General features: G+C 61.8%; 53 protein-coding genes and 1 pseudogene (2 of these 54 cut by a window edge). 30 read left to right on the top strand and 24 right to left on the bottom strand.

The window, feature by feature from the left end:
- The 3 genes in view from H9642_RS04070 to H9642_RS04060 are tightly spaced (at most 12 nt apart) and all read left to right on the top strand, a layout consistent with a single transcriptional unit that may run on beyond the window.
- A protein-coding gene (locus H9642_RS04070; protein WP_251835114.1) for a LemA family protein crosses the window boundary here: on the top strand, positions 1-57 show its end. 549 nt of this gene lie to the left of the window's left edge; the window shows 57 of its 606 coding nt (coding positions 550-606); its start codon lies beyond the left edge, outside the window; it ends in the stop codon at positions 55-57.
- On the top strand, positions 57-821 hold the full coding sequence (locus H9642_RS04065; RefSeq protein WP_251835113.1) for a TPM domain-containing protein: 765 nt from the start codon (positions 57-59) through the stop codon (positions 819-821). The genes H9642_RS04070 and H9642_RS04065 overlap by 1 nt, the downstream gene beginning before the upstream one ends.
- Positions 822-833: 12 nt before the next feature.
- Positions 834-1,451, top strand: coding sequence for a TPM domain-containing protein (locus H9642_RS04060; RefSeq protein ID WP_251835112.1), 618 nt, complete (start codon positions 834-836; stop codon positions 1,449-1,451).
- A gap of 139 nt (positions 1,452-1,590) precedes the next feature.
- On the opposite strand, the gene cheR is transcribed toward H9642_RS04060, so the two are convergent.
- Together cheR and H9642_RS04050 are read right to left on the bottom strand one after the other, a co-directional pair.
- The gene (gene cheR / locus H9642_RS04055; RefSeq protein ID WP_251835111.1) at positions 1,591-2,418 is read right to left on the bottom strand and encodes a protein-glutamate O-methyltransferase CheR; all 828 of its coding nucleotides are present in this window, start codon (positions 2,416-2,418) and stop codon (positions 1,591-1,593) included.
- A gap of 43 nt (positions 2,419-2,461) precedes the next feature.
- On the bottom strand, positions 2,462-3,391 hold the full coding sequence (locus tag H9642_RS04050; protein WP_251835110.1) for a chemotaxis protein CheV: 930 nt from the start codon (positions 3,389-3,391) through the stop codon (positions 2,462-2,464).
- A gap of 135 nt (positions 3,392-3,526) precedes the next feature.
- Between H9642_RS04050 and flgA the strand changes: the two genes are divergently transcribed.
- From flgA to H9642_RS04030, 4 genes are all read left to right on the top strand, one after another.
- Complete coding sequence (flgA, locus tag H9642_RS04045; protein WP_433962662.1) at positions 3,527-4,279, top strand: flagellar basal body P-ring formation chaperone FlgA; 753 nt, start codon at positions 3,527-3,529, stop codon at positions 4,277-4,279.
- A 132-nt stretch (positions 4,280-4,411) separates the two neighbouring features.
- Positions 4,412-4,717: a flagellar biosynthesis anti-sigma factor FlgM gene (gene flgM, locus H9642_RS04040; RefSeq protein WP_251835108.1), complete on the top strand. Its 306-nt coding sequence runs from the start codon at positions 4,412-4,414 to the stop codon at positions 4,715-4,717.
- A 43-nt stretch (positions 4,718-4,760) separates the two neighbouring features.
- Positions 4,761-5,234: a flagella synthesis protein FlgN gene (locus H9642_RS04035; RefSeq protein ID WP_251835107.1), complete on the top strand. Its 474-nt coding sequence runs from the start codon at positions 4,761-4,763 to the stop codon at positions 5,232-5,234.
- Between the two features lie 71 nt (positions 5,235-5,305).
- Complete coding sequence (locus H9642_RS04030; protein WP_251835106.1) at positions 5,306-6,061, top strand: flagellar brake protein; 756 nt, start codon at positions 5,306-5,308, stop codon at positions 6,059-6,061.
- A 78-nt stretch (positions 6,062-6,139) separates the two neighbouring features.
- On the opposite strand, the gene H9642_RS04025 is transcribed toward H9642_RS04030, so the two are convergent.
- The 4 genes from H9642_RS04025 to H9642_RS04010 all read right to left on the bottom strand — a co-directional run bounded on the left by H9642_RS04025 (position 6,140) and on the right by H9642_RS04010 (position 11,693).
- A complete protein-coding gene (locus tag H9642_RS04025; RefSeq protein WP_251835105.1) occupies positions 6,140-7,399 on the bottom strand; it encodes an MFS transporter in 1,260 nt (419 codons plus the stop codon).
- 60 nt (positions 7,400-7,459) lie between these two features.
- A complete protein-coding gene (locus H9642_RS04020; RefSeq protein ID WP_251835104.1) occupies positions 7,460-8,803 on the bottom strand; it encodes a glutamine synthetase family protein in 1,344 nt (447 codons plus the stop codon).
- A 165-nt stretch (positions 8,804-8,968) separates the two neighbouring features.
- Positions 8,969-10,594 carry a methyl-accepting chemotaxis protein gene (locus H9642_RS04015; RefSeq protein WP_251835103.1) on the bottom strand — a complete coding sequence of 542 codons (1,626 nt, stop codon included), beginning with the start codon at positions 10,592-10,594 and terminating at the stop codon, positions 8,969-8,971.
- Between the two features lie 307 nt (positions 10,595-10,901).
- Positions 10,902-11,693, bottom strand: coding sequence for a methyltransferase domain-containing protein (locus tag H9642_RS04010; RefSeq protein WP_251835102.1), 792 nt, complete (start codon positions 11,691-11,693; stop codon positions 10,902-10,904).
- Between the two features lie 250 nt (positions 11,694-11,943).
- On the opposite strand from H9642_RS04010, the gene H9642_RS04005 reads away from it, so the two are divergent.
- The 3 genes from H9642_RS04005 to H9642_RS03995 all read left to right on the top strand — a co-directional run bounded on the left by H9642_RS04005 (position 11,944) and on the right by H9642_RS03995 (position 18,003).
- Positions 11,944-13,569 (top strand): methyl-accepting chemotaxis protein, encoded by a 1,626-nt coding sequence (locus H9642_RS04005; RefSeq protein ID WP_251835101.1) that lies wholly within the window; start codon positions 11,944-11,946, stop codon positions 13,567-13,569.
- 191 nt (positions 13,570-13,760) lie between these two features.
- Positions 13,761-14,882, top strand: coding sequence for an efflux RND transporter periplasmic adaptor subunit (locus H9642_RS04000; RefSeq protein ID WP_251835100.1), 1,122 nt, complete (start codon positions 13,761-13,763; stop codon positions 14,880-14,882).
- A gap of 70 nt (positions 14,883-14,952) precedes the next feature.
- Complete coding sequence (locus H9642_RS03995; RefSeq protein WP_251835099.1) at positions 14,953-18,003, top strand: multidrug efflux RND transporter permease subunit; 3,051 nt, start codon at positions 14,953-14,955, stop codon at positions 18,001-18,003.
- 563 nt (positions 18,004-18,566) lie between these two features.
- On the opposite strand, the gene H9642_RS03990 is transcribed toward H9642_RS03995, so the two are convergent.
- Together H9642_RS03990 and purU are read right to left on the bottom strand one after the other, a co-directional pair.
- On the bottom strand, positions 18,567-18,788 hold the full coding sequence (locus tag H9642_RS03990; RefSeq protein ID WP_251835098.1) for a hypothetical protein: 222 nt from the start codon (positions 18,786-18,788) through the stop codon (positions 18,567-18,569).
- A gap of 11 nt (positions 18,789-18,799) precedes the next feature.
- The gene (gene purU, locus H9642_RS03985; protein ID WP_251835097.1) at positions 18,800-19,651 is read right to left on the bottom strand and encodes a formyltetrahydrofolate deformylase; all 852 of its coding nucleotides are present in this window, start codon (positions 19,649-19,651) and stop codon (positions 18,800-18,802) included.
- A gap of 427 nt (positions 19,652-20,078) precedes the next feature.
- Here purU and mvaT point away from each other — a divergent pair, with 427 nt between their 5' ends.
- Positions 20,079-20,453, top strand: coding sequence for a histone-like nucleoid-structuring protein MvaT (gene mvaT / locus H9642_RS03980; RefSeq protein WP_251835096.1), 375 nt, complete (start codon positions 20,079-20,081; stop codon positions 20,451-20,453).
- 210 nt (positions 20,454-20,663) lie between these two features.
- On the opposite strand, the gene sbcB is transcribed toward mvaT, so the two are convergent.
- From sbcB to H9642_RS03960, 4 genes are all read right to left on the bottom strand, one after another.
- A complete protein-coding gene (gene sbcB, locus H9642_RS03975) occupies positions 20,664-22,115 on the bottom strand; it encodes an exodeoxyribonuclease I (protein WP_251835095.1) in 1,452 nt (483 codons plus the stop codon).
- Between the two features lie 104 nt (positions 22,116-22,219).
- Complete coding sequence (locus H9642_RS03970) at positions 22,220-22,579, bottom strand: PilZ domain-containing protein (RefSeq protein WP_251835094.1); 360 nt, start codon at positions 22,577-22,579, stop codon at positions 22,220-22,222.
- 40 nt (positions 22,580-22,619) lie between these two features.
- Positions 22,620-23,048: a DUF4124 domain-containing protein gene (locus tag H9642_RS03965; RefSeq protein WP_251835093.1), complete on the bottom strand. Its 429-nt coding sequence runs from the start codon at positions 23,046-23,048 to the stop codon at positions 22,620-22,622.
- Positions 23,049-23,138: 90 nt separating this feature from the next.
- Positions 23,139-23,507, bottom strand: coding sequence for a tetratricopeptide repeat protein (locus tag H9642_RS03960; protein ID WP_251835092.1), 369 nt, complete (start codon positions 23,505-23,507; stop codon positions 23,139-23,141).
- Positions 23,508-23,652: 145 nt separating this feature from the next.
- On the opposite strand from H9642_RS03960, the gene H9642_RS03955 reads away from it, so the two are divergent.
- The 4 genes from H9642_RS03955 (at position 23,653) to H9642_RS03940 (ending at position 28,870) form a co-directional block, all read left to right on the top strand.
- Entirely contained in the window at positions 23,653-24,471 is an 819-nt protein-coding gene (locus H9642_RS03955) for a tetratricopeptide repeat protein (protein ID WP_433962661.1), read from the top strand.
- Positions 24,472-24,539: 68 nt separating this feature from the next.
- Positions 24,540-25,463 carry a universal stress protein gene (locus H9642_RS03950; RefSeq protein ID WP_251835090.1) on the top strand — a complete coding sequence of 308 codons (924 nt, stop codon included), beginning with the start codon at positions 24,540-24,542 and terminating at the stop codon, positions 25,461-25,463.
- 56 nt (positions 25,464-25,519) lie between these two features.
- On the top strand, positions 25,520-26,971 hold the full coding sequence (pyk, locus tag H9642_RS03945; RefSeq protein ID WP_251835089.1) for a pyruvate kinase: 1,452 nt from the start codon (positions 25,520-25,522) through the stop codon (positions 26,969-26,971).
- 375 nt (positions 26,972-27,346) lie between these two features.
- Positions 27,347-28,870, top strand: coding sequence for a fumarate hydratase (locus tag H9642_RS03940; protein WP_251835088.1), 1,524 nt, complete (start codon positions 27,347-27,349; stop codon positions 28,868-28,870).
- A gap of 107 nt (positions 28,871-28,977) precedes the next feature.
- Here H9642_RS03940 and H9642_RS03935 read toward each other — a convergent pair whose 3' ends face one another.
- From H9642_RS03935 to H9642_RS03905, 7 genes are all read right to left on the bottom strand, one after another.
- On the bottom strand, positions 28,978-29,559 hold the full coding sequence (locus tag H9642_RS03935) for a DJ-1/PfpI family protein (RefSeq protein ID WP_251835087.1): 582 nt from the start codon (positions 29,557-29,559) through the stop codon (positions 28,978-28,980).
- Between the two features lie 71 nt (positions 29,560-29,630).
- Positions 29,631-30,233, bottom strand: coding sequence for a DUF2846 domain-containing protein (locus tag H9642_RS03930; protein WP_251835086.1), 603 nt, complete (start codon positions 30,231-30,233; stop codon positions 29,631-29,633).
- An 81-nt stretch (positions 30,234-30,314) separates the two neighbouring features.
- Positions 30,315-31,478 (bottom strand): phospholipase D-like domain-containing protein, encoded by a 1,164-nt coding sequence (locus tag H9642_RS03925; protein ID WP_251835085.1) that lies wholly within the window; start codon positions 31,476-31,478, stop codon positions 30,315-30,317.
- A complete protein-coding gene (locus H9642_RS03920; RefSeq protein WP_251835084.1) occupies positions 31,478-32,050 on the bottom strand; it encodes a YceI family protein in 573 nt (190 codons plus the stop codon). Before H9642_RS03920 ends, H9642_RS03925 begins: the two co-directional genes overlap by 1 nt.
- A 126-nt stretch (positions 32,051-32,176) precedes the next feature.
- Positions 32,177-33,064, bottom strand: coding sequence for an acyl-CoA dehydrogenase family protein (locus H9642_RS03915; protein ID WP_251835083.1), 888 nt, complete (start codon positions 33,062-33,064; stop codon positions 32,177-32,179).
- A 132-nt stretch (positions 33,065-33,196) separates the two neighbouring features.
- On the bottom strand, positions 33,197-34,033 hold the full coding sequence (locus H9642_RS03910; protein WP_251835082.1) for a CvfB family protein: 837 nt from the start codon (positions 34,031-34,033) through the stop codon (positions 33,197-33,199).
- 221 nt (positions 34,034-34,254) lie between these two features.
- On the bottom strand, positions 34,255-35,367 hold the full coding sequence (locus tag H9642_RS03905) for a PQQ-dependent sugar dehydrogenase (RefSeq protein WP_433962669.1): 1,113 nt from the start codon (positions 35,365-35,367) through the stop codon (positions 34,255-34,257).
- 193 nt (positions 35,368-35,560) lie between these two features.
- On the opposite strand from H9642_RS03905, the gene H9642_RS03900 reads away from it, so the two are divergent.
- Complete coding sequence (locus H9642_RS03900) at positions 35,561-36,283, top strand: rRNA pseudouridine synthase (RefSeq protein ID WP_251835081.1); 723 nt, start codon at positions 35,561-35,563, stop codon at positions 36,281-36,283.
- A 3-nt stretch (positions 36,284-36,286) separates the two neighbouring features.
- Here H9642_RS03900 and H9642_RS03895 read toward each other — a convergent pair whose 3' ends face one another.
- Complete coding sequence (locus tag H9642_RS03895) at positions 36,287-36,610, bottom strand: protealysin inhibitor emfourin (RefSeq protein ID WP_251835080.1); 324 nt, start codon at positions 36,608-36,610, stop codon at positions 36,287-36,289.
- Entirely contained in the window at positions 36,610-37,665 is a 1,056-nt protein-coding gene (locus tag H9642_RS03890) for a M4 family metallopeptidase (protein WP_251835079.1), read from the bottom strand. Before H9642_RS03890 ends, H9642_RS03895 begins: the two co-directional genes overlap by 1 nt.
- A gap of 158 nt (positions 37,666-37,823) precedes the next feature.
- On the opposite strand from H9642_RS03890, the gene H9642_RS03885 reads away from it, so the two are divergent.
- Positions 37,824-38,336: a hypothetical protein gene (locus tag H9642_RS03885; RefSeq protein WP_251835078.1), complete on the top strand. Its 513-nt coding sequence runs from the start codon at positions 37,824-37,826 to the stop codon at positions 38,334-38,336.
- Positions 38,337-38,694: 358 nt separating this feature from the next.
- Here the strand turns inward: H9642_RS03885 and H9642_RS03880 are convergent, their stop codons facing one another.
- The gene (locus H9642_RS03880; RefSeq protein ID WP_251835077.1) at positions 38,695-43,161 is read right to left on the bottom strand and encodes a DEAD/DEAH box helicase; all 4,467 of its coding nucleotides are present in this window, start codon (positions 43,159-43,161) and stop codon (positions 38,695-38,697) included.
- 194 nt (positions 43,162-43,355) lie between these two features.
- Here H9642_RS03880 and H9642_RS03875 point away from each other — a divergent pair, with 194 nt between their 5' ends.
- The 10 genes and pseudogenes from H9642_RS03875 to H9642_RS03830 all read left to right on the top strand — a co-directional run bounded on the left by H9642_RS03875 (position 43,356) and on the right by H9642_RS03830 (position 50,732).
- Positions 43,356-43,781: a DUF2231 domain-containing protein gene (locus tag H9642_RS03875; RefSeq protein ID WP_251835076.1), complete on the top strand. Its 426-nt coding sequence runs from the start codon at positions 43,356-43,358 to the stop codon at positions 43,779-43,781.
- On the top strand, positions 43,778-45,073 hold the full coding sequence (locus H9642_RS03870; protein WP_251835075.1) for a PQQ-dependent sugar dehydrogenase: 1,296 nt from the start codon (positions 43,778-43,780) through the stop codon (positions 45,071-45,073). Before H9642_RS03875 ends, H9642_RS03870 begins: the two co-directional genes overlap by 4 nt.
- 278 nt (positions 45,074-45,351) lie before the next feature.
- Entirely contained in the window at positions 45,352-45,858 is a 507-nt protein-coding gene (locus tag H9642_RS03865; protein WP_251835074.1) for a DUF2243 domain-containing protein, read from the top strand.
- A gap of 138 nt (positions 45,859-45,996) precedes the next feature.
- Positions 45,997-46,530, top strand: coding sequence for a hypothetical protein (locus H9642_RS03860; protein ID WP_251835073.1), 534 nt, complete (start codon positions 45,997-45,999; stop codon positions 46,528-46,530).
- A 54-nt stretch (positions 46,531-46,584) separates the two neighbouring features.
- Positions 46,585-47,046, top strand: coding sequence for a methyltransferase family protein (locus tag H9642_RS03855; protein ID WP_251835072.1), 462 nt, complete (start codon positions 46,585-46,587; stop codon positions 47,044-47,046).
- A gap of 236 nt (positions 47,047-47,282) precedes the next feature.
- Complete coding sequence (locus H9642_RS03850; protein WP_251835071.1) at positions 47,283-47,552, top strand: MoaD/ThiS family protein; 270 nt, start codon at positions 47,283-47,285, stop codon at positions 47,550-47,552.
- 16 nt (positions 47,553-47,568) lie between these two features.
- Positions 47,569-48,678, top strand: coding sequence for a WD40/YVTN/BNR-like repeat-containing protein (locus tag H9642_RS03845; protein WP_251835070.1), 1,110 nt, complete (start codon positions 47,569-47,571; stop codon positions 48,676-48,678).
- Positions 48,679-48,754: 76 nt separating this feature from the next.
- Positions 48,755-49,608, top strand: a pseudogene (locus H9642_RS03840) (homocysteine S-methyltransferase family protein).
- Positions 49,609-49,726: 118 nt separating this feature from the next.
- Positions 49,727-50,038 carry a DUF1652 domain-containing protein gene (locus H9642_RS03835; protein WP_251835069.1) on the top strand — a complete coding sequence of 104 codons (312 nt, stop codon included), beginning with the start codon at positions 49,727-49,729 and terminating at the stop codon, positions 50,036-50,038.
- Positions 50,039-50,165: 127 nt separating this feature from the next.
- Positions 50,166-50,732, top strand: coding sequence for a hypothetical protein (locus H9642_RS03830; protein WP_251835068.1), 567 nt, complete (start codon positions 50,166-50,168; stop codon positions 50,730-50,732).
- A 137-nt stretch (positions 50,733-50,869) separates the two neighbouring features.
- Here H9642_RS03830 and H9642_RS03825 read toward each other — a convergent pair whose 3' ends face one another.
- Complete coding sequence (locus H9642_RS03825; protein WP_251835067.1) at positions 50,870-52,708, bottom strand: ABCB family ABC transporter ATP-binding protein/permease; 1,839 nt, start codon at positions 52,706-52,708, stop codon at positions 50,870-50,872.
- Positions 52,709-52,981: 273 nt separating this feature from the next.
- Here H9642_RS03825 and egtB point away from each other — a divergent pair, with 273 nt between their 5' ends.
- The 3 genes from egtB to H9642_RS03810 are packed head-to-tail and all read left to right on the top strand — an operon-like array spanning position 52,982 to position 55,583.
- Positions 52,982-54,286, top strand: a complete 1,305-nt coding sequence (gene egtB, locus H9642_RS03820; protein ID WP_251835066.1) for an ergothioneine biosynthesis protein EgtB — start codon at positions 52,982-52,984, stop codon at positions 54,284-54,286.
- A complete protein-coding gene (egtD, locus tag H9642_RS03815; RefSeq protein ID WP_251835065.1) occupies positions 54,283-55,248 on the top strand; it encodes an L-histidine N(alpha)-methyltransferase in 966 nt (321 codons plus the stop codon). The genes egtB and egtD overlap by 4 nt, the downstream gene beginning before the upstream one ends.
- Before the next feature lie 38 nt (positions 55,249-55,286).
- Positions 55,287-55,583: a hypothetical protein gene (locus tag H9642_RS03810; RefSeq protein WP_251835064.1), complete on the top strand. Its 297-nt coding sequence runs from the start codon at positions 55,287-55,289 to the stop codon at positions 55,581-55,583.
- A gap of 146 nt (positions 55,584-55,729) precedes the next feature.
- Here H9642_RS03810 and H9642_RS03805 read toward each other — a convergent pair whose 3' ends face one another.
- Positions 55,730-56,458, bottom strand: the 3' portion of a protein-coding gene (locus tag H9642_RS03805; protein WP_251835063.1) for a DEAD/DEAH box helicase. The gene runs 600 nt beyond the window's last position; the window shows 729 of its 1,329 coding nt (coding positions 601-1,329); the start codon falls outside the window, past its right edge; the stop codon is at positions 55,730-55,732.

The following is a 56,458-nucleotide window of genomic DNA, read 5'->3' as shown; positions in this document are numbered from 1 at the left end:
GAGACCTTCGAGGCCACCTCGGAGAATGCGGAGCAGGCCCCACAAGTGCAGTTCTGATGCAACGGGGCCATGCCGTTGTCGACTGGCGGTATTTGCTGCTGATCGCCCTGCTGTTCTGCCTGGGCGCCACTGGCGTGCAAGCACAAGTCCAGTTTCCGCCACTCACCGGCCGAGTGGTCGACCAGGCCGAGCTGCTGGACGCTCCCAGCGAAAGCCAACTGGCCCAGCAGCTTGCCGCCCATGAACAGGCCACCGTCGAGCAATTGGTGGTGGTCACCGTGCCCGATCTGCAAGGTCGCAGCATCGAGGAGTTCGGCGTCGAGCTGGGCCGCCACTGGGGCATCGGTCAGAAGGACCGGGACAACGGCGCGCTGCTGATTATCGCCCGCGACGAACGCAAGATCCGCATCGAGGTCGGCTATGGCCTGGAAGGCCGACTCACCGATGCGCAATCGGCGCTGATTATCCACAACCTGATCGCCCCGGCCTTTCGCCAGGGCGATTACGCCGGGGGCATTCGCGCCGGTGTCGACGCCATGCTGCAGGTGCTCGGCGGCGAGCCGCTGGAAGGCTACAGCGCCGCCCAGGGCGGTGGCGAACAGCAGCCCGCCGGGCTGCTGTTCTTGATCATGTTCATTGCGATTATCCTGTTTCTCGGCGGGGGCGGCGGCGGACGGCGCAAGCGTGGACGAGGACGGGATGTGATTGCCGGCGCGATGCTCGGCACCTTGCTTGGACGTGGCGGCGGCGGGTTTGGCGGGGGAGGATTCGGCGGGGGCGGCGGCGGTTTCGGGGGCGGTGGCGCCTCCGGTGGCTGGTAAACGGAGAGACACATGAGCCTACTCAGCGAACAGGAACAGCAGCAGGTCGCCGATGCGATTACCCGCGTCGAGCGCAGCACCGATGCCGAGCTGGTCACCGTACTGGCGGCCCAGGCGGACGATTACCATTATATTCCGCTGGTGTGGGCCGGCCTGATTGCCCTGTTGCTGCCCGGCATTCTCAACGTATTCGGCGATTGGTTGAACGCCCGTCAGCTCTTGCTGAGCCAATGGAGCAGCTTTCTGCTACTGGGCTTGCTGTTCAGGCTTCCCGCGCTGCGCCTGCGCCTGATTCCCCTGCGGGTGCGTCACTGGCGGGCGGCCAACCTGGCACGTAGACAGTTTCTCGAACAGCAGTTGCACCACACCGACGGCGATGTAGGCCTGCTGATCTTCGTCAGCGAAGCCGAGCATTATGTGGAAATTCTCGCCGACCGCGGTATTTCCAGCCGCATCGGCAACGACGTGTGGGAAAGCCTGATCGCACGCTTTACCCAGCAGGTACGCCGAGGGCAAACCCTGCAGGGTTTTCTTGACTGCATCGAGGGCTGTGGCCGGCACCTCCAGGCACACCTGCCGGCAACCCAGGAGCGCAACCAGCTGGCCAACCGGCTGGTGGTTCTGGAGTGAAGCTTGGGATTCAAGTCAGCGCGTTGGGCGCAATCAGGAGATTCAGAGCAACCGGTGGGATCGCGCCAAGACGCATCAAAAATGTCAAAACACCGCGGTATCGCTGCGCTCAACGTCACCCTACGTGAAATATCGATGCTTACTTGGCCTGGTAGATGATCCCCGGACTGCACTGCACCATCTGGTAATGATCCGATAAGCCATTGAGCGCTTCGGAGGCCCCCAGGAACAGGTAACCTCCCGGTTTGAGCGTTCCATGGATGCGCAGCAGGATGTCGCGCTTCACCTCGGCGGAGAAATAAATCAGCACGTTGCGGCAGAACACGATGTCGAACTTGCCCAGCACGGCGTAGCTGTCGAGCAGGTTCAAGGCACGAAACTCGATGCGGCTGCGCAAGGCTGGCTTGATCGCCCACCGTCCCGGTGCGACCTGGTCGAAATACCGTTGCTTGCGCTCCGGAGACAAGCCGCGCGCCATGGCCAGGCTGTCGTACTCGCCGGCCTTGCAGGCCGCCAGCATGGTGCCGGACAGTTCGGTGGCAACAATCTGCGCGCCCATGCGCAACTGGCTGGGATAGGTGCGCTCGTACTCGTCCAGGGTCATCGACAGCGAATAGGGTTCCTGCCCCGAAGAACAGGCTGCCGACCAGATACGCAGACGCTGATGCGGGTTGGCCTTGAGCAGCTCCGGCAGTACCCGGCTTTTGAGAACCTCGAACGGATAGCCGTCGCGAAACCACAGGGTTTCGTTGGTGGTCATGGCGTCGACCACCAGCTCACGCAGACCGCTGCGCGGCTGGCTCTGGATTCTCTGCACCAGCTCGCCGAGGCTTTTGATGCCTTGCTCTTCCAGGAGCCGGTTCAGCCGGCTGGACACCAGATACTGCTTATTGCTGCCAAGCAGAATCCCACTGGTTTTTTCCAGAAAGTCCCGGAACAGTTCAAAATCCAAATTACCCGAAGACACCTAGCCCGCCTTTAACGTTATGGAATGCCGAAAACCGCAGCTCTTAGTTGCTTTGCGCAGTGATTCGCTCGATGACTCGGGTCGCGAGTTCATCCGGGCGAAACTTGGCGAGGAAGTCGTCCGCACCCACCTTCTTGACCATCGCCTGGTTGAATACCCCTGACAGCGAGGTATGCAAAAGCACATGCAGCTTGCTCATGCGCGGGTCCTGGCGAATTTCTGCGGTCAGAGTGTACCCATCCATCTCCGGCATTTCGATATCGGAAATGACCATCAGCAGCTCCTTCTCAGGGCTGCGCCCCTCGTTGAGCATGTTTTGCAGATACTCGAGTCCCTGGCGACCATCGCACAGAGCAGTGACCTCGACGCCAAGGCTTTCCAGGCAACGAATCAGCTGCTTGCGGGCAACCGATGAATCATCCACCACCAGCACGTGCTGAGTCTCGGCAAACTGCTGAGCCTGCGCGGAAATGACGTGATCAGAGACCGTTTCTTGGGTCGGTATGACTTCGGCAAGAATCTTTTCTACATCGATGATTTCCACCAGCCGATCATCCACATGGGTCACCGCAGTCAGGTAATGATCCCGTCCGGTGCCCTTGGGCGGCAGATGCACCTCATGCCAGTAGAGGTTGACGATGCGTTCCACCGAGCGCACCAGAAAGCCCAGCACGCGTGAGTTGTATTCGGTGATGATGACGAAACTGTTCTGCCGCTCGGTCAGAGCGCGACGGCCGGTAGCCATCGACAGGTCGAGAATCGGAACGGTTCCGCCACGGATATTCGCCACGCCACACACTACCGCGCTCGATTTGGGCATGACATTCAGACGGGGACAAGGCAGTACTTCCTTGACCTTGAAGACATTGATGCCATACAGCTGACTGCCGTCGAGACGAAACAGCAAGAGCTCCAGACGATTCTGTCCGACCAGCTGAGTGCGCTGGTTTACCGAGTCCATTACACCAGCCATGCCGGCTCCCTTGATATGAATAGAACGTTGTATGTTCAGGTAGGGACGGAAAGTGCCGCCGTGCTTACCCACACGCGCACCAAAGTTCGATGCTCGCTCTTTACCTGGCGGCACGTACTTTGCTTCTTTTAGGACATGAAGATTGCCCTGTCATTTTTACGACGCTTATCCAGGCTTGCCCAGCCCCTCGCCTGCGTTGCCGTGCTGCATAGCATCTCGTCACAGGCGGCGCCAACACCACAAACGCTACCTGATCAGCTTATCGGCACAGCCCAGGCATTTCTTGAGGCCACTGTCGCCGACTACTTGCAGCGCAGCGCCATCGCCGGGCGCCATGAAATCGACATGAACCGGCTGGACCCACGGTTGCGCATGCCGTTTTGCGACCAGCCCCTGTATGCCAGCCTGGAAAACCCGCCACAGCCCATCGGCCGGGTCACCGTGCGCGTCGGCTGCAGCGGTCGTTCGCCCTGGAGCGTCTTTGTCCCCGCCCAAGTGCGCCTGTATCGCGACGTAGTCGCCGTCGCCCGCCCCTTGGCGCGCTCAAGCACCATCGGTTTTGCAGATATCCGCCTGGCGGAGCGCGACGTCGGCCAGCTCAGCCAAGGCTATCTGACCGAGCTGGATCAGGCCCTGGGTTACAAATTGACGCGCCCCGTCACCGCCGACCAGATCCTCACCCCCAACCACCTGGAACGAGCCGATGTGGTGAGCAAAGGTGATCAGGTCGTCATCAGCGCCCGCAACAGCGGCCTGAATGTACGCATGCCCGGCGAAGCGCTGAGCAACGGAGCGCCAGGTGAACAGATCCGGGTACGCAACCTGGGCTCCCAACGCATCATCAAGGCCAGGATCAGTGGCCCCGGACAGGTGGAAGTGGACCTCTAAACCGTCAAGAACTGTTTAAATCCTTTAAACTGTGACCCGAAACGCAAAACCGTATCGGATCGCACTAAAGTTCCTGCCGCCTTGGCCGAGAATAATGGCATGCGTCCATACACCCGTCCGAGGTAGCGAATCATGGTTATCGACATTCAGCGGTCGAACGGCACCCCCGTCCCGCCCAGCACAAACCGCAGCAATGCGGCGCAGCCGCCGATCGACACCGCGCTGGCCCAGCCTGCAACACCGGCCAAAAGTGGCGAGCCTGTACTTCTCAGTGCTGAGGCTCAACAGTTGCAGCAGATCAGCGATCAATTGCGTAGCCAGCCCAGTGTCGACCACGAACGCGTGGCACAAATCAAGCAAGCCATCGCCGATGGCAGCTATCAGGTCGACAGCCAGCGCGTGGCCAGCAAGCTGCTCGGTTTCGAAACCCTGCGCTGATTGACCCGCGAGGGAGCAGGACGCCCGCTCAACAGAGGTTGTTATGCCAGCAGTAAGCCTTTTGCAGCAGTTCAATGACGATATCGCCAGCGCTGAGCGTCTGCTCGCGCTGCTCGACAGCGAGTATCAGGCCTTGAGTCGCAGTGAGCTGACGCTGCTGGAAGAACTGCTGGAAGAGAAACAACAGCTGCTTGCCCTGCTTGAGCAGCATCGCCAGCAGCGCAGCGAGCTGTTGCGTGGTCTGCAACTGACGCCCGACCGTGATGGCCTGCAAGCGTTTGCGCAACGCTCGCCGCAGGGCCCCGCGCTGATGGAAAGTGCCGATACCCTGAGTGAACTGCTGCAGCGCTGCCAGGAAGCCAACCTGAGCAATGGCCGCCTCATCCAGCATGGCCAGAGCAGTGTCGAAGGGTTGCTGATGATCGTGCGCGGCAAGAATGACACCGCCGGGCTCTATAACCGTCGCGGTCAGAGCACCGGTAACATAGCCCGCCAGCGCCCCATCAATCTGGCCTGAATTAATAAACTGATCTGCCTCGATGCTCGCAGGGGCAGGTCGGTGTCGTACCGTTCGGAGACTTCGAGACAGTGTCAAAATTCCTGGATGATGACAACGCGCCCCAAGGCCCGGTGATACTCCGGGAACCCTTGGAAATCCTCGCCAGTTTAAAGCTGCTCCAGCAAGGCCTGGATAGTTTGACAATCACCTTCGACGGCCAAACTCAGCACTACCAGAGCCTTCTGGTGGATCTTGATCGGGAGCGTGGCTTGCTCGCGCTGGACGAACTGGTACCTGCCGACGGCGAGGCCCGCCTGCTGGGGGGTGAGAGCTTCCATGTCCAAGGGTATCACGAAGGCATACGCATGGCCTGGCGTACCGAGCGTGCCCAGATTCGCCGCGGCGAACATCAAGGGCATCGCTGTTACTGGATTGAGCTGCCTGAGGAGATGGATTATCACCAGCGCCGTGACGCCTACCGCGCACCCCTCAAGCCCAGCCAGATCCCCACGATCAATCTGGCCGGCAGCCTGCTCTCCCCCTCATTGGTCGGCAAACTGCTGGACATCTCGGCCACTGGTTGCAAGCTGCGCTTTCCCGGCAACGTGCTGAGCGTTCTGGAGCGCGGCGAAGTCTACGAACGACTTAGCATTGCCCTGCCCGAAGCCACTCTGGTGCTGGCCGCTGAGCTGCGCCACTTGCACTACGAAGAACGCCACGAGGCCAGCTTCGCCGGCATGCGCTTTCACGAAATCAGCGGCCTCGAGCAGCGGCAGATCGAGCGCTTCGTCTTTCAGGTACAGCGAGAAAGTCGCCGCCTCGAGCGCGAAGGTCCCTTCGAATAATCGTCGAGCCCGCCACGGAGACGCTCCGCGCGTCTCCGATGCAGCGTAATGCACTAATACCTTTTCCTAGCCGCACGGCTAATCCTGCATCTGCTCCTGCACCACGTGCTCGTCGACACGTGGGTCCAAGGCGGCCTGCAAGGGCGAGCCCGCCATGCTATCCAGCACTGGCACGTGATGCAGCGGCGCATCTTCGACCTGGTGCAGGTTGGTTACCCGATGCGGACGAACACTCAGTGCCAGCAGCAGCCCGCAGCCACTGAAGAAGGCATACAGCAGATTTGCCCCCAACACGCGCATCAATACCCCCGCCAACAACGGCCCAATCGCCGCGCCGACACCGAAGGTCATCAGCAGCATCGCCGTCAGTGATACCCGACGCTCCGCTTCCACGTGGTCATTGGAAAACGCCACCGCCAACGGGTACAGGCTGAACATCAACAGGCTGGCCAGGCAGCCAATGGGCAGCAGCAACCAGAGCGATCCCTCTTGCAGCAGGGCCAGCGGCAGGCTGGCCAGGCTGAGCAGCAAGGCACACACCCGAATCAACTGTGGCCGGTCGTAGCGATCGGACAGCCAACCCAGCGGCCACTGCCCGACAAGTCCGGCCAGAATGCAGCTGCCCATGAACAGGCCGACCTCGGCCGTCCCCAGCCCCATGCGACTGGCGTACAGTGGCGCCAGACCATAAAAGGCCCCGACGACCAGTCCCGCCATGACTACCGTGACCAGCGATTGCGGCACACGGCGCATGAAGAAACGCGGCTCCATCGGTGCAGGGTGCAAAGGCGCCGGGTGGATGCGGTCGGTCAGCGTGACCGGCGTCAGGCACAACGCAAAGCACAGCGCCACCAGCATGAGCAGTTCGAGCCCCAGCGAGGGGTACGCCACCAGCACCAGTTGCCCCAACACCAGCCCCCCGTAGGAGGCCGTCATGTAACCGGCGAATACCCGGCCGCGCTGATGGTCTTCAGCCTGCTCGTTAAGCCAGCTTTCCACCACCATATACAGACACATCATGCCCAAGCCGACCAACATGCGCAGCACCAGCCAGATGGGCAGCCACTCGATAAGGCCATGGCCCAGCACTGCCGCGGTGACCGCGCCGGCGCTCGCCGCATAGGTGCGAATGTGCCCGACTCGGGCAATCAAGTGGTGGCCAATCTTGCCGCCCAGCACCAGTCCCAGATAATAGGCCGCCATCAGCGCACCCACCCACACACCATCCATCACCTCGGCCACTCGCAGGGCCAGGTAGGTGCTCAACAAACCGGAACCCAGCAGCATCAGCAGGGTGGCCATATACAACGCAGGAAATGATTTCAGGGCGCGAAACATAGCTGGATCAGACAAGCCTCCATATAAAAACGGCCCCCGGTACGGGAGCCGCAGCGTCCATCATACCCATGAGGCCAGGTGACGACGCTCCCACGGGGTGATTTCGTCGTAATAACTGCCCAGCTCCATCAGCTTGCTGGCAGCAAAGCCTTCGATGAACTCTGCCCCCAACAGTTCGCGCGCCAATTCACTGTTCTGTAAGCGTTCCAGCGCGGCCGACATGGTGAACGGCAGGCGCAACGCCTGCGGCGCGACGAATTCGCCCTGCGCCGGCGAACTCGGCTCAAGCCCCAGGCGCATGCCGCGCAACCCGGCCGCCAGGCTCGCGGCGATGACCAGGTAGGGATTCGCGTCGGCGCCGGGCAGCCGATTTTCCACCCGCCGCGCCTCAGGACCACTGACGGGCACGCGCAACCCGGCGGCGCGGTTGTCGTACGCCCAGCACGCATTGTTCGGCGATGCAAAGGGATGAAACAGGCGCTGGTAAGAATTCACATGGGGAGCGAACAGTAAAGTCAGATCGCCCAGCGCCGCCTGCAGCCCACCGATGAAATGCCGAAACGCGGGGGTTTCCTCGCCCTGCCCGTCACTGAAAATATTCTCGCCACCGTCGGCGCGCACCACGCTCTGATGCAGGTGCATGGAGCTGCCCGGCGTGCTCGCCAGCGGCTTGGCCATGCACACGGCGATCAAGCCGTGCTTGAGCGCCACCTCCTTGAGTAGATGCTTGAAGAGAAAAGTCTGGTCGGCAATCAATAATGGCTCGCCGTGCACCAGGTTGATCTCATACTGACTGATCCCCATTTCGTGCATGAAGGTGTCGCGCGCAAGCCCGAGCGCGCCCATACCCTCATATACCTCGGCAAAGAACTCGCGCAAATTGTGGTTGGCCGTGACACTGAACGCCGACGAACCGGTTTCCGGTCGACCGTCGAGGCCGCGCGGCGGCTCAAACGGCTGCAACGGATCCGGGTTGCGGGCGAATACGAAAAATTCCAACTCAGTAGCCACCACCGGCGCCAGGCCCTGCTGCGCATACTCGCCCAGCACCTGGCGCAGCAGGCTGCGTGTCGACAGCGGGCAAAGTCCACCGTCCATGTCCACGCCATCGCAGATCGCCAGGGCGCGCGGCTGTTCACTCCAGGGCACTCGATGCACCTGGTTAGGATCGGGACGCAGCACCAGGTCACCATCATCGCCGCCGTAATAACCGGGCGGCGGATAACCACCCATGATGCATTGCAGCATCACGCCCCGAGCCATCTGCAGGCGCCGTGGTGCGAAAAAGCCTTCGGCGGTCATCACTTTGCCGCGTGGTACACCGTTGAGGTCAGGCGTTATACATTCGATCTCGCCAACCCCGGCAAGGCGCTCGGCGAGCGCCTGGAAGTCCATCTCGGTCATTGCGTCCAAACCTCTGCGTGCATGCCAGCATGGCAACCTCATTACAGTAGGTAGCCCAGCCCGCAGAGATCAAGCGAGCATGTGGATATAAACGCCAACCACATTTCGCACCAAGAGGTCGACGAACCCGCAGGGCCAGCGAGTTCGCCCTGTACGCGGAGAGGTTTACACCTTGAAGCGCATCACCAGACCTTTCAGCTGTACTGCCAGGCGCGCCAGCTCCTGACTCGCGGAGTTGGTTTGGTGAGCCCCAGCGGACGTTTGCACGGCCAGATCACGAATATTCACCAGGTTGCGGTCAACTTCACGGGCCACTTGCGCCTGTTCTTCCGAGGCGCTGGCAATGATCAGGTTGCGCTCGGTGATATTGCCGATCGCCGCGGTGATCTGCTCCAACGCCTCGCCGGCGGCACGCGCGATGTCCAGCGTGGAGTGAGCGCGATCATTGCTCGTCTGCATGGCGGCCACAGCCTGATCAGTACCCTGCTGGATACCGGCCACCATCTGCTCGATCTCCTGGGTCGACTGCTGCGTGCGATGGGCCAGGGCCCGCACTTCATCGGCCACTACGGCGAAGCCGCGGCCGGCATCACCGGCCCGCGCTGCTTCGATGGCCGCGTTAAGGGCCAGCAGGTTGGTCTGTTCGGCAATCGAACGAATCACATCGAGAACCGTGCTGATGTGGCGAATGCGTTCGGCCAACTGCTCGACTTGCCCACCGGTGGAGGTCACGTCGTTGGCTACGTGATGAATCGAATCGACCGTACGGTTGACTTGCTCCTGACCCTTGCGCGCGACCGTGTCGGAGCCACGCGACGCTTCCGAGGTAGCTACCGCGTTGCGCGCCACTTCATCCACCGCAGCCGTCATCTCGTTGACGGCCGTAGCCGCCTGCTCGATTTCATGGTTCTGCTGATGGAGGATCTTGCTCGAGTTCTCGGTGACCGCATTCAGCTCCTCGGCAGCCGAGGCCAGCTGATTGGACGAGTCGCCAATGCCCTGGATGGTCGCCTTGAGGCTTTGCTGCATGGTTCTGAGCGCGGCGAGCAAGCGTGCCGGCTCATCTTCGCCGCTGACGCGGATGTCCTGCGTGAGGTCGCCTGCGGCCACGGTTTCCGCAACACGCACGGCCTCGCCCAGCGGCGCCACGATACTGCGGGTAAAGATCAGTGCCAGCCCGACAGTCAACAGCGCGGCGATGATCAGGAAAATCATCACACCGATTTCCGCGCGCTGGTATTCGGCGCGGGACAATTCGGTAAAATCCGCAGCCGCTTCGCTGTTCATCTTGACCAGCTTGTTCAGCTGCGCACCCAGAGCAATGGACAGCCGGTTGTAATCGCCGCCCAGCAAGGCATGCATTTGTTGCAGATCGTTCTGGTGGGAAAACTGCACCAAGCGCTGGTGAATGCCCACGTAGTCATTCATCGCCCGCTTCAGTTCGGAAAACTGCACCCGCTCCGCATCGTTGCTGATCAGTCGCTCGTAGCCACCAATCTCGGCCGAGAGCTCGCCGACCAGCTCGTCAGCACGTGCCAGCGAAGCCTTGAGCTTGTCCTCTTCGCGGTCGACCAGAAGGCGGAAGGACATGATGCGCAGGCGCAGCATCTTCTCGCTGACGGAGCCTAACGAGACATAGCTTGGCAAGGTGTTATCGAGCAGCACGAGCGTCGCGCCGCGAATGACCTTCATCTGACTCTGTGCGAACAAGCCGAGCAACACGACTAGCAACGCAACCAGGGAAAAGCTGATGAATGCCCTGGGACCGACCTTGAAACGCCGAAGAAACATGGGATGACCTCATCCGAAGTGATTTGTTTTTCTTCTTACCGGTGCGCGCACGTGAAGCAGAGCACACCACAAGCAGTGGTGGGTATATCGGCGGCCCGGTCAGCGTCATGACATTCTGACGTCAAAAAAAAGGCCTTTTGACGTCACTCTTTCCTTAAGGGGGCGTTAAGGCGAACAAAACACACTCCTGACGACTGCTGGTGGATATAGCGTTTTACATCCACCCTGGCCCTGCGCGGTGGCTCGATAAAGCGCCATCCACCCTACATTTCGCCACTGCCACAGGCACCCAACTCACGCCAAGGAGTCACTCGCCCGTCGCGGTCACGATCAGTGCCGGCATGCTGAACTCGACCCGACCATCCGCCAATACGAAGGGCTGCAGCGACTCTTCGGCCTCCTGGCGCAGGCGGGCGAACTGCCCATCGTCAAGCAGACCGCCTAGCGTCCAAACACAGGCACGCTCGGTGGCGACCAGCGCCTCGACAGAGGCAAAGCGCACCACTCCGTCATGCCGAGTAACCTGGGCTTCATTCAGACCGGACGCAACGGCCTGGCTGCGCAAGGATTCTCGCTCGCCACAGGAAAACGGCATGCGAAAGGCCTCAGCCACGGCCTCACCGAACAACCGCTGCAGCAACTCGGCGAGCACCGCGTAGCCGGGAGAATGATCGAGCGCATCGCACACCGCCACGGCCAGGCGTCCTCCGGGGCGAAGCACGCGGCGCATCTCCCGCAGCGCCGCCACCGGATCGTCAAAGAACATCAGGCCAAACTGACTGACCACCACGTCGAAACTCTGGTCGTTGAAGGGCAATGCCTCGGCACGACCGCTGAGCCATTCGATCGTGGTGCTTTTGCGGCGCGCCACGGCCAGCATGTCCTCGTTGGGATCAAGTCCGGTGACCGCTCCACCGCCACCGACCCGCTGGGCTGCGGCACAGGCCAGCACGCCAGTGCCGCAGGCGACGTCGAGCACGCGTTGGCGAGTCTCGATACCCGCCACGTCCACCATGACTTCCCCCCATTGTCGGAACAACGCAGGGACGAAGAACTGCTCGTATACATCGGCCGGCGAGCCGGCCTCTTTCAGGTTCATGGCACACCTCCATCCATTGCACCCATTTCATCGGTAGACAATGGGCGCAGGGGATAATCAACACCCAGAGTTTCAACGCCGAGTCTGTGTCCTTTCCCTCAAGTTCAGCGAGCCGTCAGCCGATAAACGGTAAAGGCACAATTGTGATGCGCAGCCAGCCTCTGCGCTTTTCCAGCCCGCTTTCCATTGCCAACCGTCCGGTACAGCGAAGTCCGTACGGTCGCACTTCTCCCTCTCCAAGGAATGTGTCATGTCTTTTGCCAACTCGCTGCGCAGCCAAGTCCTGATCCTGCTGGGCGGCAGCCTGATGTTGATGCTGATGATTGCTCTGGCCTGCTTTCAGTCCTTGAGTGACAACGCCCATGCGTATCAACGCCTGCTGGCCGGCCCGACGCATTCCACACTGGTGCTTAACCAGGCCAATCTCGACTTCAAGACCCAGGTTCAGGAGTGGAAAAACATGCTGCTGCGGACCCGGAGCAGCAACGACCTGGCGTCATTCTGGAACCGCTTCGAGGCCCAGGAACGCGACGTGCAACAAAGTCTGGAGAGTCTCATCAACGCCCCCGATATCGATCCCGCGCTCAGGGCGCGGCTGGTTGAGCTGCGCAATGAACACCAACAGGTCGGCCAGGCCTATCGTCAGGGCCGCGAGGTCTTTCTGAGCAGCGGTTTCAATGCCCGGGTGGCGGACCGGAACGTTCAGGGAATCGACCGTAACTTCAGCGATGAGCTCGAATTGATGGGGCGAAACTGGCGTGAGCAGACCGAGGCTGAAATTCCGGTCCTCCAGCGCTCCACCACTAATACCGTCACCTATGGCCTGTTGTTCATGCTGTCGTCGAGTCTGGTGGTCGGACTGCTGGGCCAATGGCTTATCAACCGTCGTCTCATTGCCCCCATCAACGAACTGATTGAGCACATCGCCCAACTCAGCCAGGGGCGCCTGGGTCTGCCGGTGGATGCCAGCCGGCGCGACGAGCTAGGTCGATTGGCCCAGGCAGCCAATCGGCTGCGCGAGTTTCTTTCCGCTACGTTCAGAAATCTTCAGCAAAGTACGACCCAGTTGGATCAGGCCAGCGGCGAATTGAACACCATTTCCTATCAGATGGCCGAAAGCACCCGCACCCAGTTCGACCGCACCGATCAGGTGGCTACCGCCATGCACCAGATGTCGGCCACGGCTCAGGAAATCGCCCGACACACCACCGAGGCGGCCAGCGCGGCCGATGCGGCAGAAAACATCACTCAACAAGGCGAGGCTGCCATGCAGGACATGGTCACGAGCATCGAAGCGGTTCGCAACGAGATCATCCATGCCGCCGACGTGGTGCACAGCCTGGAGAGTGATACCGGACGAATCGGCGCCGTGCTTGAGGTGATTCACGGCATTGCCGACCAGACCAACCTGCTGGCCCTAAATGCGGCCATCGAGGCAGCGCGGGCGGGCGATGCGGGGCGCGGCTTCGCCGTCGTCGCCGACGAGGTGCGCACTCTGGCCAAGCGCACAGCAGAATCCACCGCCGAGATCCAGCAAATCATCGAGGCAGTGCAGAGCGGTGCGCTTAATGCAGTACGTGCCATTGAGAACGGCCAACAGAGCAGCGAGGATGGCGTTGAACAGGTGAAGCGCGCCTGTGACATTCTCGGCGGCGTCACCGACGCCGTGGAAACCATCCGCGACATGAACCGCCAGATCGCCACCGCTGCCGAAGAGCAAACCTCGGTGGTTGAGGGCCTGACCCAGAACCTCACCGAGATCACCGACATTGCCAGCACCAATCAAGGCCATCTGCAACGCACCCAGGAGGCTGGACAGCATTTGCACAGCCTGTCCAGCACGCTCAGCGCGTTAACCCGGCACATTCAGGCCTGACACCAGCGCACCGCCGTGTCTGGCGCTGCGGTCTGGTGAGCCTGCAATGTGCAGGCTCGCCCATCAGCGCCATGCTTACAGCGGCCTTGCAGCCGGTCCAATAGCGCACGCCTTGGTTGCGAATGGTCCCTGCGCAGGACTGGACTGCGTCTAAGCTTTCCTCGCGCGTCCCGCTTTGACGAGGAACCCCCATGCTGCTGCGCCGCATGCTCATCATGCTTGCCGTGGTCGTGCTGGTAGTTTTGGCTCTGGCTGCCTACAAGGGCTATTCGATTTACCAGCAGGTCCAGCTTTTTTCCGCCCCGCCGCCGCCCATCAGCGTGGAGGCCGAACCTGCACGGGAAATCCCTTGGCAGCGTCGCCTGCCGGCTATCGGTACGCTCAAGGCCATTCAAGGCGTGGAGCTGACGGTTGAAGTCCCCGGCACCGTGCAGCAAACGCTGTTCGAGTCGGGGCAAAAGGTCAGCCAGGATCAACCGCTAATCCAGATGAGCAGCGAGGTGGAACAGGCCGGCCTGGCTTCCGCCGAGGCCGCCTTGGGCCTGGCGCAGGTGGAACTGGGCCGCGCCCGCAACCTGGTCGGCCGGCAGATGATCTCACGCAGCGAGTTCGACCGACTGAACGCAGAGGCCCGCCAGGCCCAGGCCAGCGTCGAGCAGTTCAAGGCCAGCCTGGCCAAGAAACGCATCTCGGCGCCCTTCGCCGGCACCATCGGCATCCGCCAAGTGGAGGTCGGCGATTACCTGGGCTCCGGCACACTGATCGCCACGTTGCAGGATTTGTCCCGCCTGCAGGTTGATTTCTTCCTGCCGGAACAGCGCGTGCCGCAACTGCGCGTCGGCCAGCAGGTTCAACTCAGCGTACCGGCCTATCCCGATGAGGTGTTCACCGGGCAGATCAGCGCCATCAACCCGCGCACCGAGGAAAGCACGCGCAATATCCAACTGCGCGCCCAGCTGCAAAACCCCGAAGAAAAACTTCTGCCAGGCATGTTTGCCAATCTAGATGTCCTGCTGCCCGAGACGCCGCAGCGCGTGGTGGTACCGGAAACCGCCATCACTTATAGCCTCTACGGCAACGCGCTCTACGTCGTCACGGATCAGCAGGATGAGGCCGGCCAGGTACAGACCGACGAACAAGGCCAGCCACGCAAGCGTGTCGAGCGTCGTTTCATTACCACGGGCGAACGTCGCGACGGCCTGGTGGTGATTGAAAAGGGACTGACTGCCGGCGAGTGGGTAGTCAGCTCCGGCCAGTTGAAACTCGACAATGACACCGCCGTCTCCATCGTCGCACCCGAAGCCCGGCCTTGAATCGGCAGCACCAGGACATTGAAAAGGCGGGCAAGGCTTCAAACGGTCGTAAACGCAGAGGATATTGTCCATGGCCTTCACCGATCCCTTCATCCGTCGCCCGGTGCTGGCCAGCGTCATCAGCCTGTTGATCGTGCTGCTCGGCTTCCAGGCCTTCAAGCAACTGTCAATTCGCCAGTATCCGGAGCTGGAAAGCGCGCTGATCACGGTGACCACGACCTATCCCGGCGCCAATGCCGAGACCATCCAGGGCTATATCACCCAGCCCCTGCAACAGAGCCTGGCCAGTGCCGAGGGCATCGATTACATGACATCGGTGAGCCGTCAGAACGTATCGCTGATTTCCATCTATGCGCGCATCGGCAGTAACAGCGACCGTCTCTTCACCGAGTTATTGGCCAAGGCCAACGAAGTGAAGAACCAATTGCCGCAGGATGCCGAAGACCCGGTTCTGGCCAAGCAAGCCGCCGATTCCACGGCCCTGATGTACATCAGTTTCTATAGCGAGGAGCTGTCCAACCCGCAGATCACCGATTACCTGTCGCGGATCATTCAACCCAAACTGGCCACCCTGCCGGGCATTGCCGAGGCAGAGATCCTCGGCAATCAGGTGTTTGCCATGCGTCTGTGGCTCGACCCGATCAGACTGGGTGCGTATGGGCTGAGCGCGGCGGATGTCAGCAGCGCGGTGCGCCGCTACAACTTCCTGACCACCGCCGGCGAGCTGAAGGGTGAATACACACTCACCGCGGTCAATGCTGAAACTGAGTTGAAGACCGCTGAAGCCTTCGCTGCCATTCCGCTGAAAACCGCAGGCGACACCCGCGTGCTGCTCGGCGATGTGGCCCGCGTCGAAATGGGATCGGAAAGCTACGACAGCGTCAGTTCCTTCGACGGCACCCCTTCTGTCTACATTGCCATCCAGGGCACGCCCAGTTCGAATCCGCTGGAGGTGATCAAAAACGTCCGCGGCCTGATTCCTGAATTGCAGGCGCAGTTGCCGCCCAATCTCAAGCTGTCCATCGCCTACGACGCCACGCAGTTCATCCGTGCCTCGATCGACGAGGTGGTGAAGACTCTGGGCGAGGCAGTGTTGATCGTCATCGTCGTGGTATTCCTGTTCCTGGGTGCGCTGCGTTCAGTGCTGATTCCGGTAGTGACCATCCCGCTGTCGATGATCGGCGTGCTGTTCTTCATGCAGTTGATGGGCTACTCGATCAACCTGCTGACATTGCTGGCCATGGTCCTGGCCATTGGCTTGGTGGTGGACGACGCCATCGTCGTGGTGGAGAACATCCACCGTCATATCGAGGAAGGCAAGACGCCGTTCGAGGCGGCCCTGGAAGGCGCGCGGGAAATCGCCGTGCCGGTCGTATCGATGACCATCACCCTGGCGGCCGTTTACGCACCCATCGGCCTGCTGCAAGGCCTGACCGGCGCGCTGTTCAAGGAATTCGCCTTTACCCTGGCCGGTGCAGTGATCATTTCCGGCATCGTCGCGCTGACCCTGTCGCCGATGATGTGCGCAAAACTGTTGCGCCCCACCACCAATCCTTCCGGCCTGGCCCAGCGCATTGACCGCACCTTTGAGCGCGTGCGTTTGCGCTACCAGCGACTTCTGCACGGCACCCTCGATACACGCCCTGTGGTCCTGGTCTTTGCACTGATCGTGCTCGGGCTGATCCCGGTACTGCTGATGTTCACCCAGAGCGAGCTGGCTCCGGAGGAAGATCAGGGCGCGATCTTTCTGCTCAGCAACGCACCGCAGCCCACCAACCTGGACTACACGAACAGGTACACCGACCAGTTTCGCGACATCTTCAAAGCCTTTCCCGAGTATTACTCCTCGTTCCAGATTAACGGCTTCAATGGTGTGCAATCCGGCATTGGCGGATTTCTGCTCACCCCGTGGGACGAGCGCTCACGCACGCAGATGGAACTGCTTCCCCTGGTGCAGACGCGTATCAACCAGGTACCCGGCCTGCAGATCTTCGGCTTCAACCTGCCCTCGCTGCCCGGCACCGGCGAGGGTTTACCGTTCCAGTTCGTGATCAACACGCCCAATGATTATGAATCGCTGCTGCAAGTGACCGACCGCATCCGGCAGCGCACCCAGGAATCCGGCAAGTTCGCTTTCCTCGACGTTGACCTGGCATTCGACAAGCCCGAATTGGTGGTTGAAATCGATCGGCAGAAAGCCGCGCAAATGGGCGTTTCCATGCAGGAAGTGGGGCAGACCCTGGCGGTCCTGCTCGGTGAAGGGGAAATCAACCGCTTCACGGTAGAAGGCCGCAGCTACAAGGTCATCGCCCAGGTGGAGCGTGCCTGGCGCGACAATCCCGACTGGCTGGACAGCTATTATGTGCGCAACGAGCAAGGCCAGATGTTGCCGCTGGGTACGCTGATCCGTGTCCACGACCGTGCGCGCCCTACCCAGCTCAACCAGTTCCAGCAGCTCAACTCAGCAATCATCCAAGGCGTGCCCATCGTCAGCATGGGCGAAGCCATCGACACCGTGCGCATGATTGCCGAAGAAGAAGCGCCGCGCGGCTACGCCTTCGACTATGCCGGAGCGTCACGCCAGTTCATCCAGGAAGGCGGTGAGCTGTATGTCACCTTCGCCCTGGCGGTGGCGATCATTTTCCTGGTGCTGGCCGCGCAGTTCGAGAGCTTCCGCGATCCGCTGGTGATTCTCATCACCGTGCCGCTGTCGATCTGCGGTGCTCTGATCCCATTGTTTCTCGGCATTTCAACCATGAACATTTACACCCAGGTCGGGCTGGTGACGCTGATCGGACTGATCAGCAAGCACGGCATTTTGATCGTTGAATTCGCCAACCAATTACGTCACAGCAAGGGGCTGACGCCTCGCGAGGCGGTGGAGGAAGCCGCAGCGATCCGCCTGCGTCCGGTGCTGATGACCACCGCCGCCATGGTATTCGGCATGTTCCCGCTATTGCTGGCCTCAGGCGCAGGTGCCGTCAGCCGTTTCGATATCGGCCTGGTGATCGCCACCGGCATGTCGGTGGGCACGCTGTTCACGCTGTTCGTGCTGCCGAGCATGTATTGCCTGCTGGCCAAACCGGATGCGTACCGGCAGGCGCTGGAGCCGGCACACTGAAGTGTGTCGGTATACGCATGAAAAAGCCCCGACGCGCAAGGCGCATCGGGGCTTTCCGTAGGGACTCGTAGGACGAGCGGTCTCCGTCACTGCCATGTCTCATCCGCGAGACTGAGCACTCTGCGACAAACCGTACAGCAACAACAGCAATTCTTCTCCGGGTTGAACCGACGATACCTTCTCGCGCGCGTTGGGAGGAATCGGGCAATGCGTCAATCCATGACTTCCTTGTATGATGCCCGGTCCCGGCTCGTGCCAGGCCGCGGTGGCCAGGGAAACCACGCCCAGAGCGCCCATAAGGAACAGGCCTCTAGCGATTGTGGACGTCATGACAGTAACCTCATGCTGGTTCCGCCATATGCAGCGAGTGATCACGCCATAGAAAATCGCAGGCGAGACCGCTGAGATAGCGTAACGTTGCGAAAAGCAGAGCCTATCTGTCGTAGATGATCCTTTTTTGACTGTCCCTCACCGGCTACGCGCGACCACGCCTCTCAGCGGTCTTAAATACGCTAGTCGAGTGCCAATCCTTCCGAGCCGGCAATAGACCAGTGGCACACGGTTCAAGCGCGCTCGTCGGGCTCGTCGCACTGCCAGGTAACCTGCGACACCTCTTGGTCCAGTTCTTGCTGAACGTCTTGCTGCAGTTCGGCCCACAATTGGGCGGCGCCGGAAAACTCGGCGCCGCAGTCATCGCTCAACTGTTCTGGATCGAAGCGCCTCACGCAGCCCTCACCCACTGTGGGCGGCAGGCTGGCGCTCGCGCGGCGCATTGGATCGGTCATGTGTACCTGCGTTAGGCAAACACCACGGTCTTGTTGTCATGCACGATGACTCGATCTTCCAAATGGAAGCGCAGGCCACGTGACAGCACCATCTTCTCGACGTCCTTGCCCAGGCGCACCATGGTTTCGATGCTGTCGCGATGGGTCACACGGACCACGTCCTGCTCGATGATCGGGCCGGCATCCAACTCCTCGGTCACATAGTGGCAGGTCGCGCCGATCAACTTCACACCCCGCAGCGACGCCTGATGATAGGGCTTGGCGCCCACGAACGACGGCAGGAAGCTGTGGTGGATATTGATCACCTGATGACGATAGCGCTGGCACAGGTCGGGCGGCAGGATCTGCATGTAGCGAGCCAACACCACGGTATCGGCGCTGTAGTCATCGACCAGACGCGATACTTCATCGAAGGCCGGCTGTTTGTTCTGGGGATCGACCGGCACATGGTGGTAAGGAATACCATGCCACTCCACCATGCTGCGCAAGTCTTCGTGGTTGGAAATCACACAAGGGATCTCGCAATCCATTTCCCCACTGCGCCAGCGGTGCAAGAGGTCTGCCAGGCAGTGCGATTCACGGCTGGCCATCAACACTACGCGGCGCATCTCCGCAGAGTCGCTAATCCGCCAAACCATGGAAAATTCCTTGGCAATCGGCGCGAAGGCTTGTCGGAAGCCGTCCAGATCAAATGGCAGCGAATCGGCACGGATCTCATGACGCATGAAGAACCAGCCGTTTTGATTATCCGAATGATGGCTGGCCTCGGTGATCCAGCCATTGTAGGTGGCCAGAAAGTTACTGACCTTGGCGACGATCCCGACGCCATCCGGGCAGGCGATTACCAGCCGAAAAGTGCGCATGTGTTGAAAGCTCCAGTTCGCAAAGGGCAGCAATTCTAGCCGCACGCCACAAAAAGATCAGTAACAGGCTGACAATGAACTTCCCCCTGCAGGCCACGCACCTTGAGTGCCTTGCCTCGTTCGCCGATGAACAATACTGCTCTTGCCATTTCCACCCTGCCCTGCAAACGTCTTTGCGGCATATCGCTCACTATCTAACCTTCACGGCACTTACTCTGCAAACGCTTCGTTAATTCAACTATTTCTCGATCCGGTGTTATGATCGCCAGCAGGCGCTTCAACACGCCAAGTACACTTAGTGTCTTGGCGTGTGATCAAGGACCGAAAACCTTTTCAAAAGTTTTAAGTTCAGTTTACTTGTGCACTACAGCTGACTATCATTTGTTTCACGAATCCTGAAACAATCCTCCTATTGCAAGGAAAAAAAATGTCCCTTCTCTCTGAATACCGCGCCACTAAAGAAGCCATTGAAGAACTTCAAGAGCGCCTGAAGAACCTCGAGCAGGACGAAAAGCTGCAAAAGGAAAAGCAGTTTGAAGAAGAACTGCGCAAACTGATGAGCACCCACGGCAAATCCCTGCCGGATATTATTGCCATCATTGACCCGAACGCCCGCTCTTCCAAATCGGCACTGGTTGCCAAGCCTGCTCCGGCCAAGCGTACCCGCAAGGTCAAACAGTACAAGAACCCGCACACGGGTGAAGTCATCGAGACCAAAGGCGGCAACCACAAGGTTCTGAAAGCCTGGAAGGCCAAGTGGAGCTCCGACGAAGTAGAGAGCTGGGCCACCCTGCTCGATTAAACATCGTTTCGCTTAAACAAAAAACGCCAGCATTATGCTGGCGTTTTTGTTGTATTAATCCTGCCTCAGCGAACATGCCCCACGCGTGGGCTATAACCATCTCAGCCCCTGGATAATGGGCAGTTGCCAAAGCCACACCGCCACGCATGGCACATAGAACAGCGACGTTTCCAGATTTCAATACTGAAATAAAGAGCGCCAACACACATTCTAAAATGCTTCAACAGCAGTCGATACACCATAATCCTCAGCGCGTTTCTTGGCATAGTCTTTCCAGGCCAGCAAGATGGCACGCTCTGACGGCGAAGCACGCCCCAGCAACTCCAGAGTGGCCGTTTGGAAAGCTATATAGGTTTGGGGAGCACCCATGGCGGGATCATTCAATCGGGATCGACAAAACGTCTGCCATCGCTGTTGTTCATCGGCAGTCAATGTCTCGGCGAAGTTGCGCGCGCGATAGCGGAACAACAGTTCAGGCATGCGCGGATCATCGAACGGCCAACGCTCGCTCGCCAGCCGGCTCGCTTCGGCATTACGCACCTGATCGCACAACAGGCGATCCCGATCCCCTAAAAACCCGCCATACAGCTGCTGCTCTGGGTCGTCGACGCCCGCAAACTCATCTTGTGCATAGACCGTCGCCAGCTTGCCCCGCCATTGCTCCTGAGCATCCCTCAGACGCTGTGCCTGTTGCAGGCAATGGTCCAGGTTGAGCTGCAAACGCTCGCGATCCTCGCCGCGAAGCACTTTCAGCGGAGCCACTACCGGACATTTGTTGATATGCAGCAATTTCAGCGGCACCGGCAGTTGTCCCTCGTCCAATTCCGCGTGCCGCGTATAGAGCCGTTGCCGCAGGGTCTCGCCATCCAGCTCCAGCAGCGGTGTCAGGTCGGCCTGCAAGTCGCAAACAATCAAGGCATTGCGATTCTTGGGGTGCCAGGCCAGCGGCAGCACCACGCCCAGGTAGCTGCGTTCGGCTGAAAACCGTCCCGAAACATGCACCAGCGGCTGCAGCAGGCGAATCTGCTCCATGACCTGGGCTTTGCCGCGTAAACGGTACAGGTAGTCATACAGGCGCGGCTGGCGCTCACGCAGCAGGCGCGCCAGCCCGATCGTGGCGCGCACATCGGACAGCGCATCGTGAGCCTGGCCATGATCAATGCCGTTGGCGGCAGTCAGAAGCTCCAGGCGCAGGCTGACGCGCCCGTCCTGCTGCGGCCAGTTGATTCCGTCCGGGCGCAATGCATAGGTAGTACGCGCCAGGTCAATCAGGTCCCAGCGACTGTTGCCGCCCTGCCATTCCCGTGCATAGGGATCGAAGAAGTTGCGGTACAGGCTGTAGCGAGTCACTTCGTCATCGAAGCGCAGGCTGTTGTAGCCGGCTCCGCACGTCGCGGGGCGGGACAGTTCAGCATGCAGGCGGGTCATGAATTCAGCTTCGCCAAGACCCTGCTCGAGCAAGGTTTGCGGAGTGATGCCGGTAATCAGGCAGGCTGCTGGATGCGGCAGGATGTCATCGGCCGGTCGGCAGTACAGATTGAGCGGCTCGCCGACTTCATTAAGCGCCTCGTCGGTGCGAATGCCGGCGACCTGCAGAGGCCGGTCGCAACGCGGGTTGATGCCAGTGGTTTCGTAGTCGTACCAGAAGATGGTCGGGGTCACGGAGGCGTCCTTTTTCAGCAAGCCACCGAGTCTAGGACCTTTCAGCGTGTGTTTGCGAGCGAACACGCGCTGAATGACCCGTCATTGAATGCTTGTTTGCTTACTTAGGCAGACGTCGCCAAGCGTTGAAAGGTGAAGTACTCGCGCAAGGCACCTACCATTTCGAGGTATTCCGGCGGGGGGGATTCAAGACGAAAACCCGAGTCGTAACTGCCGGGGGTGACATCTTCCTGGCTCCACTGGCAGGTGCCAAAAAAATCGACTGAACGCCAGCTACCGTCCTGGGTGGGGATTTTCAAGCGCATGTCGAATCGCGCACCCACCAGTAAGGGCCATTGGCTGATCAACATCAGTCCTTCACAGGACACATTGCCAAGGCAGCCCATGGGCCGATCGGTGATGCGATTGAATACTTTCAAGTAATAGGGCAACTGGTGCCGCTGGATGGATCGTTGTCGGGACATTATGTAATTCGCTGCTGTTGATCTGGAATGGGCCTTGTGCTCACGCACAGAGTCCCGCAACTCGATCGCGCAACTGCTGGCGCGCCTTCGTTAGCTGTTCATCGCTGTAGAACCGATGTTGCTGCTCATCGTCCAGATAATAGAAGCGGCCACCACGCTCCAGCCTCGCCAGGTGTTCGCGTAACCGCCGACATTCCTGATCACGCTGCGCCTGGCGTTCCCGGGCAATCTCCCGGGCCTGGGACTGCTCCTGGCGCCGAGCATCGAACACCTCCGCGACCCGCGCCTCGCGTTCGCGAGTGGCCTGATCACGTTCGATAATCTGGGGTTGCACCACGATGAGGTTGGCATCCGCGCCGGCTTGCGCTCTCGAACCGAAATGCACCCGCCCCTGGGTATCGGTCCAGCGATAAATCTCGGCTTGCGCTACTACTGGCCACAGAACAAGCCCAAACAACCACGATCGCATCGAGTGTCTCCTCCCTGAGAACCCGAGCTTAGCCGCTAGCGGCCATCGCTACCAGCATGTTGATGACAGATGCAACCCTGCCCGCGATGATCAGCGCGTAGCCTGGACTGGTTTTTCTGGGTGGTAATGGCCCAACTGGCGCAGGGTTTCCAGGCGCGCCCGTGCACGGTACGAATACTCGCTGGTTGGGAAACTCTTAATGATGTACAGGTAGGTTTGCGTCGCATCGATGAACAGGCTTTGGCGCTCCAGGCATTGCCCACGCAGCATGGAAATTTCCGGCTGCATGTAGACACGAGAGCGGCTGGCACGATCAGCCAGCGACAGCTGCAGCATCACTTGTTCGCAATCGCCCTGATCATAAGCGCGGTAGGCCTGATTCAGGTGTTTGTCGAGTGAAGCACGCGTACTGCAGCCAGCAACGGCGAGCATGGCAACCAGGATAAGCGGGATTTTCATAGGGGGTTCTCCTTCGTTTGCCAGTGTATCGACAGCCCGTCTGTTTTCTTCAGCCCATTGCATAACCTCCGTTGGGTTGTGCCGGGGCTCGGCCCAGCCAGCAAACCGCCGCTGCTAAACTGCGGCGCTACGCCTATCGCAAGGAATGCACATGCGCTCTGTCAGCCTTACCCTGCTCATGCTTACTCTGCTTGTCGGCTGCGCCCCCACCACCCCGCTTTTCATTGCCCAGATCACCACGCAGGAAGTCGAAAGCTACAAGGCCATGAAAGGCAAGCGCATGACCGCCGCCGTGGAAGAAGAAGGCGACCTGCTGACCTACAGCGCCCTGGCCATACGCGATGCCCATAGCCCGCAAGCCGAGCAGCTTTACCTGAGCGGATATCGGGACACCAAGCTGAGTGAAGAAGTCCGCGCCATTGCGCTGTACCAGAACGGCCTGATCTATATGAGCCGCTACAACGACCAGCGCGACGATGCCAAAGCCCTCGCTTATTTCAAGCAGATCCTTGATGAGTTCCCCTCCAGTCGGGCGGCTGAACGTGCCGAGGCACGTATCGTCATGCTCCGCGAGCGAGCCCGCGAGCCGATACAGAAAAGCTCGCGGGAACTGCTCGCCACCTGGCAACCGCAACGCAATCTCGACCTGGACAAGCCCAGCCTCAATGAAGACATGACCTTGCTGTCACGTCGCGCCGTGCTCAAAGACCGGGTTCCCGAAGCCGAAGAGCTCTACGTGCTGGCCCTGCGCGACCCCTCGATCAGCACCAGCATCAAGGAGAAAGCTCTCTATCAATTGGGCCTGATGTACCTGGCCCCCGACAACCCACGCGCCGACCGGGACAAGGGCATCGGCTATCTGCGCCGCCTCCTCGTACAGTACCCGGAGAGCGAGCTGACGGCAAAGGTCTCGCGTCAGCTCGACCAGGCGCTGAACCGCCAGGCACCTGAACGACAACTCTGACCCAGATCAACCTCAGCCGGGCGATCTATGCTGGAATGCCTAGGGTCTGGTTCCCCTGAGGGTAAAAAATGAACACCCACCAGTTGCTGGTCGTCATCGACCCCACCCAAGAAGTCCAGCCGGCCCTGCAGCGCGCAGCCTGGCTCGCGCGTCAAACCGGGGCCGCGATGGAGTTGCTGCTGTGCGAATATCATTCGGCACTGGAGGGCGGCCTGCTCGATGGCCCACGGCTGGAACATGCGCGCCGTACATTGCTCGAGCAGCGTCTCGCCTGGTTGCAGCAACTGGCCGACCCCTTGCGCGCCGGGGGTTTGACCGTAACGTGCGAGGCCCGCTGGGGCCGCCCGCTGCACAAGATGATCCTGGCCCGGGTGATCGAACTGCAGCCTGATCTCCTGTTCAAATCCGGCCACCAGCATGGCCTGCTGCAACGCCTGTTCACCACCAATACCTGCTGGCAACTGATCCGCCAATGTCATTGTCCCCTTTGGCTGACCGGGGACCTTGACTGGCAGCCCAAGCGCCTGTGCGCCGCAGTCGACCCGCTGCATGCGGCGGACAAGCCGGCCAGCCTAGATCACCAACTGATCGAAACCGCACGACAGCTGGCTGCCACATTCAACCTGCAAGAGCACATCGTGCATAGCTACGGCCCGGTGCCCAACACACTGATCTTCGATGTCGACCTGGCGACTACCTACGAGCAGTACCGCGAGGAAGAGGCCAAAGCGCACCGCGAAGCTTTCGCCGCGCTGTTGGACAGCCATCCTGGCAGCGCTGCCAACAGCCACTTGCTGGAAGGCTATGCCGAGCAAACCATTCCGCGTTTCGTCAAGGAGCAAGGCATCGACCTGATGCTGATGGGCGCCATTGCCCGAGGCAGCCTGGACAACGCCTTGATCGGTAATACCGCCGAACGCATCCTCGAAGCCGTGCATTGCGACCTGCTGGTTCTCAAACCGGCCCAATTCGGTAGTGCACAGGAACAATGACTACAGGATGCCGGCGTAGTAGCCTCGGGACATGCTAGAAAAACCAGGAGTCCTGAATGATTTCGCGCCGCACTAAAATTGTCGCCACCCTCGGCCCCGCCAGCAGTTCCCCAGAGGTTGTGGAGAAACTGATTCTGGCGGGTCTTAATGTGGCCCGTCTCAACTTCTCTCACGGCACCCCCGATGAACACAAGGCACGTGCCCGCATGGTGCGTGAGATTGCCGCCAAGCACGGGCGCTTCGTCGCGCTGCTCGGCGATCTGCAAGGCCCGAAGATCCGCATCGCCAAATTCGCAGACAAGCGCATCGAACTCAAGGAAGGCGACAGCTTCCGTTTCTCCGTCACCCATCCGCGCGACGCCGGTACCCAGGACGTGGTCGGTATCGACTACCCGGACCTCATCAAGGACTGCCGCGTCGGCGATGAGCTGTTGCTCGACGATGGCCGTGTGGTGATGCGCGTCGAAAGCACTACCGCCGATGAACTGCACTGCGTAGTGCTGACCGGCGGTCCGCTATCCGACCACAAGGGCATTAACCGCCGCGGTGGCGGCTTGACCGCCCCGGCTCTGACCGCCAAGGACAAAGCCGACATCAAGCTCGCGGCGGAAATGGAGCTGGACTACCTGGCCGTATCCTTCCCGCGCGATGCCGCCGACATGGAACTGGCCCGCCGCCTGCGCGATGAAGCCGGTTGCACCGCCTGGCTGGTGGCCAAGATCGAGCGTGCCGAAGCCGTGGCTGACGACGACACCCTCAATGGCCTGATCCGTGCCAGCGACGCCGTGATGGTCGCCCGTGGCGACCTGGGTGTCGAAATCGGCGATGCCGAGTTGGTGGGCATTCAGAAGAAGATCATCAAGTACGCCCGCGTGCAGAACAAAGCGGTGATCACCGCCACGCAAATGATGGAGTCGATGATCACCAACTCCATGCCGACCCGTGCGGAAGTATCCGACGTGGCCAACGCCGTGCTCGACTATACCGACGCGGTGATGCTCTCTGCCGAAAGCGCCGCTGGCAGCTATCCGATTGAAGCCGTGGAAGCCATGGCGCGTGTCTGCTTGGGCGCCGAACGCAACCCGATCAGCCGCAAATCGATGCACCGCCTCGGTGAACAATTCACCCGCTGCGACGAGAGTATCGCCCTGGCGACCATGTACACCGCCAACCACTTCCCCGGTATCAAGGCCATCATCAGCCTTACCGAAAGTGGCTACAGCCCACTGATCATGTCGCGCATCCGTTCCTCGGTACCGATCTTCGCTTTCACCCCGCACCGTGAAACCCAGGCCCGCGTGGCGCTGTTCCGCGGCGTAGAGACCATTCCCTTCGACCCGGCCAACTTGCCGTCGGAGAAGGTCAGCCAGGCAGCGGTGGACGAACTGCTCAAGCGTGGCGTGGTGCAGCAGGGCGACTGGGTCATCCTCACCAAAGGCGACAGCTACCACACCATCGGCGGCACCAATACCATGAAGATCCTGCACGTGGGCGAGCCGCTGGCCTGACGTGTAACCAGCGTGTGGCCTGCTCATCGCGGGCCATATCGCGTCTTGCCGAGTCGAACTGCCAGTGGTAGTTCGACTCGCTGACACCCCCTCGCATTGACTGATAACGCACCGCACGATCTGTGGCGAATTTTCACGCGTCCTCTTCCTTATGCGAATCAGGCAGGCAGCACAGCGGCGGCCCAGCCGCATTACTGCCGAGGGTGCCAATCGAAAATCCCAACCGGGTCGATACCTGCTCAGCGACCAAGGTCGAGGCCTCGCGGCTGTCGGCCACCCAACCGGCGCGTTATACTGCCGCGCCTTATTTTGGTAATGCGCCGGGTCGTGGTCCGGCGTTTCCTTCGAGTTCCCGCCTTCCAGAGGAGCGCACCCATGACCGTGATCAAGCAGGATGACCTGATCCAGAGCGTCGCCGACGCCCTGCAGTACATCTCCTACTACCACCCCACCGATTTCATCCAGGCCATGCATGAGGCCTACCTGCGTGAAGAGTCGCCGGCTGCGCGCGACTCCATGGCGCAGATCCTGATCAACTCGCGCATGTGCGCCACCGGCCACCGGCCGATTTGCCAGGACACCGGCATCGTCACCGTATTCGTGCGTGTTGGCATGGACGTGCGCTGGGATGGCGCCACCCTGAGCCTGGACGACATGATCAACGAAGGCGTACGTCGCGCCTACAACCTGCCGGAAAACGTCCTGCGCGCCTCGATCCTGGCCGATCCGGCCGGCGCGCGCAAAAACACCAAGGACAACACCCCGGCGGTGATTCACTACTCTGTGGTACCTGGCAACACCGTGGAAATCGACATCGCGGCCAAGGGCGGCGGCTCCGAGAACAAGTCGAAGATGGCCATGCTCAACCCGTCCGACTCGATCGTCGACTGGGTTCTGAAGACCGTCCCGGAAATGGGCGCTGGCTGGTGTCCGCCGGGCATGCTCGGCATCGGCATCGGCGGTACCGCCGAGAAAGCCGCGGTGATGGCCAAGGAAGTGCTGATGGAGTCCATCGACATCCATGAGCTGAAAGCTCGCGGCCCGCAGAACCGCATCGAAGAGATGCGCCTGGAGCTGTTCGAAAAGGTCAACCAGCTGGGCATCGGCGCCCAGGGCCTGGGCGGCCTGACCACCGTGCTCGACGTGAAGATCATGGATTACCCGACCCACGCCGCGTCCCTGCCGGTGTGCATGATCCCCAACTGCGCCGCCACCCGCCACGCGCATTTCGTGCTCGACGGCAGCGGCCCCGCCGTGCTGGAAGCACCGGATCTGGACGCCTACCCGGAAATCGTCTGGGAAGCCGGCCCCTCCGCGCGCCGCGTCAACCTGGACACCCTGACCCCGGAGGACGTGCAGAGCTGGAAGCCGGGCGAAACCGTCCTGCTCAACGGCAAAATGCTGACTGGCCGCGACGCCGCCCACAAGCGCATCGTCGACATGCTCAACAAGGGCGAGACGCTGCCGGTGGACCTCAAGGGCCGCTTCATCTATTACGTCGGCCCGGTTGATCCGGTTGGCGACGAAGTGGTTGGCCCGGCTGGCCCGACGACCGCCACGCGCATGGACAAGTTCACCCGCCAGATCCTGGAAAGCACCGGCCTGCTGGGCATGATCGGCAAGTCCGAGCGCGGCCCGATCGCCATCGAAGCGATCAAGGACAACAAGGCCGTGTACCTGATGGCCGTGGGCGGCGCCGCCTACCTGGTGGCCCAGGCGATCAAGAAGTCTAAGGTACTGGCGTTCCCAGAACTGGGCATGGAAGCAATCTACGAGTTTGAGGTGAAGGACATGCCGGTCACGGTTGCGGTCGACACCAAGGGCGAGTCCGTGCACTTGACCGGCCCTGCCCTGTGGAACAAGAAAATTGCTGAAAGCCTGGCGATTGAAGTGAAGTAAGCAGTAAGCACGCCCCGCGCGCGCAACAAGAAGCCCGGCCTGTGCCGGGCTTTTTTTGTTCTGCGCGGAGCGACTGCAGCTGCCTCAGGCGGCGCAACAGTGGAGCATCAAAGGCTGATCTGCGTCCCCAGCACATTCAGGAATTGCGCCAGCCACGCGGGATGGGCCGGCCAGGCGGGTGCGCTGACCAGGTTGCCATCGGTGTGCGCCTGGTTCACGGAAATATCCACGAACTCGCCGCCGGCTAGACGCACCTCTGGCGCGCAGGCCGGATAAGCACTGCAGGAGCGGCCCTTGAGCACCCCGGCAGCCGCCAGGAGCTGGGCGCCGTGGCAGACGGCGGCAATCGGTTTATCCGCATCGGCAAAGTGGCGCACCAATGCCAGCACCTGCTCGTTCAAGCGCAGATATTCCGGGGCGCGGCCGCCCGGAATCAGCAAAGCGTCGTAATCGGCAGCCCGCACGTCGGCAAAGTCGAAGTTGAGGATGAAACGGTGTCCGGGTTTTTCGCTGTACGTCTGCGCGCCGTCAAAGTCATGAATGGCCGTATGGACGTACTCGCCCGCTTTCTTGTCCGGACACACCGCATGGATCAGATGCCCCACCATTTGCAGCGCCTGAAACGGCACCATGGTTTCGTAGTCTTCGGCGTAATCGCCCACCATCATGAGGATCTTTTTCGCGGCCATAGAAGGAGCTCCTGTTGGGATAGATCGGCTGAAATCAGCCTAGTCCCAGCCCAGGAGAGGAGCCAGGCGAATCAAATGCCAATCTTGTCCAGCACCTCTCCCACCCGGCGCCAGAAGCCGCGTTGCGGGCGTTCATGTTCAACACTCAGGGCAACGTTGCGCTCCGGCTGGGCCTGGTTGGTAAACAGCACCTCCCAGCCGTACAGGCGCTCGCCCACCAGTTGCAACGGTCCGTCGCCCCGGTTGACCTGATCCGGGTGCGAAGGTGGCGGATTGAGCTCGTCGTAACGCAGGTAGTAACTGCGCCCCGCCTCGGTATCCAGCATGAAGCTGGCCACATGGGTGAAATCGAACGGGCTTTCGGCGAGCAAGGTCCAATACAGACCGAATAACGGCCGACGCACTTCCAGCTTGTAGGTGCCCGGCTCAGCACGCAGCAACAGATAACTGTCGCTGGGCAGGTTGCCCACATTCCGGTTGTCGAGAAACAGGCCCGGCGCTTCCAGTTCCTGGTTGGCCCAGGCGGATTTGGGGCGATAAACGAAAATCAGCGCCTCTGTGGGCGTGTTTTCCCGTGGGTGGTAAAGGGTTCCATTCGTGGGGGCGAAAAAAGCCCCACGTGACGCACAACCGCCAAGCAAGAGGACTAAAAAAATCAACAGCGGGCGGCTCATGGGCGCACCTCGTTCAGGAATGTGGCCACGAGCATAGCCGCCGGTCGCCAAGCCCCTCCCCCGTCAAAAGTGTGGAGACAGTCAGTCGCGTCGCTGATCGATCAAGTTGATCACCAACCGGTCCATCCAACCCCAGACCCGTTGAAAAACCCGAGTTCGCAACGGCCGGGCGTGCCAGCTTTCCAGGGTAATTTCCAGGCTGTTTTCGAAGCCTTCGACGAAACAGTCGGCGACAGCCGCAGACAGGGATGGATCGTAAGCCTCCAGATTGGCTTCCAGATTCCAGCGCAGGTTCCAATGGTCGAAGTTGCACGAGCCGATACTCACCCAGTCGTCCACCTGCACCATTTTCAAATGCAGAAAACGCGGCTGGTATTCAAAGATTCGCACCCCGGCGCGTAACAGGCGCGGGTAATATCGCTGGCCGGCATAACGCACCGGCGGATGGTCGGTGTTACGACTGGTCAACAGCAGTTTTACGTCAACGCCGCGCAACGCCGCCTTGATCAGCGCGCGGCGCACTTTGCGGGTCGGCAGAAAATACGGCGTGGCCAGCCACACCTGTTTTTTCGCCTGCCCCACGCTGCGCAACAAGGCACGCAGGATATCGCGGTGCTGGCGGGCGGCGGCATAGGCGACCCGCCCCAACCCTTCTTCGCGTGGTGGAGCGGCCGGCAGGCGCGCCGGCATCAGCGGCTCACGCGGCCACCAGAAGCGCCGTTCACCACAGCGTTTCCACTGGTAGTCGAACAGGGCCCGCCAGTCATCCAGTAAAGGCCCGCGCATTTCCACCATCACCTCGTGCCAGCCCTGCTCGGGTTGGTCCGGATCCCAAAACTCATCCGTGGCGCCGGTGCCGCCCACGTAGCCGACCTCATCATCCACCAACAGAATCTTGCGATGATCGCGAAACAGGTTGCGCACACCCCGACGCCAACGCAGCGGGTTGTACAGCAACAGCTCGACGCCAGCGGTCTGTAGCGCTATGCGACTGGCATTACTCAGCTTCAGGCCACCGAAGGCGTCGAACAGGCACCGCACCCGCACGCCTCGCTGCGCGGCGCCGATCAATACCTCGCTCAGCGCCTGGACGCAGCGCCCGTCCTCGACCAGATAGAGCTCCAGCTCCACCTGCTCGCGAGCCTGGGCGATGGCCTCCAACATGCGTGGAAAAAAGCACGCGCCATCGATCAGCAGGGCGAAGCGGTTGCCGCCGCGCCAGGGGAAAACCGCGCCGTCGCGCATCAGCGGGCCACGAATATCAGCACCGCGCCCACCGGCACTGCCTGACTGATGGCACGCACGTTGGCCAGTTTGCGCAGCACTTCGACACCGTCAGCCAGGCCAAAATCGCCGGCATGCAGAATCACAGGCGCCAGCGTTACCACCTGGAAGCGCTTCTCATCCAAGCGCGTCACCAGCAACTCGGCGCGCTGGGTTTGCTCGTGGCCATGCAACCTGACCACCAGCGGCAGGCGCAATTCAAGCTGTGCCCCGGGAGCCAGCTGGGCGATTGTGTTCAAGGACAAGCGCGCCTCGATGCTCGCCAAAGGGTAATTCTTGACATCGAACAACAGCGCGCGCATGCGCTGGTCGCGTAAGGGAATGCCGGTGCTGACCGAATCCAGGGCAATCTGCAGGTTTACCTGGCCTTGATCGTCGACTCGGCCTTCCAGGGTCAGAAAGCGGTGCACTTCGGAAAGATTGCCAGTCTGGGTGGAGATGAACGACACACGAGACGAGTCATTGTCCAACTGCCAGTCGGCGTAAGCCGGCAGTGCCAGGATAAAAAACACACAACTCAGCCAGCGGTGCATGCAAGCTCCCTTTCAGCATATAAAAGTGCAGCACACGATAGCCGTCGCGCTCGGCGTACTCAACCAGCGAGCCGCCTGCCGATTTGTCCACAGCGAAGTTGGGCCGCTGCGCTCGGACAGAAGGTTCTACAGGCCCAGCCCCAGCATCCCAAGCGCCTTGTCCAGTCGCTTGCCGCGCGCACTGGCAGCGAGCTTGAGCAGGCTGCGATCACGGCGCCACAATCCGGCCCACGGCTGCGGCGTGCTGGCCAGCGCGGCGTCCAGTTCGGCCTCCAGTCCATCGCTTTGCGCGAACAGGCCGGCGAGCAGCACATGGGTGACCGGATCCTTAGCATCGTGCCGGGCCAGTTCGGCCCCCGTCGCCAGCAGACCGGCCAGACGCAGCTGCAAATGCCGCGGCCAGCCGCAGTCAAGGCCGACGCCATATAGCCATGCGGTCAGCGCCATCAGCACATGCAGGTCCTCGATGCTGCGAAATGGCTTTACATAATCATCCCAGCCGTCACCGGGTAGCACGTCGGCCGCAGCATCGGCCAGATACAAACGGGCGTGAGGAATGTCCGCCAGCATCGGCAAGGACGGCAGTTCTTCCAGACGTACTCCGGGCGCAGTCTTATGCATCATGCAGAGTTTCAACCGTGGCGCCTCGCCAGCCGGTTCGCTGCGCGCCGCCACCAGGTACCAGTCCGCCGCCGTGCCGGCGGTGACGAAATCCTTGCAGCCCTGCAGGTGGCCGTCATTCAGACGGGTGCTCAAATCCGCCGGGCGCACACTGCGGCGTTCGGTGACGCAGAAGGCGCCAAGGCTCAGCGGCGCCGCCGGCCAGAGCGCGCGCAGGGCGGCCTGATAGCCCGCCAGAAACGCCAGCCCCGGCGTGCTCGCCAGGCGACCGCCGAGCATGGCCAACCCGATCGGGTCCAGCCCGTCGGCATTAGCCAGCAGGTTGGTGTACCAACTATTCAGCTCAGTAGAAGGCAGACGATCGAGGAGGCCGAGTAGCCGTTTCCAGGGCATCGCGAAGTCCATGCGTGGGGAGATGGGGCGAGGCTAGCAGGTCAGACGACGTCATGTCCTCGACTGACTGCGCGAGCGAGGCGCTCCGCGCCTCCGGCTGCGTTCCCACGCGGAGCGTGGGAACGATCCAATCTAAACCAGCTCAATGCGATCCGCTTCGATGCGAATCAGGCCCTGCTTGTACAGCCCGCCGATGGCTTTCTTGAAGTTGCCCTTGCTGACGCCGAAGCGCTGGGCGATGACCTCCGGCGCACTCTTGTCGGACAGCGGCAGCATGCCGTCATTGTCACGCAACTGGGCGAGGATCTGTTCGGGCAGGCTGTCCACCAGTTGCTCCACCGGCGGCTGCAGGCTCAGGCTGATCTTTCCGTCCTCACGTACTTCCTTGATATAGCCGGTTTCACGCATGCCCGGGCGCAGGAACTTGAACACTTCGTTCTTGTGGATCAGGCCCCAGTGCTGGCCGTCGATAATCGCCTTGAAGCCCAGGTCGGTGGGTTCGACGATCAGCAGATCGACCTGCTGGCCAGGGGTGTAGCGGGCCGGGGTGTTGTCCAGGTAACGATCCAGGCGCGCAGTGGCAGTGATGCGCCGGGTGCGGCGATCCAGGTAGACGTGGACCACCACATAATCACCCACTTGCAGCGGACGCTTTTCTTCCGAGTGCGGCAGCAACAGGTCCTTGGGCAGCCCCCAATCGAGGAAGAGGCCAACGCGGTTGATTTCCACCACCTTGAGGCTGGCGAAACCACCGACCTGCGCCTTGGGCGTAAGGGTTGTGGCAATCGGCCGGTCGTCGCTGTCCAGATAGACGAACACGTTCAGCCAGTCGTCGATTTCGCTGGGCTCGTTCTTGGGGATATAGCGCTTGGGCAGGAGGATTTCCTCGCCCGCGCCACCGTCCAGATACAAACCGAAATCGGTGTGTTTGATCACCTGCAGGGAGTTGAACCGTCCGATCAGTGCCATTTTGCAAAACCTCTAGCAGGCCGTTGAAAAACGTAGGCGAGGCAGGCAAGACAAGGCAAAAACAGGCGAGGAAGCGGAGTTTAGGCGCTCTAAATGAGCATCCGAGCCTGTTTTTAACGCAGTATTGCCAACGCAGGTAGTTTTTCAACGGCCTGCTATGCGCCAGGCCGCGCATTCTACCTATCCTAGCGCCGATTGCCGTGGCTTTTGCAGCGGGCCGATCAGTCTGGTTTCAGTCCAATGCGCAGCAACGATCCGCTCGGCTCGTCAGTGAGTACATACAAATAACCGTCCGGTCCCTGGCGCACATCGCGGATGCGCTTGCCCAGCTCACCCAGCAGGCGCTCTTCGTGCACCACGCGGTCGCCGTCCAGCTGCAGGCGAATCAGTTCGCCCTTCAGGGCGCCGATAAACAGGTTGTTGCGCCAGGCGGGAAAGCGCTCATGTGCGTAAAAGGCCATGCCACTGATCGCCGGGGATTGTTGCCAGACATAATGCGGCGCCTCGGTGCCGGGCACGCTCTTGCCCTTGGCTTCGGGGATCGGCAGCAGGCTGTAGTTGATGCCGTGGGTCGCCAGCGGCCAGCCATAATTTCGCCCTGGCTGGGGAATATTGATTTCGTCGCCGCCGCGCGGACCGTGCTCGTGGGTCCAGAGCTTGCCGGTACGCGGATCCAGCGCGGCCCCTTGCTGGTTGCGATGGCCATACGACCAGATTTCTGCGCGGGCGCCGGCCTGGCCAACAAAGGGATTGTCGTCGGGGATACGTCCGTCGGCATGCAGGCGCACCAGCTTGCCCTGCAATTTGTCGAGATCTTGCGCGGTGGGTCGCTGGTTGTTTTCGCCCAGGGCGATAAACAGATACCCCTCACGATCGAACACCAGCCGCGAGCCGAAGTGGATGCCGGTGGACAGCTTGGGCTGTTGCTGAAAGATGCGCTGAAAGTTTTCCAGGCGCTGCCCGTCGGTGGACAGTCTGCCCCGCCCGACCGCGGTGCCGGCCTTGCCGTCGCCGGCTTCGGCATAGGACAGGTACACCAGGCGGTCGGTGGCGAACTGTGGCGACAGCGCCACATCCAGCAAGCCACCTTGCCCCTGGGCATAGACCTTGGGTACGCCCGACAATGGCGCCGAGAGTTCACCCTGGCCATTCAACAGGCGCAGCCGTCCTGGCCGTTCGGTAATCAACATGCCCTCGTCATCTGGCAGAAATGCCAGCGCCCAGGGGTTTTCCAGCCCGCCGACCACTTCCTCTACCTGCACGGTGCCCTCTTCGCTGCGGTACTCTCTTTGGTTTTCAGCCGCCATGGCCTGGCCCAGCCAGCCGGTCAGCATCAGGATCATCAATAAACGCATAGGTCCTCCGGCTATCCTGTGTCCTTTGAGCAGACACTATAGAAGTAGCCGGCATGACGCTTCTGTTTTGCACCTGCCGCCCCTGTTGCCGCAGTCGGTTCCTGACAGCAAAGCGAAGCTTTTGTCAGCCCCTGCGGCTACAATCATGCCCCGTTTTCGAGTCGATGCCCCCATGAGCGAGCCTGTCCGTCTGTCCAAACGCCTGGCCGAGCTGCTGCCCTGCTCGCGCCGTGAGTCCGAACTCTACATTGAGGGCGGCTGGGTCACGGTCGATGGCCAGGTGGTGGAAGAACCGCAATTCAAGGTCGCCGACCAGCGCATCGAGCTGCTGCCCGGCGCCACGCCAGAAGAAGTGCCGATGGTCACCCTGTTGCTGCACAAGCCAGCCGGCTACGGCATCGGCGATGGGCCGAACTCGGTGCAGCAGTTGCTCACCTCGGCCAACCATTGGAGCGAAGACCCGTCGGGCATTCGCCCGGTGAAAAAACACCTGCTGCGCCAGAAGATGATCGGCAGCCTGGAAACCGATACCAGCGGCCTGCTGGTGTTCACCCAGAACTGGGGCGTGACCCGTCACCTGGAAAATGCCCGCAAGCCGCTGGAAGAAGAGTACGTCGCCGAAGTCTCCGGCCACCTGGGCGAAGGCGGTCTGGAACGCCTCAAGCGCGGCATGGAGCTACGCGGCCAGCAACTACCGCCGTGCAAGGTCAGTTGGCAGAACGAAACCCATCTGCGCTTCGCCCTCAAGGCGCCCCAGCCCGGCCAGATCCGCCAGATGTGCGCGGCCGTCGGCCTCAAATTGATCAGCTTGCGGCGCATCCGACTTGGCGCGGTGAACATGGCCAAACTGCCGCTCGGCCAGTGGCGCTACCTGATGCCCAACGAGCGTTTTTGAGTTCTAACTGCTGCGGCTATTCCATAAGCGCAACAATTCCTCGGGCGCGTCCTGTTCCGGCACGCTGAAGCTCAGCGGCTCGGGCTCATCGTCAGTGAAACTCAGCTCGATCAGAAAATAGCGCTGGTCGCCCCGCCCGGCCTGCTCCGTCGCAACCGCCTGCGGCGCGGCGTCCTTGACCACCTGACAGATGGCCTCACGCTCGTCCGGCGGGCAGTCTGCCAAATCGATGGTGCATCTTTGGCGGCGCCCCGGCAGGTAAGCCACCCCGCCCTCGCGGGACAGGTATAGGCTGCTGACACGCCGCAAAGAGGGTAATTCGATCATCATTCGACTCCGACGGTCGCCCAGGCGGCCGTTACCGCTTGCTGTTCTTCACTGTGCACACCGAAAAGTTCGCCGGCTATTGTCGCGCTCAATCCGGCGAACGCGATGAAATCGGCCTGAGCATCCAGCCGCTCGTCGCACAAGGTTTCATACCAGATCCGTCCGGCGCGCTCCCAGGCATAACCGCCCAGCTGCGTGGCGGCCAGATAAAAAGCCCGATTGGGAATTCCCGAGTTGATGTGCACGCCGCCATTGTCATAACGCGTCGCCACAAAACCGTCCATATGCCCCGGCTGCGGGTCCTTACCGAGCAAAGGATCGTCGTAGGCACTGCCCGGCTGCTCCATCGAGCGCAAACCTCGGGCCTGAACCGCCGGGCCGAACAGCCCGGCACCGATCAGCCAGTCGGCCTCCTCCGCACGCTGGCCGAGATAATGCTGCTTGACCAACGTACCGAACACATCGCACAGCGACTCGTTCAACGCGCCGGCCTGCCCCTGGTAGATCAGTGCGGCTTCCTGGTCGATTACCGCATGGGTCAGTTCGTGGGCAACGATGTCCATGGCGATGGTAAAGCGCTGGAATACTTCACCGTCGCCATCGCCGAAGACCATCTGTTCACCGTTCCAGAACGCGTTTTCATACCCCTGGCCATAATGCACAGTGCCAACCAGGGGCATGCCGGCATTGTCCGTGGAATGCCGCCGGTACACCTCCCAGAACAGCGCATAGGTGGCGCCCAGATGGTTGTACGCCTCATCCACCGCGGGATCGCCGGTTTCCACCTGGCCTTCCTCGCGGACCAGCCGGCCCGGCAGCGAATTGCCCTGATCGGCGCTGTAGATGCGCCTCAGCACCTGCCCGGGTGGGCTGCTGGGCGATTGGGCAGAGATGCTTGACGTTACCCCTGTGCCGATTCGCTGGACCAGTAGTTGCCGGTTCAGCGCCAGGGTATCGCTGGCAAAGGCACGTAGACGGGCATGCCCGTGGCGGATCAGATGATCCAGCAAATAGGGCGGCAGTACCTGATGCGGTCGATGACAAATAATATCCATGCACGGGCATCCTGAACCACAATGAGCAACAGTTCGCAAAACTGCGTAGGCGAACCACCGATTACCGGTAATTCAGCTAAGACCATGTGACGCTGGAAAGCACTTCGGCTCCTGCAATCCGGAGCCAGTGGCACACCTGAACCAAGAGATGCATACCCATGATGAAGTGGATGTTTCTGGTTGCCCTCCTGGGACTGGCCGGCTGCGCAACGCAGTCGTGCGAGACCCCGGTGGCACTGGACAAGCAAACGCAGCGGCTGTTGTTCAACAACGACATGCTGCAAGCCAAGCTGCTGATTACCTCCGGCGATCTCGAGCACTTGCCGCTGGCCGACGCGCTGCTGGAGCGCAACATTGCCCAGGACACCCGCGGCGAGATCGCCTTCTACCAGGCGATTTCACGGATTCGCCAAGCGGCGCCGGTGAATCAGATACTCGACGCATTGCAGCGCTCGGCCGGCCGGCAACACCCCCATGCCGTGGCGCTGCTCTACAAGATGTACAACGAACCCTTCCTCCTCGCCCGCGCCGATCGCGCCAAGGCCGCCGAATACCGCGCGGCCTATGCCGACCTGGACGTGGCGAAAAGTGGCTATCCCTCGTTTTCCCGCGCACTGATGGTGGTTGACCGACTGGTCAACCCACCGCCGGAGTTCGCCAGGCGCCGGTGACGGCACGTTGCGTTGGTTTTTGATGTAACGGCACGGCTCCATACCGAAAAACGTGCCTGGACACCGTAGGGGCGAATTCATTCGCCGAGCGCAGTATCTTGCGGCCAGCCCGCCGCTGCGACAAACGTCGAAGCCCTCACTCACTCAGCTCGTCCAACCGTCGTATTGCCGGGGCGGCGTCCGTGGATGCCGTTGAGCGCAGCGATATCGATGCAAACTCCATATTCGCAACACAACCTACGCATTTTGCGAGATCTCCAACATTTCAATATCCAGTTCGTCCCTGCCCTGTGGATGTCGGCAGCCTCGGTGTCAGGCGAATGAATCGTCCCTACAGGTGCCTCGCTCGGGCATCGCCTTAGATACCCGCATTCCGAATCAACACCCCGCGCAACCGCTCTTGTTCGGCGGGATCGTCCACGCCCCAGAACTCGGGCTGCCCAGCGCTCATCGCGGCCACGGGTACGCCATCGCGATAAAGCACGCGGTTGCCGGCCAGCGCCGGCACCTTGGCGCCGGGCAACAGTGTGCCAGCCAAATTCAGCGGGTCGCTGCCGCTGACGCGGATCAGCGCACCGTCCAACGGGCGTTTGCGCACGTCGCGCAATAAGCCAACCGCCTCGGGCAAGGCGAATTGCTCACCCGGCAGGCCGGCGACGAAGCGCCCGCCGCGAACCTCGCCACGCGCTTCCAGGCTGTGATACACCCGCAGCAGTTCGCGCCACGGCGGCAGCCAGTCAGCTTCACGCTCCAGCAGTCGCCAGAACACCACCCCGTAGCGGCGCAGCAATACCCGCGCAATATGTTCCACCCTGTCCGGGTCTGGGCGCGAGGCGTCTGCTTCGCCGTTCGGCCGGCGCAACAGCGCCCAGCGCCCGGCATCGGCCATGCCACCCAGATAGGCGCCACCCCGGCGGCGGCGACCGTGGTGTGACTGGCGCTTGCCCGCCGGCACCAGCAAGGCGCGTAGTCCGGCGAAACTGTCCGCGTTGATCAGGCCCTGGGCGACCAGCTCGCCCAGGGCATCTTCCAGTTCGCTGCGCAGCAGATGAGCCTCGTCCAACAGCTCATCGAAGAACAGCGCGCCGTGTCGCTGCAACGCCTCGACCACCCGCAGCGCACGGGGCGACGGTTGCGCCTCGGCGCCGGCGGCCTGCGTCATCCACAGCGGTAACTGACGGCGCGGCAGCAACACGATCGGTGTGCTGCGCACCGGGCCGGCGCTGGCCTTCTGGCGCCCGGCCAGGCGCGTCCACACGATGCGTCCGGAGCGGCATAGCGCATCCAGCCAACTGCCGCTGTAATCCTTGAGCCGCGCCGGGAGGATGTCGCCTTCCCAGGCCGAGGCCGCCGCTTGGTAGCCCTCCAGTTGATCGAGCAGCGCCGCCAGCGCCTCGGCGCCTTCGCCACGCCGCCCCGGCGCCAGGCGCTGCCAGTCGAACAGAAAGCGCATGAAATCGCTGCGCTCCACCGGCTCGATCTCCCGGCGCAGGCGCTTGACCGTGTAACGGTGTATGCGCGCCAGCAGGTGGCGCTCGCACCATTCCTCTTCGCGCGCCTGCGGCGTAAAGCGCCCACGCAAGACGTAGCCTTCGCGCTCCAGGCTGGCCAAGGCCACGGCCACTGCGCTGGCCGGCTGGGCCAGCGCACGGGCGATGCGCGGCAACGGCAGCGGGCCGAAGCCGGACAGCCGCGCGCGCACGATATCGACCAGCACCTCCTCCTCAAGGCCGGCGTTGGCGAACTCGGCGGGAACCATCAGCGCCGGCGAACTTTTCACCCGTGGATACAGCACCTGAAACTGCGCCAGCCGCTCCAGCGGCACCCAGAGGCCTTCGCCCTCGGCCACTTCCAGGCGGGTGGCGCGCCCCGCTGATGCCAACGCGGCGAGCAACGCCGGCCACTGCGGGCTCGACAGCACTTCGGCATCGGTCAAACAGGCCAGCCCCATCAAGGCTTCGTGCAGCTCATCGGCGTTGCGCGCCTGGGGCCAGGCTTCCTCGGCCACAGCGACGATGGCCTCGGGATCGAGGGCGCCCAAGTCATCGGCCGACTCGGGATCGCTCCAGCGCCGCGACAACACCGCCTGGGTGCGGCGCTCTTCCAGGGGTGCGTCGTCGAGAAAGGCGTATGGCTTGGCATTGAGGATTTCCGCCGCCAGCGCCGAGGGGGCTGGCAGATCACGCGCCACCAACCGCACCTCGCCGGCTTCCATGCGCCGCAACAGCGCCAGCCAGCCTTCGCAGTCCATCGCCTCGTGCAAACAATCATCGAGGGTTTGCGCCACCAGCGGGTGATCGGGAATCTCGCGCTCGCCGACGAGGTTCTCCACGCAGGCCACCTGATCGGGAAACACCGTGGCCAGCATGTCCTCGCTGCGCATGCGCTGGATCTGCGGCGCGATCTTGCGGCCACCGCTCATGCGCGGCAGCGCCAGGGCCACACCCGCCACCCAGCGCCAGCGCACGCCGAACAGCGGCGCATCCAGCAATGCCTGGATCAGCACCTGCTCGGCGCTGTTGGAATGCAGGTAGCGCCACACTTCGTCGAGGGCAAAACTGTGGCTGGTGGACAACGAGAGAACAATCGCGTCTTCGGTGGCCGCCGCCTGCAATTCGAAATTGAAGGTGCGGCAAAAGCGCTTGCGCAGGGCCAGCCCCCAGGCGCGGTTAATGCGACTGCCGAACGGCGCATGAATGATCAGCTGGGTCCCGCCGGACTCATCGAAGAAACGCTCCATTACCAGCGTGTTCTGGGTCGGCAGCACGCCCAGCGACGCCCGGGCGCGAGCCAGGTAGTCAACGATCTGTTCGGCGGCGGCCAGGGACAGGCCCAGCTCGTCGGTGAGCCAGGCAATGGCCGCATCCAACCGCCTCGTAGGGTGGACAACGGTTTCCTTGTCCACCACCGCTACCCCATCAACATCATTGGCGGACAACGCTTCGCGGTTGTTCGCCCTACCTGGCTGTACGCCGGTTGATGGCGCGTCTGCCGGGATAACCCCGGCCCCACAGGAAGGTGCGGCAGCGCCGGCTTCCAGCCGCCGATCCACCTCCTCGCGCAAGCGCCCTACCGCGCGCGATAACTCATCACTGCGCCCCGGCGCCTCGCCGAGCCAGAAGGGCATGTTCGGCGGCTGGCCTTGGGCGTCTTCTACGCGCACCCGGCCGGGTTCGACACGCAGGATGCGGTAGGCGGTGTTGCCCAGCTGGAACACGTCGCCCGCCAGACTCTCCACAGCGAAGTCTTCGTTCACCGTGCCGATGTTCAGCCCTTGGGGTTCGAGCAACACCTGATAATCCGCCGTTTCCGGAATGGTGCCGCCGCTGGTCAAGGCGGTCAGCTGCGCCCCCCGCCGACCGCGCAGGCTACGGGTCACCGCATCGCGGTGCAGGTAAGCGCGGTGTGCGCCGTGGCGACTGGTGTAGCCTTCGGCCAGCATGCGCAACACCGCCTGGTACTGCTCGGCGGACAACTCGGCATAGGGCTCGGCGCGGCGAATCAGCGCCAGCAGGTCGTCCTCGGCCCACTCACGGCAGGCCACCTCCGCGACGATCTGCTGGGCCAACACATCCAGCGGTGCGCGGGGAATCTGCAACCGATCCAGCTCACCTCGGCGCACGCAGTCCAGCAGGGCGGCGCATTCGATCAGCTCGTCGCGGGAGGTGGGGAAAATCCGCCCCTTCGACACCCCGCCGACCTGGTGCCCGGCGCGGCCGATGCGCTGCAAGAACGCCGCGATCGAACGCGGCGAGCCGAGCTGGCAGACCAGCTCCACCTCGCCAATATCGATCCCCAGCTCCAGCGAGGCGGTGGCCACCAGCACGCGCAGTTCTCCCGCCTTGAGGCGTTGTTCGGCCGCCAGGCGATGCTCCTTGGCCATGCTGCCGTGGTGCGCGGCCACCACCGCGCTGCCCAGCCGCTCGGACAGATGCCGCGCCGCGCGCTCGGCCAGCCGCCGCGTATTGACGAACACCAGCGTGGTGCGCTGTTCGCCGATCAATTCGGCGAGGCGGGTGTAGACCAGCTCCCAGGCATCGTTGCTCATCACCGCTTCCAGCGGCACCGGCGGCACCTCCAGGGCCAAATCGAGACGGCGCCGGTGGCCGATATCCACCACGGCGCAGTCCTGCCCGCCGGTGAGAAAGCGCGCCACCGCCGACAAGGGCTTCTGGGTCGCCGACAGCCCGACGCGCACCAACGGCTGCGGGCACAGCGCCTGCAAGCGCTCCAGGCTCAGGGCCAGGTGGCTGCCGCGCTTGTTGCCGGCCACCGCGTGAATCTCATCGACAATCAGGCTGCGCGTGCTGGCCAGCATCTCCCGTCCGGACGCCGAGCCGAGCAGCACATACAGCGACTCCGGCGTGGTCACCAGAATGTGCGGGGCGCGCTTGCGCATCGCCGTGCGCTCGCCCTGGGAGGTGTCGCCGGTGCGCACCGCCGTGCGGATCTCCACGGGCGGCAATCCCAGCCGCTGCACCTCTTCGGCGATCCCGGCCAGCGGCACTTCAAGGTTGAGGTGAATGTCGTTGGACAGCGCCTTGAGCGGCGAGACATACACCACCTGCGTGGCATCCGGCAGTTCGCCGCCATGGGCCAAGCCCTGGCGCAGCAGGTCATCCAAGGCGGCGAGAAACGCCGTCAGCGTCTTGCCCGACCCGGTCGGCGCTGCCACCAGGGTCGAGCGCCCGGCGTGAATCGTCGGCCAGGCCGCTACCTGCGCCGGCGTCGGCGCCGCAAAGGCACGCCGAAACCAACCCTGCACAGCCGGATGAAAGGCCGCCAGCGGATCGACAAGGTCGGGCATTTCCGAAGGACGGTTCATGTCGGCACTATGAAACGGGCCGGGTTGGGACTCAAGGGCTGGTGGTCGGAGCGGACAGTCCCCTAGCCGATCGGAATGAACTTATGCGCCAACGACACGCTCCGTTTGTAAGGCACACAATCAGAGCGAATCTGCTGGGCCAGCGCATCCGCCCGAGCATCAGCCCAGGGTCGCCGCGAACAGGAGAGCCCACCGTGACCGTAACCACCTACCGTTACCGAAGCACGCCCAATCCTCTGCACGCGACCTTGCTGGCCGGAACCGTTCCGCTGTTTCTCGGGGCCCTGCTGAATGACATCGCGTACTTTCGCAGCTATCAGATTCAGTGGAGCAATTTCGCCTCCTGGCTGATTGCCGGCGGGCTGGTCTTCTGCGGCCTGGCGCTGCTGTTCGCCTTGGTCAACCTGATCCGCGCCACGCCCAGGAAAGGGCGCCCCTTAGCTTATTTTCTGCTCCTGCTGGCCACCTGGGTGCTGGGCTTCATCAATGCCCTTGAGCATGCCAAGGACGCCTGGGCAGTTATGCCCGCCGGCCTGGTGCTCTCCATAATCGTCACCCTTCTGGCCTGCGTGGCCACGTGGATCGGCCTCACCAACCTGCGCTCAGGAGGTGTCGAGTGAACTACGCCCTTCCTCTCACCAGCCTGACCCTGGCGTTGCTGCTGAGCGCCTGCGGCAGCGACGAACAGGACAGCGCCCAGCTGTACGGGCCTGATCCTACGCTCCCCGACCCGCAACGGGGCTTGCTGCCAAGCATGAAGATCGCCGAGCCTACGCCGTGGGCCGACGAGACGCCGACGGTGCCGGAGAATTTCACCGTCACGGCGATTGCGACCGACCTGAAAATCCCGCGCCAGACCCTGGTCCTGCCCAACGGCGACATCCTCGTGGCGGAAGGCCGGGGTGGCAGCGCCGCGAAGCTCAAGCCCAAGGATGTGATCGCCGGCTATATCAAGGCCAAGGGCAACACCACGGTCGACAGCGGCAATCGCCTGACCTTGCTGCGCGATGCCGATGGCGACGGCGTCTATGAGGTCCAGACGGTGTTCGCCGACAATCTCAATGCTCCGTACGGCCTGGCCTATTTTGCGGGCACGCTGTACGTGGCCAATCAGGATGCGCTGGTACGCTTCGACTATCAGGACGGCCAGACCGAAGCCAGCGGCCCGCCCACCACGATCACCGAGCTCCCCTCGGCGATCAACCACCATTGGACCAAGGCGCTCACCGTCAGCCCCGATGGACGCTTTCTGTATGTCGGCATCGGCTCCAACAGCAACATCACCGAGCGCGGCATGGAAGCCGAGGTCGACCGCGCCGTGATCTGGCAGATCAGCGCCGAGACTGGTGCCCATAAACCCTTTGCCACCGGCGTACGCAACCCCACCGCGCTGGCAATCCAGCCCGGTTCCGGTCAATTGTGGGCCGTCGTGAACGAGCGGGACGAGCTGGGCGCAGACCTGGTGCCGGATTACCTGACCTCGGTTCAGGAAGGTGGCTTCTACGGCTGGCCCTACAGCTACTGGGGCAAGCACCCCGACCCACGCGTGCAACCGCAAGACCCCGCCAAGGTCGCCGCCGCCATCACACCGGACTACGCCCTGGGGGCCCACGTCGCCGCCCTCGGCCTGGACTTCTCCAGCGCGGCCATGGGCGAGCCGTTTGCCGATGGCGTGTTTGTCGGTCAGCACGGCAGTTGGAACCGCCCAAACCCGGTGGGCTACAAAGTGTCCTTCGTACCGTTCAGCAACGGACGCCCCTCGGGACCGCCCGTTGACTTCGTGACAGGCTTTCGCACCGCCGAGGGCAAGACACGCGGACGACCAGTGGGCGTGACCGTCGACCCGCGCGGCGCGCTGATCGTCGCCGACGATCTGGCCAATACCGTGTGGAGGGTGACTCGCACGCAGTGACGGATGTGGCAGGAACTCGCAGATAAGCCGACGATCGTGACGGTCGGCGACGGCGACTGATGCGCACGTTGTTACCTTGAGCATCTGTAGTGGCAGGGGTTCGAACGTCTGCGCATCTACGTCGGCATGGCCCGTCATTCCCGGAGTTTACTTCCGCAATTCCTTCGTTACACGGATGAGGCTTATCGCCCCGCCTGGGCTACGGGTGTGGTTTAGCGCTGCCAAAACGGCGTGGACGTTGTCCTACTAGCGCTGCTATGAGCTTGGAGGTTGCCGACATGTCTGAACACACGCACTACAGGAAAGCCGCCAGCGCAGGGATTCTGCTGGGTATTGGCATGGGCGGTTTTGTAGACGGGATCGTTCTGCATCAGATATTCCAGTGGCACAACATGGTTTCCAACTGGATTCCACCCACAACCATGGAAGCCATGAGCACAAATATGCTGTGGGATGGCCTCTTTCATGCATTTGTCTGGGTCGTAACGCTGGTCGGCATCATGATGCTGTGGAGCGCCGCTTATCGGCGTGAGCCAATCCCCACGCTTAAATCCATGATTGGCCGGCTTATCTTGGGTTGGGGGTTGTTCAACTTGATCGAAGGCATCATCAACCATCAGATTTTGGCTGTTCATTATGTAAGGCAGGTACCCAACTACACGGTTTATAACTGGACGTTTCTGGCCATCGGCGGTGTGCTTTTCATTCTGCTGGGTTGGATGCTGATGAAAGCGGGGCAGCGAGTTACGGCAGAGCGCAGCCTGCCAGATGCACACAAAGGCTAATACCGATTCGGGCGTACCTCTTGCAGACTCGAGCACAGCGAGCTAGCAGGAGAAGAAACCAAGCCAGCCGGGCGTCGAATAGCTGGCGACTATTAACCTTCTGTAGGTCTCTGCCGCAGCAGGCGTTCGGGAGCAACAATGATAAAAAATTCCTGGCGTGGCCCTATACGGGGCTTGATAGTAATTGTGCTAATCATCGGTTGCGCTTTCTACTTATGGGATTGGGCAATTGTTGAAAATATGGCAAAGGCCGCGCCGGCATCACTGATTACGCTCCTTCCTGCCTGGGTGCTGATGCTTACAGCACCCTTTATTCTTTTTATTATTACGCTTATTTATTTTATTTTTTCCACGCGCGCGATCGATATCCGCGAGCCAGACTTCGTTGCCTATACGGAGGACATCCTTATAGATATCCATTGGTCATGGCGCTGGTTACCACCGACCCTGCACGGCAATCTCTATACCCTCGTTAACCTTACGCCGTACTGCCCTTCCTGCTCAGTGTTGCTCGCCATAAACAACCACAACAATCCCTTGGTTATCTGCGCTAATGAACGCTGCAACTGGCAGTGGGACGGGCAACTTCAACAGGATTTGCGTATTTGCACTGCCGCTGATCTTGATGCAAAAGTACGCACTGAAATCGGTCGGAAAACCCACACCCGATAGCAACATGAACGCTGCGCCTGTCAGGCTTGAACAACACGTCGAAAGAGAAAAGCAATGCATACGCTCGAAAACAAGATACCTCCGCCCCTTGTCGCCTCCCTCATTGGCGCCGCAATGTGGTTACTGTCCTTCTATGTTCCGAGCATCGCGGTTGCCGAATGGGTGCGCATTGCCTTGGCGTTGACCATTACGGCGCTGGGTGCTTTTTTCTGCCTGTCGGGTGCCGTCTCCTTCCGCCGTGCCAAAACTACCGTGAACCCCTTGAAGCCTGAAACCGCTTCAGCCTTGGTGAGCTCGGGCATTTATCAATACTCACGAAATCCCATGTACGTCGGCTTCGCTCTGTTTCTGGTCGCCTTGGCGGCTTATCTGGCGTCGCCTGTAGCCTTGCTCGGGCCTCTTGGCTTCGTGCTGTACATGAACCGATTCCAGATTGCACCTGAGGAGCGCGCCCTGAAGGCGCTGTTTGGCGCTGAGTTCCAGGCCTACCAGGCACGGGTGCGCCGCTGGTTGTGAGTTAACCGACCTTGCGGAGGCTTCCAGTGATGCCCAATCTCTTGTTGCGCGTATCCGGCCGATGCGTTTGCCGCTGAGCAGTGCGCTTATTCTCGGCATTACGCCTTTCTTTGTGCCCAAAAGCGATCAAACCTGCATGACTTAGCAGCATTCAATCCAGGCTTTCCGCCACACGGAATCGTACGGACCGGGTCTACTCCTACACTGTCTAGATCATTTTTTAGCGGGGGTGACCCATGCCCCATGTGGTTTTCGCCCCGGCGCTGCAGCGCCACCTCGCCCTGCCGGAGCGCGAGGTACTGGGCGATACGGTAGCCAGCGCACTGCATAGCCTGATGCAGGAGCAGCCGCGTCTGCGCAGTTACCTGCTCGATGATCAAGGTCAGTTGCGTCGGCATGTGCAGATTTTTGTCGATGGCCTGGCCGTGCGCGACCGCCAGCGGCTCAGCGATCCCCTCGGTGATTCCAGCGAGGTGTTCGTGGTACAGGCCTTGACCGGTGGCTGAGCATCGGGAGGCTGACATGCATGAACGCCTGCTGATCGCCACGCGCAAGGGCTTGCTGATCTTCGAGCCCATCGCCGGGCAGTGGCGACAAACCGAAACGCATTTCATGGGCGAGCCAGTCAGCATGGTCTTGGCCGACCCTCGTGACCAGACACTCTACGCCGCGCTCAACCTTGGGCATTTCGGCGTCAAGCTGTGGCGCCGCCCGGGCTGCGGCGGCCCCTGGCAGGCCTGTGCGGTGCCCGTCTATCCGCCCCAACCCGAAGCGATGTCCACAGCGGCTGGCACCGATCTGCCGCCAGCGGCGCCCTGGAGCTTGGAGCAAATATGGGCGTTGGAAGCCGGCGGTGCCGATGAACCCGGCGTGCTCTGGGCGGGCACCCTTCCTGGCGGGCTGTTCCATTCCTCCGATCACGGCAATAGCTGGACACTGAATCGCCCACTCTGGGAGCGTCCGGAACGGGCCGAATGGGCAGGTGGCGGCTACGACTGGCCGGGCATCCATTCGATCTGTGTCGATCCTCAGGACAGCCAGCACGTCAGCGTGGCGGTGTCCTGCGGCGGGGTCTGGCAGAGCCGCGATGGCGGCGCCAGTTGGGCCTGCACGGGTGAAGGCCTGCGCGCCGATTACATGCCGCCCGAGCGGCGCTACGATCCCAATATCCAAGACCCGCATCGCATGGTCTGCTGTCCGGCCAACCCCCACCACTTGTGGATTCAGCACCACAACGGGATTTTTCGCTCCACCGATGCCGGGCAGTCCTGGCAGGCGGTGGAGGCCCGGCCGTCGAGTTTCGGCTTCGCCGTGGCCGTACATCCGCTGCGACCGGGCACCGCCTGGTTCGTACCAGCGGCCAAGGACGAGTGCCGCGTGCCGGTCAATGGGCATTTCGTGGTCACGCGTACGCAGGATGGTGGTCAAAGCTTCAGTGTGTTCGACCACGGGCTGCCCGCGCCGCCAGCCTATGACCTGGTCTACCGCCATGGCCTGGCGGTGGATGACAGCGGCGAGCGCCTGGCCATGGGCTCGACCACCGGCGGCCTGTGGCTGTCGGAAAACGGCGGCGAAGGCTGGCAATGCCTGAGCGCCCACCTGCCGCCGATCTACTGCGTGCGCTTCGGCTGAAGTGCCGCCAGGGACAACGCTTGCCGGCGCTGCAAGCGGGTAAGGAGCCATTTTTACCGGACCCCGAGGTGCTCCCATGTCCTCGCTTACACCGCACCTGCCGCGCCTGGATGGCCACCTGTTTCTCACCGACGGCGGACTGGAGACGTCACTGATCTTCCATCACGGCCTCGACCTGCCCTGCTTCGCCGCGTTTCCGCTGGTACTGAGCGAGGCCGGTCGCCTGCAGCTCGACCATTATTTCCAACCGTTCCTGCGCACGGCGGCCCGGCATCGACTGGGCTTTGTACTCGACACGCCCACCTGGCGCGCCAATGCCGACTGGGGCGCGCGACTGGGCTTTTCTGCCCATGCGATGAATGAAGTTAATCGCGAGGCGGTGATCTGGGCACAGGCGCTGTGTGCCGAACATGCCGCTCCCGAGGCGAATATCCTCATCAATGGCGTGCTCGGCCCGCGCGGCGATGGCTACAAAGTCGAGGCACGCATGAGCGCTCAGCAAGCCCAGGACTACCATCGTGCGCAAATCACGAGCCTGACGCAGGCCGGCGCGGAATTGATCAGTGCCTACACGGCAAGCTGGCTTCGGGCGAAAGCCTGGGCGAGGCGATTCAGCGTACCGATCAGGCCAGCGCCATACCGCCTCTGTATTTCATGATCAATTGCGCCCACCCGACACACTTTGAAAACGTTCTCGACACCGAGGCCGACTGGCTGAGGCGCATCGGCGGCTTGCGCGCCAATGCCTCGGCCAAGAGCCATGCCGAACTGGATGCCTCGGAAGCCCTGGATGACGGCGACCCGCTCGACTTGGGGCGGCGCTATCAGGCCTTGCGCAAGCGCTTGCCCCAGCTTTCGGTGCTTGGCGGCTGTTGCGGCACTGATCATCGGCATGTCGCGGCGATCTGCGAAGCCTGTCTGGCACCGTGAAAAAAGTTGTAACGCGCGTGCACCTGAGCGACCGTTCCAGGGCGTTTTTTGGGCAAGCGGGCAACCCTCAGCCATTCCATCGGTCAATCCAAACACCGGATGCCAAGGGAGAGCCCGCATGACCACCACCCTACTGACCCTCGATAACGCCATGCAGTTGGCTTCAAACGCCTTTCAGCCCTACGGCTGCGTTACCGGTGCCAACGCCGAGGACGACAGCTTCAGCCTGAGCATCATGAGCCTCAGCGGCAACGAGGTGCTGAGCGTGCCGCACATTCCGCGCACTCAATACGCCGACCCCGTGCGCCTGGCCGGCGTGCTCGAGCAGATGCGCCTGGACCTGATTCACAAGGGCTGCAACCTCGAGCCCTGGTCGATGCCCTACATCACCGACCCCAGCGTCATTCCGGAAAGTCCGCCGAATTATTGAGCGCAGCCGCAGCAGTCGACGCGAGAGCCCACCATCGGACAACCGGGAAAGCTTCGCCTTGCCTGTTCGGGAAAGGCTTAATATGCTCCTGCCGCACAAGGACTCAACACCGCAAAAGGACAGGCACATGAACACCCGACTGGCTTCCGTCTTTCTCACCGCAGCCATGACGGCAGCGGCACCCGTCGTGGCCGATGACATCAAGGACGCGCTGCAGGAAGCGCTGCAGGCTTATGAGCAAGGCGACATGGCGCTGGCCAAGGAAAACCTCGGCTACGCCACGCAACTGCTCAACCAGCGGGGCGCCGATCACCTCGCCCAGGTATTGCCGCCGCCGCTGTCCGGTTGGGAAGGCGATGAAGCGGAAACCTCCGCCGGCACAACGGCATTCTTTGGCGGCGGCGTGCAGGCATCGCGCACCTATCGCAAGAATGACCAGCAGGTTCAGGTGGAGATCATTGGCGACTCGCCCCTGATGTCGCAAATGATGATGGTCATGGCCAACCCCGCCCTGGCGGGCTCCATGGGCAAGATGATCAAGGTCGGCAAGCAACGCGGCATTCTCGACAGCAACGGCAAGATCCTGGTCATCATCAACAACCGTTTCATGGTCTCCGTGGATGGTGATGCCGAGGCCACCGACAAGCTGGCCTATGCCGAAGCCATTGATTTCAACGCTTTGCAGGCACTCTAACAGGCGGTTAGAGCGATTACATGGCTCCCACGTAGAGCGTGGGAGCCTTGCCACTGTAGGGTGGATCGCGCTTCATCGATCCACCGGGTGGCGCTCCATCGAGCGGGGCCCTGGTGGATGTAAAAACGACATCCATTTTACTGGGAAACCTCGCTACCCTTCTCCACCGGCCGCTCCTTCTCACTTTGCTGCAGCGTCCACATCTGCGTGTACAGCCCCTGACGGGCCAGCAACTCGCCATGGCTGCCGCGTTCGACGATGCGTCCGGCGTCCATCACCAGGATCTGGTCGGCGTTCATCACCGTGGACAGGCGGTGGGCGATGACCAGGGTGGTGCGTCCGACCTGGATACGCTCCAGTTCAGCCTGGATGGCGCGTTCGGACTTGGAGTCCAGCGCCGAGGTGGCTTCGTCGAAGATCAGGATGCTCGGGTTCTTCAGGATTGCCCGCGCGATGGCCACGCGCTGTTTCTCGCCGCCGGAAAGCTTCAGGCCGCGCTCGCCCACCGGCGTTTCGTAGCCGTCGGGCAGGCTGACGATGAAGTCATGAATATGCGCCGCGCGGGCGGCAGCCTCGACCTCTTCGCGGCTGGCCTCGGGGCGACCGTAGCGGATGTTGTAATAAATGCTGTCGTTGAACAGCACGGTGTCCTGCGGAACGATGCCGATGGAGCCGCGCAGCGAGGCCTGGGTCAGTTGGCGCAGGTCAACGCCGTCGATGCGGATGGCGCCTTCGCCCACGTCATAAAAGCGGTACAGCAGGCGCGCCAGGGTTGATTTCCCCGAGCCGGAGTGACCGACCACCGCCACGGTACCGCCAGCGGGAATTTCGAAATCCACACCATGCAGAATCTCGCGGCGCGGGTCGTAGCCAAAGCGCACGTTGTCGAAGCGCACGTTGGGGCGACGGGTTTCCAGCACCTGGGCATTCGGCGCGTCCTGCACGTCCTGGCGCTCGTCCAGCAGGCCGAACAGGCGCTCCATATTGGTCAGCGCCTGTTTTACTTCGCGGTACATCATGCCGAGCAGGAACAGCGGTGCAGAGAGCTGCAGCAAGTAGGCGTTGACCAGCACCAGGTCACCGACCGTCAGCTTGCCGGCCACCACGCCGGCGGCGGCCAGCCACATCATTGCGGTGACGCCGATGGCCACTACCACGGCCTGACCAAGATTGAGCACCGCCAGGCTGGTGGTTGCCTTGACCTTGGCGTTTTCCAGATGACGCAGGTTTTCGTCGTAGCGCGCCGCTTCGTGGCCTTCGTTGTTGAAGTATTTGACGGTCTCGTAGTTGAGCAGCGAGTCCACCGCGCGCTCGTTGGCGCGTGTGTCGGCTTCTACCGAGGCGCGGTAGTAGCGGGTGCGCCATTCGGTGACACCAAAGGTCCACAGCGCGTAGGCGGTCAAGGTCGCCAGGGTGATTGCGGCGAAGCGCCAGTCATAGGCCCAGACCAGCACGGCGGTAACCAGGGCCACTTCCAGCAGGATCGGAATGATCGAGTACAGCGTCCAGTCCAGCAGGTCGGCGATGGCACTGCCGCCGCGCTCCACGTCGCGGGCCACGCCGCCAGTGCGCCGGCCGAGGTGGAATTTCAAGCTCAGGCCATGCAGATGACGGAACACTTGCAAGGTGACCTGCCGCGAGGCGCGCGCCATGACGCGGGCGAACACCACTTGGCGCAATTCGGTAAACAGCGTGACACCGATGCGCGAGGCGCCATACGCCAGCAGCAAAGCAACGGGCAACAGCAGCAGGCTGGGCTCGACGTTGAGTTCATCGACGATGTACTTGAGGACGAAGGGCACCACCAGGTTGAGCAGCTTGGCGGCGAACACCAGTCCCAAGGCCAGCAGGATGCGGCCCAGGTAGGGGCGCAGATAGGGCAGCAGGTCGCGGATCACGGCGAAGTCGCCGCGCGCCTGCTCGGCGCGTTTGACCGGCTCGGCGCCGGTCTGCTCGGGGGTGGTGCTGGACGTCATTACGGCAGGATCCTGTCGGTACAGAAAAGCGGGTGCCTATGCTGGGCCGGGCGCGCGTGGGATGCAACGGCTGACAGTGTCTGCATACGCGACATCGGGGGCGGGCTCCCCGGATGCAACGCATCTTTCCGTACGCCGTGCTGCTGGCGCGGCCCCTCTACGAGTTTCGTGGCGCCATGTGGAATGTTTACGGGCGGCAATCGCTGAACTTTCCGTTGTCGCGGCGTGTCGCTCTTAAGAACCGTCCCCACCGACCGAACCACTGGAGGTTGTATGCCCGCCGAGGCGCGCCGTGATGACGATGCCGGACACACCGCCGCGCTGGCGCAATTGCGTGAGCGCTTTCGCCAGGTGCGCCCAGCCAGCGCAGCGATTTGTGCGCCGCTGGCCATCGAGGACCATGTGTTGCAAAGCATGCCGGACGTCAGCCCGCCGAAATGGCACCTGGCCCATGTCACCTGGTTTTTCGAAACCTTCCTGCTATTGCCCTACCTGCCCGGTTATCGCTGCGTCGATGCGCGCTACGACCACCTGTTCAATTCCTATTACGTCACCCACAGCCAGCCCTTTCCCCGTGCGGAACGCGGCTCGCTGTCGCGGCCCACGGTGGCCGAGGTGCTCAACTATCGCCAGCAGGTCAACCTGGCCATGGAGCAGTTGCTCGACCACCCCCCGCAGGACCATTTACCACAAATCCTGCAGCGCCTAGAGCTCGGCCTGCAGCACGAACAGCAGCATCAGGAATTGCTGCTCATGGACATCCAATACAATTTTTCCCTCAATCCGCTGCAGCCGGCCTACCGTCAGGACCTGGCCACTGCGCAAACAACGCAACCGCCCGCCCCGTTGCGCTGGCTGGAGCATCCCGGCGGCTTGCTGGAGTTCGGTCACAGCGACGAGGCCTTTGCCTTCGACTGCGAGCGCCCGCGCCATCGAGTATTCCTCGAACCCTTCCGCCTGGCCAACCGTCCGGTGAGTAACGCCGACTACCTGTCGTTCATTCTCGATGGCGGCTACAACCGCGCCGAACTCTGGCTCGCCGATGGCTGGGCGTACGCGCGCCAAGCCGGCTGGCAGGCCCCGCTGTACTGGCGGCATGACGATGACCGTGGCTGGCTGCAGTTCACCCTGGGAGGGCTGCAACCTCTGGAGGCCGGTGCTCCAGTCTGTCACCTGAGCTTCTACGAGGCCGATGCCTATGCGCGCTGGTCCGAAGCCCGCCTGCCGACCGAGGCGGAATGGGAAGTGGCCGCGCAGGGCTTGCCAATCACCGGAAACTTTCTCGAACAGGACAGGTTGCGCCCGATGGCGAGCCCGTTAAAGGCCGGGCCCTCGCAGATGTTCGGCGATGTCTGGGAGTGGACCGCCAGCGCCTTTCGCCCCTACCCCGGCTTTCGCCCGCTGGACGGCAGCCTGGGCGAGTACAACGGCAAATTCATGTGCGGACAGATGGTGCTTCGCGGGGGCTGTTGCGTTACGCCCCGCAGCCACATGCGCGCCAGCTATCGCAATTTCTTCTATCCGCACATGCGCTGGGCCTTCAGCGGTATGCGTCTGGCCCGGGATGCCCAGGAATGAGTGTTGCCATTCATTATCACGAGCACTATCCGGTCAACCAGCGGGACGGCATGCGCGACGAGGTTCTCGCCGGCTTCGCCGCAACACCGAAACACACCTCGCCTAAGTATTTCTACGACGCGCGCGGCTCAGCGCTGTTCGAGATCATCTGTCAGCAGCCAGAGTATTATCCGACCCGCACCGAGGAAGCGATTCTGGCCCGCGCCGCCGGCGAGATCGCCGAGCTTGCCGGCCCCGACGCGCCGTTGCTGGAACTGGGCAGCGGTGCCAGCCGCAAGGTGCGGCTGCTGCTCGACGCCATGCAGCCCTGCCGTTACCTGGGCATCGACATTTCACGCGATTTTCTGATCGACAGCACACGCCGCCTGGCCGCCGATTACCCCTGGCTTGAAGTGCATGCCGCCTGCGCCGACTTCTCTACGCCGCTTCAACTGCCGGACGATTTCGCCAAGGCGCGGCCCTTGGCATTCTTTCCAGGCTCAAGCATTGGCAATTTCGATCCGCCCCAGGCCCTGGCATTTCTGCGTAATCTGCATGGACTATTGCCAGTCGGCAGTGGACTGCTGATCGGGGTCGACCTGATCAAGGACGTCCGTGTGCTGGAAGCAGCTTACAACGACGAGGCCGGAGTCACCGCCGCATTTAATTTGAATCTGCTGGAGCGCATTCGCACCGAGCTGGACAGCGACGTCAACCCGCGAGCCTTTGTTCATCACGCCTTTTACAACGCGGCCGCCAAACGGATCGAAATGCACTTGGTCAGCAAACGTGCCCAGACGGTGCAGATTGCCGATCGGTGCTTTCATTTCCAGGCCGGCGAGAGCCTGCACACTGAAAACTCCTACAAGTACAGCGTTGCGGGCTTCCGCCAACTGGCCGCACGGGCCGGCTTTGGCGCCTTGGCGCTGTGGACTGATCCTAATGCGCTGTTCAGCGTGCATTACCTGTGCAGTGAACCTTAGCGCGCTCATCACTTCATCCGCAGCGAGGGCCACACGCCATGAAACTGCTTCTCCCGCTCATTGCCCTGTTCGCCTTCACGCCTGCCCAGGCAGAGAATGCTGAATGCACACCGGAAGACGTCACGGCCAAAGCCGAACAATTGGCGGAAAAGGTTAATCAACTGGCAGAGCACGATCCGGAAAAGGCCAGGCAGCTTCACGAAGAACTGGAAACCATGAGACTCAAGCGCACCCCTGAAGGCCAGGAAAACACGCCGCAAGGCCTGGAGGATGAATGCGCCATGTACGAACAGCGCATGCGGGAGATCGAACAGGCGGAAAAGCAGGTGGAGTGAAGGTGACGGGATAGATCCACAGAGTCGTAGGGTGGATGTCGTTTTTTACATCCACCATGGCTCCGCTCGGTGGGCCGCCCCTGGTGGATCGATTAAGCGCGATCCACCCTACGTGATAGGCAAGGGAGCCAGCCACCAGACCGAGTTTATTCTTCAGCCGGCTTGCGACGCTTGAGCGGTGCCATGCCGTCGGTGCTGACCAGCCCGGAAGGAGCGTTGGGCTTGCGCTTGGCAGCGGGCCTGGCAGACTTTTTGACGGTTTTTTTGTCGCCTTTCTGATCGGTCTTTTTCTTCTTCACACCGGCGGCCTTGCCGGACGCTTTGAGATTCTTCGGGCCCTGGTAGCTACCCTTCAGTTCACTGATCACGCGTCGATCGAAACGCTGCTTTAGGTAGCGCTCGATACTGGACATCAGGTTCCAGTCGTTATGGCAGATCAGCGAAATCGCCAATCCTTCGCCGCCAGCACGGCCGGTGCGTCCAATGCGATGCACGTACTCGTCGCCCGAGCGCGGCATGTCGAAGTTGATCACCATGTCCAGGCCTTCCACATCCAGCCCACGTGCGGCCACGTCGGTGGCTACCAGCACCTTGACTCCGCCCTGCTTCATGCGGTCGATGGCCAGCTTGCGGTCCTTCTGATCCTTCTCGCCGTGCAGGATGAACACCTTGACGTCATCGGCCACCAGATGCCCGTACAGGCGGTCGGCCTGGGCACGGGTGTTGGTGAAAATGATCGCCTTCTGGTACGTCTCGTTGGCCAGCAGCCACTGCACCAAACGCTCCTTGTGGGTCGCATCGTCGGCGGTGATGATCTGCTGGACGGTTTTCTCGTTCAGTTGACTGATGCGGTTGAGCATCAGGTGCAGCGGATT

This window comes from Serpens gallinarum, from assembly GCF_014836765.1.
Taxonomy (GTDB): domain Bacteria; phylum Pseudomonadota; class Gammaproteobacteria; order Pseudomonadales; family Pseudomonadaceae; genus Serpens; species Serpens gallinarum.
The sequence above is the reverse complement of the archived record's forward strand: the minus strand, read 5'-3'. Positions and strand labels throughout refer to the sequence as shown.

Bases quoted from the DNA above. Each gene is read 5' to 3' on its own strand.
- H9642_RS03935 (WP_251835087.1), bottom strand. From the start codon at position 29,559: ATGGCCGCGAAAAAGATCCTCATGATGGTGGGCGATTACGCCGAAGAC.
- pyk (WP_251835089.1), top strand. From the start codon at position 25,520: ATGATTTCGCGCCGCACTAAAATTGTCGCCACCCTCGGCCCCGCCAGC.
- H9642_RS04020 (WP_251835104.1), bottom strand. From the start codon at position 8,803: ATGACCGAGATGGACTTCCAGGCGCTCGCCGAGCGCCTTGCCGGGGTT.
- H9642_RS03895 (WP_251835080.1), bottom strand. From the start codon at position 36,610: ATGATCGAATTACCCTCTTTGCGGCGTGTCAGCAGCCTATACCTGTCC.
- H9642_RS04010 (WP_251835102.1), bottom strand. From the start codon at position 11,693: ATGAACCTGAAAGAGGCCGGCTCGCCGGCCGATGTATACGAGCAGTTC.
- H9642_RS03905 (WP_433962669.1), bottom strand. From the start codon at position 35,367: ATGCTGACCGGCTGGCTGGGCCAGGCCATGGCGGCTGAAAACCAAAGA.
- mvaT (WP_251835096.1), top strand. From the start codon at position 20,079: ATGTCCCTTCTCTCTGAATACCGCGCCACTAAAGAAGCCATTGAAGAA.
- H9642_RS03915 (WP_251835083.1), bottom strand. From the start codon at position 33,064: ATGCCCTGGAAACGGCTACTCGGCCTCCTCGATCGTCTGCCTTCTACT.
- H9642_RS03810 (WP_251835064.1), top strand. From the start codon at position 55,287: ATGAAACTGCTTCTCCCGCTCATTGCCCTGTTCGCCTTCACGCCTGCC.
- H9642_RS03925 (WP_251835085.1), bottom strand. From the start codon at position 31,478: ATGCGCGACGGCGCGGTTTTCCCCTGGCGCGGCGGCAACCGCTTCGCC.
- H9642_RS04050 (WP_251835110.1), bottom strand. From the start codon at position 3,391: ATGGCTGGTGTAATGGACTCGGTAAACCAGCGCACTCAGCTGGTCGGA.
- H9642_RS03960 (WP_251835092.1), bottom strand. From the start codon at position 23,507: ATGAAAATCCCGCTTATCCTGGTTGCCATGCTCGCCGTTGCTGGCTGC.
- egtB (WP_251835066.1), top strand. From the start codon at position 52,982: ATGCCCGCCGAGGCGCGCCGTGATGACGATGCCGGACACACCGCCGCG.
- H9642_RS03830 (WP_251835068.1), top strand. From the start codon at position 50,166: ATGAACACCCGACTGGCTTCCGTCTTTCTCACCGCAGCCATGACGGCA.
- H9642_RS04025 (WP_251835105.1), bottom strand. From the start codon at position 7,399: ATGTTTCGCGCCCTGAAATCATTTCCTGCGTTGTATATGGCCACCCTG.
- H9642_RS03940 (WP_251835088.1), top strand. From the start codon at position 27,347: ATGACCGTGATCAAGCAGGATGACCTGATCCAGAGCGTCGCCGACGCC.
- egtD (WP_251835065.1), top strand. From the start codon at position 54,283: ATGAGTGTTGCCATTCATTATCACGAGCACTATCCGGTCAACCAGCGG.
- flgM (WP_251835108.1), top strand. From the start codon at position 4,412: ATGGTTATCGACATTCAGCGGTCGAACGGCACCCCCGTCCCGCCCAGC.
- H9642_RS04035 (WP_251835107.1), top strand. From the start codon at position 4,761: ATGCCAGCAGTAAGCCTTTTGCAGCAGTTCAATGACGATATCGCCAGC.
- H9642_RS04015 (WP_251835103.1), bottom strand. From the start codon at position 10,594: ATGTTTCTTCGGCGTTTCAAGGTCGGTCCCAGGGCATTCATCAGCTTT.
- H9642_RS03995 (WP_251835099.1), top strand. From the start codon at position 14,953: ATGGCCTTCACCGATCCCTTCATCCGTCGCCCGGTGCTGGCCAGCGTC.
- H9642_RS03885 (WP_251835078.1), top strand. From the start codon at position 37,824: ATGATGAAGTGGATGTTTCTGGTTGCCCTCCTGGGACTGGCCGGCTGC.
- H9642_RS03990 (WP_251835098.1), bottom strand. From the start codon at position 18,788: ATGACCGATCCAATGCGCCGCGCGAGCGCCAGCCTGCCGCCCACAGTG.
- H9642_RS03890 (WP_251835079.1), bottom strand. From the start codon at position 37,665: ATGGATATTATTTGTCATCGACCGCATCAGGTACTGCCGCCCTATTTG.
- H9642_RS03880 (WP_251835077.1), bottom strand. From the start codon at position 43,161: ATGAACCGTCCTTCGGAAATGCCCGACCTTGTCGATCCGCTGGCGGCC.
- H9642_RS03900 (WP_251835081.1), top strand. From the start codon at position 35,561: ATGAGCGAGCCTGTCCGTCTGTCCAAACGCCTGGCCGAGCTGCTGCCC.
- flgA (WP_433962662.1), top strand. From the start codon at position 3,527: ATGAAGATTGCCCTGTCATTTTTACGACGCTTATCCAGGCTTGCCCAG.
- H9642_RS03920 (WP_251835084.1), bottom strand. From the start codon at position 32,050: ATGCACCGCTGGCTGAGTTGTGTGTTTTTTATCCTGGCACTGCCGGCT.
- purU (WP_251835097.1), bottom strand. From the start codon at position 19,651: ATGCGCACTTTTCGGCTGGTAATCGCCTGCCCGGATGGCGTCGGGATC.
- H9642_RS03845 (WP_251835070.1), top strand. From the start codon at position 47,569: ATGCATGAACGCCTGCTGATCGCCACGCGCAAGGGCTTGCTGATCTTC.
- H9642_RS04060 (WP_251835112.1), top strand. From the start codon at position 834: ATGAGCCTACTCAGCGAACAGGAACAGCAGCAGGTCGCCGATGCGATT.
- H9642_RS03965 (WP_251835093.1), bottom strand. From the start codon at position 23,048: ATGCGATCGTGGTTGTTTGGGCTTGTTCTGTGGCCAGTAGTAGCGCAA.
- H9642_RS03860 (WP_251835073.1), top strand. From the start codon at position 45,997: ATGATAAAAAATTCCTGGCGTGGCCCTATACGGGGCTTGATAGTAATT.
- H9642_RS03930 (WP_251835086.1), bottom strand. From the start codon at position 30,233: ATGAGCCGCCCGCTGTTGATTTTTTTAGTCCTCTTGCTTGGCGGTTGT.
- H9642_RS03970 (WP_251835094.1), bottom strand. From the start codon at position 22,579: ATGTCCCGACAACGATCCATCCAGCGGCACCAGTTGCCCTATTACTTG.
- H9642_RS04000 (WP_251835100.1), top strand. From the start codon at position 13,761: ATGCTGCTGCGCCGCATGCTCATCATGCTTGCCGTGGTCGTGCTGGTA.
- H9642_RS04005 (WP_251835101.1), top strand. From the start codon at position 11,944: ATGTCTTTTGCCAACTCGCTGCGCAGCCAAGTCCTGATCCTGCTGGGC.
- H9642_RS03835 (WP_251835069.1), top strand. From the start codon at position 49,727: ATGACCACCACCCTACTGACCCTCGATAACGCCATGCAGTTGGCTTCA.
- H9642_RS03825 (WP_251835067.1), bottom strand. From the start codon at position 52,708: ATGACGTCCAGCACCACCCCCGAGCAGACCGGCGCCGAGCCGGTCAAA.
- H9642_RS04065 (WP_251835113.1), top strand. From the start codon at position 57: ATGCAACGGGGCCATGCCGTTGTCGACTGGCGGTATTTGCTGCTGATC.
- H9642_RS03865 (WP_251835074.1), top strand. From the start codon at position 45,352: ATGTCTGAACACACGCACTACAGGAAAGCCGCCAGCGCAGGGATTCTG.
- H9642_RS03910 (WP_251835082.1), bottom strand. From the start codon at position 34,033: ATGGCACTGATCGGACGGTTCAACTCCCTGCAGGTGATCAAACACACC.
- H9642_RS03850 (WP_251835071.1), top strand. From the start codon at position 47,283: ATGCCCCATGTGGTTTTCGCCCCGGCGCTGCAGCGCCACCTCGCCCTG.
- H9642_RS03855 (WP_251835072.1), top strand. From the start codon at position 46,585: ATGCATACGCTCGAAAACAAGATACCTCCGCCCCTTGTCGCCTCCCTC.
- H9642_RS03950 (WP_251835090.1), top strand. From the start codon at position 24,540: ATGAACACCCACCAGTTGCTGGTCGTCATCGACCCCACCCAAGAAGTC.
- H9642_RS03955 (WP_433962661.1), top strand. From the start codon at position 23,653: ATGCACATGCGCTCTGTCAGCCTTACCCTGCTCATGCTTACTCTGCTT.